Raw genomic sequence first — 55837 nt, 5'->3', positions numbered from 1 at the left:
TGTCAGCACCGACACCATCATCACCGAGGCGATGCGCCTGCAGGCGCAGGACGATGCCGGCCAGTTCTTCGTCAAGGACGGCGATCCCGTTGCAGCGCTATCGGGCGCGGCCAAGGTGCTGGAAGCGGAGTACACCACCAGCATCAACATCCATGCGCCGCTGGAGCCGATGAACGCGACCGCCGAGTTCAAGGGCGACATCCTGCACATCTACACCGGCAACCAGTTCGCGACCCGTTCCGGCGCGATCGCGGCGGGTGCTGCCGGGATCGACCCAAAATACGTCGTGATGCATCAGGCCTGGCTCGGCGGGGGCTTCGGCCGCAGGCTCGATGCCGACATGATGGTGCCGGCGGTGCAGGCGGCGAAGGCCGTCGGCAAGCCGGTCAAGGTGATCTACTCCCGCGAGAACGACATGACGATGGACTACTCGCGGCCGCTCACCTACCAGAAGGTCAAGGCCGGGCTCGACAGCAACGGCAAGCTGATCGCGCTCAGCCACGACGTCGTCTCGGCCTGGCCGACGGCGCGCTGGGGCATCCCGGACTTCCTGTCGCCCTCGGTCGACAAGAAGGGCCCGCTCGACTCGTTCACGGTCAACGGCGCCGACTTCTTCTACACCGTGCCCAACCACCATGTGCGCGCGATCAAGAACGAGCTCGCGCACAATGCGACGCCGTCCGGGCAGCTCCGCTCTGTGGCGCCGGGTTGGACGTTCTGGGCGGTCGAGAGCATGATCGACGAGATCGCGGTGGCCTCGGGGCAGGACCCGGCGCAGTTCCGCATCGCGCTGCTCGACGGCAAGGGCAAGAACGACGGCGGCGCACAGCGGCTGCGTAACACGCTGCTGGCGGCGATGGGCCTGTCCGGCTACGGCGCGAAGAGGCTGCCGAAGGGCGAGGGCATGGGCGTGTCCTGCGTGTCGTCGCAGGAGCGGGCGACCGCGAGCTGGACGGCGTGCGTCGCCCATGTCGCGGTGGCTGACGACGGCGCGGTCACGGTGAAGAAGCTCACCGTGGCGACCGACGTCGGCACCCAGGTGCATCCCGACAACATCCGCGCCCAGGTCGAGGGCGCGGCGCTGTGGGGGCTGTCGCTGGCGATGTACGAGAAGGCGACGTTGAAGGACGGCGGCATCGAGCAGACCAACTTCGACAGCTACACGCCGCTGCGCATGAGCCAGGTGCCGGAGGTTGCGATCGCCGTCATCGCCAATGGCGAGAAGGCAACCGGCGTCGGCGAGCCCGCGGTGACAGTGGTCGCGCCGGCGCTCGGCAACGCCATCTACAACGCCTGCGGCGCGCGGCTGCGCTCGCTGCCGATCACGTCGGCGGCGGTCAAGGCGGCGATGAAGGCCTAGCGTCGTCGCGCGGCCAGCGCCGTATCTGGGAACCGCCGGAGCCAGTCTCCGGCGGTTGCTTTTTGCGCTGCGGTCAGGTCTCCGCGCCGGACGATTTGACCAATTCCCTTAACCTCTCGCTCACCTGAAACGATACAGCTTGAATGATCGGCTTAAGCCGCGACGAACCCGTATCCCGGTAACTTGCATGAGCAGCAAACCGCAGGGGGCGAGCCCGTATGAGCGCGACAGCCAAGCAGACCGTGACCCAGACCGCGAACAGGCGCCATCTCCTGCTCGCGTCGGATCGCGGTGACCAGAGCAGCGAGCTGGCGCGCATCCTGCGCTCGGTCGGCGACGTCGACATGATGCCGACCACCGAAATCCCCGAGAACCCCGGCAACCGCTTCTCCGGCGTGATCGTCGACATCAACCTGCGCTCGCCGGAGAGCGTGCAGCGGGTGCGCAAGAAGCTGTCGTCGCGCGCCTATAGCGAGGTGCCCCGGCTGTTCGTGCTGGCCGAGGCGCTGCACCACGCCACCATGCAGGCGTGGGCGCTCGGCGCCACCGACACCATCGCGCGGCCGTTCAGCCCCGCCGATGTGCTGCAGCGCATCCGCTCGGCGCTCCCCGCCGACGACGGCTATGACGAGACCGATCGCGGCAAGCTGCTCAATCGCGGCGTCGAGGCCGCGCAGGCCATCATGGTCAAGATCTTCGAGAAGCTGCCCGCCGGCGCGCATCTGACGATGGAGGACATCGTCGCGGCCGAGAACAAGATCCTGAAGGCGATCAAGCACTCGTCCTTGCGCGAATGGATGACCGTGGTCGGCTGTCACCACAACGACACCTACCGGCATTGCCTGTTCGTGACCGGGCTTGCGGTCGGCTTCTCGATTCATCTGGGCATGCGCGACGACGATCAGCGCCGGCTGGTCCGCGCGGCGCTGCTGCACGACGTCGGCAAGGCGTTCATTCCGGTCGCGATCCTCGACAAGCAGGGCAAGCTGACGGCGGAGGAGATCGCGCTGCTGCGCCAGCATCCGCGCCGCGGCTACGAGGCGCTGTGGCGGCAGGGCGGCTTCCCGCCGGAGATGCTCGACGTCATCCTGCATCACCACGAGTTCCTCGACGGCTCCGGATACCCTGACGGGCTGCACAACGAGCAGATCAGCGACATCGTGCGCCTCACCACGATCGTCGACATCTACGCCGCGCTGATCGAGCACCGCGCCTATCGGCCGGCCTTCACCCATGCCCGTGCGTTCCAGATCATGGAGAACATGGGCCCGAAGCTCGACCAGCAACTGCTGCAGGCGTTTCGCCCGGTCGCGATGGGCGCGCATTGACGCGATCGCCTGAGAGCGCATCCATCGCCCGGCGGTAGCTGCTCGACGCAAGTGCATCTCTGCGGAGGCGCACTATCCTACCCGCCAATCGATGAAAGGCGGGAGGAGCAGCATGGGCGCAGCCGAACAGGCCGGCGAGGTCATTCCCGGGCCCATCGCCGCCGCGCTGGTCGATCCGGCCTGCTACGCCGACCACCGCATCCATGATGCCTATCGCTGGCTGCGCGCCAACAACCCGCTCGGGCGGGCCGAGCTCGATGCGTTCGATCCGTTCTGGGTGGTGACGCGGCACGCTGACATTCTCGCCATCAGCCGTCAGAACGATCTGTTCCACAATGCCGACCGTGCGACCACGCTGACCAACAAGGCGGTGCTGGAGCGCGTTCACAAGATTACCGGCCAGCCCAATCTCGTGCGTTCGCTGGTGCAGATGGATGCGCCGGACCATCCGAAATATCGCGCGCTGACGCAGGGCTGGTTCATGCCGGCCAACATCGCCAAATTCGAGCCGCGCATTCGCCAGATCGCGCGTGCGACCGTCGACCGCATGGCGGCGAAGGCCGCGGCCAATGGCGGCGTCTGCGATTTCGTCGCGGACGTCGCGCTCGGCTATCCGCTGCATGTGATCATGGAGATCCTCGGCGTGCCGGAAGAAGATGAGCCGCGCATGCTCAAGCTCACGCAGGAGCTGTTCGGCCCGCAGGATCCGGACACCGCGCGGGTGCGCGAGGCGCTGTCGGCGGAGGTGTTCGCGGCCATGCTGCAGGCCGTGGTCGCGGATTTCGCCGCCTACTTCCAGCGCATCACCGACGACCGCAGGGCCAATCCGCGCGACGATCTCGCCACCGTCATCGCCAATGCCAGGATCAATGGCGAGGACATGCCGCTGCATGACCGCACCAGCTACTACATGATCGTTGCGACCGCAGGCCACGACACGACGTCGTCGTCGACCGCCGGCGCGATCTGGGCGCTGGCGGAAGACCCCGAACAATTCGCGCGCGTCAAGGCCGATCCCGCGCTAATCCCCGGACTCGTCGACGAGGCGATCCGCTGGATGACGCCGGTCAAGCACTTCATGCGCAGCGCCACCGCCGACACCGAGCTCGGCGGCCGCCATATCGCGAAGGGCGACTGGCTCATGCTGTGCTACGCGTCGGGCAATCGCGACGAAGCCGTGTTCGACGAGCCCGACACCTTCCGCAGCGACCGCAGGCCGAACCGCCACGTCGCCTTCGGCTATGGCGCGCATCTCTGCCTCGGCCAGCATCTCGCGAAGCTCGAGATGCGCATCCTGTTCGAGGAGTTGCTGCCCCGCCTCGCGTCGCTGGCGCCGGCGGGGCCGGTGAAGATGACGCAGGCGACCTTCGTCAACGGGCCGAAGAAGCTGCCGATCCGCGTGGAGATGTCTTGAGGTCGGGCCGCTCGATCCTCCTCAATCCAGCAGCTTGCGCAGCTCCGCTTTTGCGACCTTCTCCAGGGTCGAGCGCGGCATCTCGTCGACCAGCCTGACCTCGCGCGGCACCTTGAAGTCGGCGAGCCCGGCGCGGCAGGCGGCCAGTACCTTCTCGGGAAGCTCGTCGTGTGCGATCCCGGGCTGCGGGATCACGAACGCGACCGGCACCTCGTCCAGCATCGGATGCTTCCTGGCGACGACGGCGGTCTCGCGCACGCCGGGCACGGTGATGATCACCTGCTCGATCTCCGACGCCGCGACGTTCTCGCCGCCGACCTTGAGCATGTCCTTGGTGCGATCGCCGAACTTGACGAAGCCGTCGGCCAGGCGCGTGACGCGGTCGCCGGTGAGGAAGAAGCCGTCGGCATCATAGCTCGTGCGGGTCGCTTCGGCGTTGTAGAGATATTCGGCGAACAGCGACAGGCCGGGCACGCCCTTGATGGCGAGGTTGCCGGTGGCGCCGACCTCGGTCGGCCGGCCGTCATCGTCGGTGATGCGGATGGTGTATTCCGGTGCGGCCCGGCCGATCGACATCGGCGCGTTGGGCTGGTCGATCTCGCCGACGATGCCGTGGGTGATGGTCTCGGTCATGCCCCACCAGCCGATGATCTTGATGCCGAACCTGGCAAACGCAGGCGGCTCGGATACCGCCGTGCCCCACAGCCGGAACTTGTGATGCTTCGGCACCTCCTGGTCGAGCAGCGCCTTCATGCAGAACGGGATGGTCGAGGTCCAGGTGCAGCCATGCTCGAGCGCGACGCTCCAGAAGCGGCTCGCGGAGAAGCGCGGCTGGATCACGCAGGTCGCGCCGACCCAGAGCGTGGCCAGCATCGAATAGGCCAGCGCGTTGGTGTGGAACAGCGGCAGATAGGTCTGGTGCACGTCGCCCTGATGCAGGTCCTCGTGCACGGCATTGACCTTGGCGCCCCATAGCGCGTTGGCATGCGTCCACAGCACCGCCTTCGGCCGCGACGTCGTGCCCGAGGTGTATTGCACGCTGCAAGGCGCCAGCGGGTCGGCCGGCCGCCGCGGCCGGTCGGCACTGTCGGCAAACAGCGCTTCGAAGCGCTCGCCGCGTCCCACGGCCGGCGCCTCCGCCTGACCGGGATCGTGCGAGATCACGGCCATCCACTTGAGACCGCGGCAATGCGCCGCGATCATCTCGGCATAGGCCGGCTGGGTGATCGCCGCCACCGCGCGACAGTGCTCGGCGAAGTAGCTCATTTCGGCGGCTGCCGAGCGCGTGTTGGTCGTGACAGCTAGTGCGCCGAGTTCGACACAGGCGAACCAGGCGAGCATCGCCTCGACGCAATTGTCGAGATGGATCAGCACGGCATCGCCAGGCCGGACGCCGCGCTTGACCAGCCCTGCGGCCAAGGCGCCGACACGGTCGTGAAAGGCGCCATAGGTCCAGCGGCGCGCCGGCGCATCGAACGGGGCGGAGATCAGGAACGGATGGTCGCGCCGGGTCTCGCTGCGCAGCTTCAACAGCCAGGGCACGTCCATGCCGTCGAACGGCGTCACCGTGCCCGCTGCCATCGTCGTTCCGTTCATCTTCGCTCCCGCCATTCTTGAGTACGGCCTGTCTCCGGCCGCTTCGTTCTTGTCGTCATCTTTTGCCACCTCGCGCCGCCGCGATCAAATCGGGATTGAACCCGTCTCCGTCTGCGGGCGACCAATGGCGCGGCAAGACACGCCCGGAGGTTTGCATGCAGGCCGAGCCACGACCACGGCGGCTGCCCGATGCGCGCTATTTCCAGATCGCGGCATTGGCGACGCTGCTGGCGATCAATTTCGCCGCGATCGATTTCGGCGCGCGTCCCGCAGCGAGCGTGATCGCGGTCACCATGGCGCTGCTCACGCAGGTGGCCTGCTGCCGCATCGCCGGCGTGCCGCTCGATCTCAAATCGCCGCTGATCACCGGCCTCTCGCTCAGCCTGCTGTTGCGCGCCGATGCGCTGTGGCTGCATGCGGCGGCGGCCATGATCGCGATCGGCTCCAAATTCGTGCTGCGCATCGACGGCAAGCACATGTTCAACCCGGCCGGGCTCGCGATCGTGGGGCTGCTGCTCGGCTCCAAGAGCGTGTGGATCTCGCCGGGCCAATGGGGTACGGAGATCTGGTTCGCGAGCCTCGCCGGCTTCTTCGCGATCCTCGTGCTCAGCGCGTCCCGCCGGGTGGATATCGCGCTGTATTTCTTCGCAAGTCACGCCGCGCTCCTGCTGCTGCGCGCCGCCTGGCTCGGCGATCCCCTGGCGATTCCGCTGCATCAGCTGCAGAGCGGCTCGCTGCTGATCTTCACCTTCTTCATGATCTCCGACCCGCGCACCTCGCCGGACTCGCGCGTCGGCCGGCTGCTGTTCGCGCTGAGCGTTGCGGTCGCGGCGCACTACCTCACCTTCGCCCTGCAGATGCGGCCGGCGCTCTATGTGGCGCTGATCGCGCTGTCGCCGCTCACGCTGCTGCTCGATCGGCTCGTCCCTGAGACCCGCTTTTCCTGGCGTTCATCCGTTCCCGAAGGAGTGTCGACATGACCCCGCGTGACAACAAGCTCTTCCGCACCGGCGTCGCGGCTACCGCGATCCTGGCCAACGCGGCGATGGCGCCGGCGAATGCCTTCTGCGGCTTCTATGTCGCCCAGGCGGATGCAAAACTGTTCAACCAGTCGTCGAAGGTCGTGCTGGCCCGCGACGGCGAGCAGACCGCGATCACGATGGCCAGCGACTTCGAGGGCGACGTGAAGGAGTTCGCGGTCGTCGTTCCCGTGCCGACCTTCATCGAGCGCAAGCAGATCGGCGTGGTCGAGCCGAAGACGATCGATCATCTCGACAAATACACCGCGCCGCGGCTGGTTGAATATCATGATGTCGACCCTTGCGCGCCGGTCGTCGTTGCGGCGCGGGTCATGTCCGCGGCGCCAATGATGGCAGGCGCCGTCTACGAGATGGCCCGGCGGAACTATGGCGTCACCGTCGAGGCCAGCTACGACGTCGCTGAATACGACGTGCTGATCCTGTCGGCGCAGGAGAGCGACGGCCTGACCCGCTGGCTGACCGACAACGACTATCGCATCCCGGCGGGCGCGGAGTCCGTGCTCGGCAGCTACATCAGGCAGGGCATGCGGTTCTTCGTCGCCAAGGTCAATGTCGAGCGGATGAAGGGACTGGGGAACGGCCAGCTCCGGCCCCTGCAGGTACGCTACCGGAGCGCCAAGTTCATGGTGCCGCTGCGGCTCGGCACGGTCAATGCCAGGGGACCGCAGGACCTCATCATCTATGCCCTGACGAGGAGCGGCCGCATCGAGGCGGCCAATTATCGCACGGTGAAGATCCCATCCGACATCGATGTCCCGCTCTATGTGAAGGACGAGTTCGGGCCGTTCTACAAGGCGCTGTTCGAGCGCGCCGTCGCGCGTGAGAACATGCAGGCGGTGTTCGTCGAATATGCCTGGGACATGGGATGGTGCGACCCCTGCGCCGCCGATCCGATGAGCAACAGGGAGCTGGTCGAGCTCGGCGCGCGCTGGATCGGCAGCGACGATGACGCCTCGTTCCGCACCACGCGCCGTGGCGGCTCCGATGCCTACGCGACCCGGCTGCACGTGCGCTACGATGCCAAGACGTTCCCCGAGGACATCGTGTTCATCGAGACCAAGGACCGCAGCAATTTTCAGGGCCGCTATGTCCAGCACCACCCCTGGCGGGGCGAGGCGTCCTGTCCAGCGGCGAAGACCTACCAGGACAATCTCGCCGCACGCTTCGCCAGGGAGGCGACGGATCTCGCGCAACTGACCGGATGGTCGCGCAGCGAGATCGCCGCCAAAATGGAGAAGAGCGGCGAGACCGCGAGGCAATGACCTCGGCGTGGCCCCGGCTCAATCCTGATACGACGAGATCTCGATCAGGCTGCCGTCGGGGTCGCGGCAATACACCGAGCGCAGGGTGCCGCGCGCGCCCTGCTTGGCGACCGGGCCTTCCTCGATGGCGACGCCGAGCGCCCTGAGATGCGCGACAACCTCGTCGGGGGTGCTGGTGGTGAGGAAGCAGAGGTCGTCGCTGCCGGCCACGACGTGGTCGGCCGTGAACCAGTCGACCTTGTCCGCGTCCTTCGGTCGCACGTTGATCTTCTGGTTCCCGAACAGCAGCGACGTGCGCCTCGCCTTGCCTTGTCCGGGATCGAACACCTGGACCGTCATGCCCAGCACTGCTTGATACCACGCCGTCGTGCGCTCGACGTCGGCGACATTGATGACCAGATGATCGAGCGCATCGACCTTGACCGGCATGGGCTCTTCCCTCCTGATGGGACATCGATCTCGCCGCCATCGCGGCACTCTGTTACAATCGATGTTACAATAGATCCTGGCGGCTCGTTGACCGCCGCCCAACGATAATGCCTGAGGAAACGCATGATTTCACGTCGTACCGCGCTTGGTCTGATCGCCTCCGCCGTCCCGTCCATCGCTGCTGTTCGCAACGCCTCCGCGGCCGACTATCCCACCCGTCCCGTCCGCTTCGTGGTGGGGTATCCTCCGGGCGGCGCGACCGACATCCTGGCGCGGCTGATCGGCCAGCGGCTGTCCGAGACGCTCGGTCAGCAGTTCATCGTCGAGAACAAGCCGGGAGCCGGCAACAATATCGGCACCGATGCCGTGGTGAACGCGGCGGCGGACGGCTACACCGTGTTGCTGGTCAATCCGGCCAACTACATCAATGCCAGCCTCTACACCAATCTCAAATTCAACTTCGTCCGCGATATCGCGCCGGTGGCCTCGTTCAACCGCGTCCCCAACGTGATGACCGTCAACAAGGACATCGAGGCCAAGACCGTCGCCGAGTTCATCGCCTATCTCAAGGCGAACCCCGGCAAGGTGAACATGGCCTCGTCCGGCAACGGCACCTCGGTGCATCTGTCGGGCGAGATGTTCATGGCGATGACCGGAACCAAGATGCAGCACGTGCCCTATCGCGGCGCGGCGCCGGCGATCACCGACATGCTCGGCGGCCAGGTGCAGGTCATCTTCGACAACATGCCCTCCATCATCCAGCACATCCGCTCCGGCTCGTTGCGGGCGCTCGGCGTCACCACCCAGCAGCGCTCACCGCAATTGCCGGACGTCCAGGCCGTCGCCGAGACCGTACCCGGCTACGAGGCGAGCGCGCTGTTCGGTATCGGCGCGCCGAAGAACACGCCGAAGGAGATCATCGAGAAGCTCAACAAGCAGGTCAACACCATCCTGGCCGAGCCCGAGATCAAGACCCGTCTCGTCGATCTCGGCGGCGAGCCGCTGATCCAGTCGCCGGAGCAGTTCGGCGCCCAGATCGTCGCCGAGACCGAGAAGTGGAAGAAGGTCGTCGAGTTCGCCGGCCTGAAGGTCGAATGAGACGAGTAGGCGACGCCGCGATCGCCGGGCCGCGCGCCGCGGCAGGTCTTCGATGAGGCGCCAGCCCGCCAGACGGGTGTCGAGGGCTGAAGGTGACGTGCCGCGCAGGCGACACGTCACTGCCTTGGTTGGTGATCCGTTTCGCCGATTTGTCGTTTTTTGACCATGCCGGTGTGGTGCAACCCTCCGGCCAGAAGAGGAACAGATCATGCGCAAGGTGATGATGATGGCAGCCGGCCTCGTCGGCGTTGCACTTGGTGGCGGTATCGCGCCGTCCTCCGCAGGCGGTTACGACTATCCCTGGTGTGTGCAGGGCCGAGGCGTCGGTTACCCCGGTGACTGCTCCTACCAGACCTTCGAGCAATGCCGGGCGAGTGCCTCCGGGCGCAATGCAGGCTGCGGCATCAATCCGCGCGTCGCGTTCGATCCTGCCCGCCGCCGCCCCTCGGTCTATGTCGACATGCCGCCGCCGCGCCGCGTGCACCGCTATCAGTATTACTGACACCCTTGACCGAGCGGGTCGGCGTGCGCGACCGATCGGCTGACGCAGGCGCGCTTCCGGGATCGCGCGGGCTTGCATCGACTTTGCGTTCGTATATACTTTGTACTGCAAAGTTAAACGAGCCGGTCACCGGCTTCAGGTGAGACATGCGCGATCTCGATAAGGCGCTGGCGGACATCATCGCGATCCGCAGCCAGCTTGCGGCGGGCACGGCATTTCGCGGCTACGGGCCGGCGACGATGGCCGCGACCTCGGCCGTCGCGCTGGTCACTGCGCTGCTTCAGCAGCTGTTTCTGCGCGACCCGACGGCCGACGCGTGGACGTTCCTGCTCGGATGGGCGGCGGCAGCCTGCGTGTCGCTGACCATGATCTGGTTCGAGATGCGGGCGCGATCGCGCCGGCATCATTCCGGCCTTGCAGATGCGATGATCCATCAGGCGGTCGAGCAGTTCCTGCCAGCGGGCATCGCCGGCGTGCTGCTCGCGGTGCTCTTGTGGAAGTTCGCGCCGGAGGCGCTGTGGATGCTGCCGGGCCTGTGGCAGATCCTGATGTCGCTCGGCGTGTTCGCGTCGGTGCGCTCGCTGCCGCGCACGGTAGCGCTTGCCGGGGCGTTCTATTTCATGGCCGGCTTCGCCGTGTTGCTGGTCGGCAGCGCCACGCATGCGCTGTCGCCGTGGACGATGGGGCTTCCGTTCGCGATCGGACAGGGGCTGATGGCGGGCATTCTGTATTTTGCGACCGGAGAGTCCGATGTCGAAGACTGATGGCAGCGCGCCGTTCTCCTATGACGGCCTCGATCGCGTCATCCACGAGAAGGCAAGGCTCGGCCTGCTCACCTCGCTGATGGCGCACCCGAAGGGTCTCGCCTTTGCCGACCTCAAGCAGCTCTGTGGGCTGACCGACGGCAATCTGTCGCGGCATCTGCAGGTGCTGCAGGAGGCCGGTCTCGTCGAGGTCACCAAGGGCTATGAGGGCAATCGCCCGCATACCACCTGCCGGCTGACGAAGGCGGGACGCCGCCGCTTCCTCGACTATCTCGCCGTGCTCGAGCGCCTCGTCCGCGACGCCGCGGCCGCTGCCGGCAAGGAGCACACGCCATCGTCGGCCGGCCTGATCCCGGGCCGCGTCTGACTCTCGCATCGCGTTTATTTTTGACCTGGAGCTTTGCAATGCAAAGTAGTCTGCAACCTCAATCGCCTGCTGTGGTGGATGGCCTGCATGTTGGCATCATCATGGATGGCAATGGCCGCTGGGCGACGCGCAAGGGCCTGTCGCGGCTGCGCGGGCACGAGGCGGGCGTCGAGGCGATTCGGCGCGTCGTCGAAGCCGCGCCCGACCAGGGCATCGGCACGCTGACGCTCTATGCGTTCTCCAGCGACAATTGGCGACGCCCGCGGGCCGAGGTCGCAGCCCTGATGGCGCTGCTGCGGATCTATCTCGCCAGCGAGGTGGAGGCGCTGGTGCGCAATGGCGTCCGCCTCACCGTGATTGGCCGCCGCGACCGGCTGCCCGGCGGCATCGCCGACGCGATCGGCCGGGCCGAAGCGGCGACCCGTGACGGCAATACCCTGCACCTGCGCATCGCCGTCGACTATTCGGCGCGCGACGCCATCCTCGCCGCGGCGGCGAAGGCCCGCGAACTCGATGGCCTGACGCGTGCGGCCTTCTCCGATCTCGTGACCGGCGAAACCAGCTTGCGCGACGTCGACCTGATCATCCGCACCTCCGGCGAGCAGCGCCTGTCGGACTTCCTGCTCTGGGAAGGTGCCTATGCCGAGCTGCACTTCACCCAGCGCATGTGGCCCGATTTCGATGCCGCCGATCTGGCCCAGGCGCTCGCCTCCTTCCGCGGCCGCGAGCGCCGCTTCGGCGGCCTCGAGGCGGCGCCGCTGGCACCGGCGCCGGTCGCCTGACGACGGCGCAATCTTTCCGCGCATCGGGGAATCATCTACCGCTTGCAGCACGAGCGCAGAGATCCCCTGATGAAGCACAAGCCGCGCCGGTCCGCCGGCAAGCCCCCGGCCAAATCCGGATCGATGGGCCACAGCGATACGCCTGATGCGCTGTGTGCCGCGGCCTTGCGGCTGCTGCGCGCCGGACAGTTCGCGCAGGCCGAGGATGCGTGCCGCCGCGCGCTGACGCTGGACGCAGCCTCGCTCGACGCGCTGCGTGCGATGGGACAGGTCTGCCTGGCGCTCAAGCGCGCCGATGATGCGATTGAGTGGTTCGCCCGCGCCGTTCGGCAGGACATGTCGGCCGCGGAGTCCTTCGTCGGCCTTGCGCAGGCGCTGCGGCTCGCCGGCCGCACCGATGAAGCGATCAAGGCTTACGATCGCGCGCTGCAGCTGCAGCCGGATGCGATCGAGAGCTGGGATGCGCTTGGCGAACTGCTGCAACTGAGGCAGCGGCACGCCGAGGCGGCGCTGGCCTGCGATCGGCTGCTGCAGCTCGCGCCCGATCGCGCCGCGACCTGGTTTCGTCTCGGCGAGCTGCTGGAAGCGCAGGGGCGGCGCGACGAGGCGACCCTGGCCTTCGATCAGGTGGCGCAGCTCAGGCCTGACCACCTCGAGGCGGCCAACAAGGCCGGCGCACTGCATTTCGATGCCGGCCATTACGAGCAGGCCATCACGCGCTTTGGGCAGTCGCTGGGGCTGATGCCCGATCAGGCGGGCGTGCTGTATCTGAAGGGAATCGCGCTGCGGCGGCTGCGCCGCTACCAGGAAGCCGAGACGTTCGGCCGCCGTGCGCAGGCGCTGGCGCCTGACGATCCCGACGTCGCCAATGGCTATGGCTGCATCCTGCAGAACCTCGGCCGTCACGATGACGCCGTCGCCATGTTCGACAAGGCGATCGCGCTCCGGCCGCAGACCGCGGATTTCCATAATCATCGCGGCACGTCGCTGGCCGAATTGCATCGTTTCGCCGAGGCGTTCGACAGCTTCGATCGCGCCGTCGCGCTGAAGCCGGACCTCGCCGATGCGCATTGGAACGCGGCGCTGTTCCGGCTGCTGACCGGCGACTTCGCCCGTGGCTGGGCGGCGCGCGAATGGGGACGCAAATGTCGCGCCGTCGGCTTCGTCGAGCGCAGCTTCGAGGCGCCGCTGTGGCTTGCCGATGCGCCGCTGGCCGGCAAAACGATCCTGCTGCACAGCGACGAGGGGCTCGGCGACACCATCCAGTTTTCGCGCTACGCCACCCTGGTGGCGGCGCAGGGCGCGCGCGTGGTGCTCGAGGTCGACGCGCCGCTGCAGCCGCTGTTGTCCGGCCTGGATGGCGTGGCGCAGTGCCTTGCCCGCGGCATCGATGCGCTGCCTTCCATCGACTATCACTGCCCGCTGTCGAGCCTGCCGCTCGCCTTCGCCACCCGGCTCGACACCATCCCTGCCGCGCCGTGCTATCTGCCGCGCCCTCCCGAGGCGCGCCGGGCGATCTGGGAGCAGCGATTAGGTCCGCATGACCGCTTGCGGGTCGGGCTCGTCTGGTCCGGCAACCCCGCGCATCTCAACGATCACAACCGTTCGATTCCGCTGCTGGCGCTCGCGCCGCTGCTCAAGATTGGGGCGCGGTTCGTCAGTCTGCAGAAGGAGCCTCGGCCGTCCGACAAGGCCGCGCTCGCCGCGCGCGACGAGATTCTCGATCTCACCGCCGACATCCGTGACTTCGTCGACACGGCTGCGCTGATCGACAGTCTCGACCTCGTCCTCACCGTCGATACCAGCGTGGCGCATCTGGCCGGCGCGCTGGGCAAGCCGACCTGGATCATGCTGCCCTTCACGCCGGACTATCGCTGGCTGCTCGGCCGTGACGACAGTCCCTGGTATCCGAGCGTGCGGCTGTTCCGCCAGGACGCGCGACGTGACTATGCCGACGTCGTCGTGCGCGTGCGCGATGCGCTGGCGCAGCAGGTCGCGGCGTTTTCCGCGACTTAAGGATCGGCATTCAGCAGACCGATCGATATCTCGTGGATGCGCCGCGTCAGCTCGGCGACGCTGCGCCATCCCGTCTTCTCCCGGGTGCGCTTGAGATGCGTGTAGACCGTCGTGACCTTGATGCCGCGATGCGCGGCATATTCGACCGCAGTCATGCCGGTACTCAGCGCACAGGCCAGTTGCGCCTCCGCCCTGGTCAGACCATGAAGGTCCTGAAGCAGATGCGCCGCCGGGCTGTCCCGCATCGGATCACGCACCAGCATCACCACCATCGCAGCGGGCCAATCCGAACGAGGGTGTCGTTTGTGCAGGGAGCGCAGCGATATCGTGCAAGGCGGCAAGCCGCCTGGACGCGGCGCCAGGAAATCGAGCGCGGCATCCGTGCCGATCAGGCCGTCGGTACGCGTCGCCGCGCTGAGCGCGCGCGCATAGCGATTGCGCAGATCGGCCGAGGCGAAGACGATGCCGCGCCTCTCGATCCGGAACATGGCGCCGTCTGCCGAGATGGCTTGCAGGCTCGGATTGAGGTAGACGATCTCGCCTCTCGGATCGAGCAGTGCGACGCCGTCCTTCAGCACATCGAGTGCGGTCGTGCCGATATCGTTGCCATAGGCTGTGACGAGGCTGTTTCGCATTCTAAGTGCGCGCTGCAGATGGGGCGTGAGGCGGTGCATCAGGGCGATGTCGGCCTTGCCGACATGGCCCTGCCGCGGCGTTCGCTGCAGGGTCAAGGCGACCATCCGCTGCGGCGACCGCTCCAGCACCGCTGAGAGGAAATAGCGAAGCCCGGCGCGCGGCAGGAACTCTGCATAGAACGGATCGCGGTTCATGGCGCTCTCGTCCATGACCTGATAGTCCCAGGCCAGTTCGCCGCGCTGTTGGTTCAGCGCCATGCGCAGGCGCGGATTGCGGGGCGCGAAGTAGGCGAGGTAGTCGTCGCCCTCGGCCGCAGCAACACCGCTGCTGTGAAAGGTCAGGGGCTGCCGGACGATCGGGTCGATGACCTCGAAGGTGGCACCCTCGGACCTCGTCAGTTCCCGGACGCAATCCAGTGCGTCCGTGATGCCATCCGGTTCCGCAAAGCCCTGATAGATGGCGTCCAACGCCCGCGAATAGAACTCGCTCTGCACGGTGACCTCGCTGCCATGACCGGGAAAGGGTGCGCCGGTCTGAATAATCAACCCGGGCGCGTGGACGATATTCCCCTTCATGGGTCGGCATGCGGCGCGTGAGGTTCATCGCGCAACGGTCGCGCGAAGCCGCGAGATTGGCAGGCCTGCCCAGGCCGTCGGCTGAGGAGTGGCGCACGATCGGAGCTTCACTTGGCCGGAGATGAGTGATGAGGATCCCTGTGCCGCGCGTGCGGCGTCAGTCGCACAGAATTCGACGTCGGATGCGCCGGATGGCGCGGGCCGTGCTCGCCGCGCTTCAGGAGTCGCGGTTGCGCACCGCGCGCCGATTGATCCACGATCATCGGCATCTGCTCGACTGATGAGATATGAGAAGGACGCCGGCCGAGCCCCGGAGCCTGTCATGCTCCGGGGCTCGGCATCGCCAGGCTACTCAGCGACGGCGTCGCCCGAGCCGCCGAACTCGCGCGGAAAGTCCTTCAGCTTCGGCAGGCCGTCGCGCATCGGCAGCACGGTCTCGGCATAGTTCACGTGCACGGCCGGCTTGAAATCGAGATCCGGAAGCGTTGCCGCGAACACGTCGACCAGCCCGAGCGGCGGATGAGTGGTCATCAAATGTCCACCGCATTTGGCGCAGTACTGCCGCTGGCTCAACGGCGTCTTCTGGAACATCGCCACGTGCTCGGTGCCGGCTGCGATCCTGACCGCGTCCGGCTTCCACAGGCTGAAGGCGTTGACAGGGCCGCCCGACCACGAGCGGCACGACCGGCAGTGACAATAGCCCATCGCCTCTGGCGCCCCGGACACCTCGACTTCGACCGCTCCGCAAAAACATCGTCCAGTGAGTGTCATCCTCGTCCTCGTTGGTTGTAAGGCCGCAGACGGCATCACTCCCGAAGCCCTGTGTCTTGGCGCGCGGCGACGATCGGCAGGGCTGGCACGACCGCGCGTGACCCAGTTCACATTCGGCCATCCTCCGACAGGCGACATCCTCTGATCGGAGGACGCCGCGTTTGCGGCGATGACGCTATCGATTCCGCCTTGGATGGAGCGCGCGGCTCCAGGTTTCAGTTTCGGATTGTCTCGGGTGATCGCATGTCAGGTTTCAATTCGCGCATCGTCGAATTCTCGACCGACAACATTCCGGAACCGGAGCGCGCGGCGTTCTGGCGCGAGCACTACGGCCAGGTCATGCTGCGTGTCGATTTCGAGCCCGCGCCGGATCTCGCGTTCAAGGCGCGCAATCGGGCCCTGACCCTGCCGGGGCTGCAACTGCTCGATGCCTGGGCCACGCCGGCGCGCATCTCGCGGTCCGGCCGCTATCTTGCCGACGGTGCGGACAATGTGATCCTCGCGATCAATCGCCAGGGAACCGCGTTCGTCGAGTCCGCCGGGCAGATCCGCGAGCTGCGCGAAGGCGAGGCGGCGATCCTCAGCGGCGCCGATGCGAGCGCGTTCCATCGCACCAGCGATGGTCGATCATTCACGCTGCTGATGCCGCGTGTGATGGTCGAAGCCGCGGATGTCAGCATCGCGGATGCCTTGATGCGGCCGATGCCGGTCGATCGCGGCGCATTGCAGCTGCTCGACCATTATGCGGGCTGGCTCATGGCCAGCAGCGGCGCGATCGATGCGCAACTGCTCAATCTGTCGGTACGCCACGTCCAGGACCTGCTCGCGCTGTCGATCGGGCCGGCCGCCGACCTCGCCGAGACGATGCGCGCGAGAGGATTGCGCGCGGCGCGGCTGAAGCTCGCAAAATCGTTCCTCATCGCCAACAGCCGACGGCGCGACATGTCGGTGGCGACGATCGCGGCGAAATTGAACGTCACGCCACGCTACGTGCAGCGCCTGTTCGAGATCGACGGCACCACCTTCTCCGCGTTCCTGTCCGGCGTGCGACTTGCGAACGCGCATCGCATGCTGTGCGACCCGGCTCACGGCCAGCTTGCGATTGCCAGCATCGCCTATGATGTCGGCTTCGGCGATCTCTCGCACTTCAATCGCTCGTTCCGACGCCAGTACGGGCTGACCCCGCGGGAGGTCCGGGGCGATTGCGGAGGCAGCCGCGGGCAGCCGACCGCGCGCGTGTCCTGAACGGGGAGCACGCCATGACGTCCAAGACGATCGTGTTGAGGATCCTCGATGGCATCTTCGTCGCGGCAACCGGCCTTCTCCTGCTCATGCTCGCCGGTCTGCCGATCGAGTGGATGCTCGTCCTGCTCGATATGTCGCCACGCGAATTCCAGGCGTTCGCCTTGTTCGTCATCTTCAGCAGTCTGCTGCTGATCCATGCCATCGCGACGTCGGATTCCGCGCCGTAACCCAAACGTGATCGCAGGCTTCGGGGGCATGCGCGGGGCTGGTTGAGCTGTGTCAACGGATTCTCCCGCGCCTATGGCAAACGAGCGCCATGCTTCAGCGGAGAAGGTTTTTCGGAATGGATCCACAGGACACGCAACTCGCCGGCGACGAACGGCCCGTTCAGCGCGTCCGTGCTGAAACCGCAGCCGTCGTTCCCACGCCGGCGATGCCGGTTCCTGTGTCCCATCAGCCGCGGCGCAGGTGGGCAGTGTGGCCGCTTCTCGTGCTCCTCCTTGCCGTCGGGGCGGCCGGTGGTGGCGGCTACGTCTGGTGGCAGCGGCTGCATCCGCCGCTGCCCCTCGGCATCAGCGTCAGCAATGGCCGCATCGAGGCTGACGAGATCGACATCGCGACCAAATATGCCGGCCGTGTCGCCGAGCTGCGCGCCGATATCGGCGATCGCGTCGAGGCCGGGCAGATCGTGGCGCGGATGGACACGAAGGAGCTGCAGCAGTCGCTGTCGAAGGCGCAGGCCCAGGCCGAGCAGGCGCAGCACGTGGTCGATCAGGCCCGTGCCAATCTCGCGCAACTGCAGGCGCAGAAGACGCTCGCCGAGCAGGAGATGGAGCGCACCCGCAGCCTGCTGCAGAGCGGCTGGACCACACGGGAGCTGGCCGATCAGCGCCAGCAGGCGCTCGACACTGCGACCGCCGGCCTTGCCGGCGCGCAGGCGCGGATTTTCGAAGCCGAACGCGGGCTCGAAGCGGTCCGTCACGACGTCGCGCTCTACACCGTTCAGATCGCCGACAACTCACTGATCGCGCCAAAGCCCGGCCGCATTCAATATCGTCTCGCCAATGTCGGCGAAGTCCTCGCCGCGGGCGGCAAGATCTTCACCATGCTCGACATCGGTTATGTCTACATGGACGTGTTCCTGCCGACCGAGGAGGTCGGCAAGGTCAAGATCGGCACCGACGCGCGGATCGTGCTCGATGCCTATCCGGATCGTCCGATCCCGGCGAAAGTGTCGTTCGTGGCGAGCCAGGCGCAGTTCACGCCGAAGACCGTCGAGACCCGCAGCGAGCGCGACAAGCTGATGTTTCGCATCCGTGTGCGCGTCGATCCGGACAGGCTGGCCGCACATGCCGATGCCGTGAGGAGCGGATTGCCCGGCGTGGCGTATGTCCGGTGGAATCCCGACGTCGCATGGCCGGCGCGCCTGCAAGCAGCGCCATGATGGCCGACATGATCGGCGACGCGTCTCCGGTCGCGATGGTCAGGGACGTCTCGCAGCGCTATCGCGACGTGATCGCGCTCGACAACGTCTCGATCGACATTCCCGCCGGCCGCGTGGTCGGCCTCATCGGCCCGGATGGCGTCGGCAAGTCGTCGCTGCTGTCGATCCTGGCCGGCGCGCGTGCGATCCAGGCCGGGCAGGCGCGCGTGCTTGGGGCCGACATGGCCGACCGGCGCGCCCGCACGCAGGTGTGTCCGCGGATCGCCTACATGCCGCAGGGCCTCGGCAAGAATCTCTACCCCGATCTCAGCGTGCGCGAGAATATCGCGTTCTTCGCCCGGCTGTTCGGCCAGTCGCGGTCCGAGCGCGACTGGCGCATCGCCGAACTGATGGAGGCGACGGCGCTGTCCGATTTCGCCGACCGGCCGGCGAAAAAGCTGTCCGGCGGCATGAAGCAGAAGCTCGGCCTTTGCTGCTCGCTGATCCATGATCCCGATCTTCTCATCCTGGACGAGCCGACCACCGGCGTCGATCCGCTGTCGCGCCGGCAGTTCTGGGACCTGATCGACCGCCTGCGCGCGCGCAGCGCGGCCGGCATGAGCGTGATCGTCGCCACCGCCTATATGGAGGAGGCCGAGCGTTTCGACTGGCTGATCGCGATGAACGACGGACGCATCCTCGCGACCGGTACGCCGGCCGAGCTCAAGGCGCAGACTCGTGCGGCCTCGATCGAGGATGCGTTCGTTGCGCTGCTGCCCGACGGCTCGGCGCGCGACCGCGCCGAGATGCCGGCCAAGACCGAGCTCGACGGCAGCCACGAGACCGTGATCGTCGCGCGCGACCTGACCTGCCGATTCGGCGATTTCACCGCGGTCGACGGCGTCAACTTCCAGATCCGCAAGGGCGAGATCTTCGGCTTCGTCGGCTCCAACGGCTGCGGCAAGACCACGACGATGAAGATGCTGACGGGGCTGCTGCCGCCGACCGAAGGCGAGGCACTGATCTTCGGCCGCTCCATGGAGGCCGGCAATCATGAATCACGCAGCCGGGTCGGCTACATGTCGCAGGCATTCTCGCTGTATGGCGAGCTCACGGTGCGGCAGAACCTGGTGCTGCACGCGCGGCTGTTCCATCTGCCGCTCGACGCCGCCGAGAAGCGGATTGCCGAACTGGTCGAGCGCTGCGACCTGACCGATCACATCGACGGCCTCGCGGCCAATCTTCCGCTCGGCATCCGCCAGCGCCTGTCGCTCGCGGTGGCGATCGTCCACAGGCCGGATCTGCTGATTCTCGACGAGCCGACGTCGGGCGTCGATCCGGTGGCGCGCAATCAGTTCTGGCGCCTGCTGATCGAGCTGTCCCGCCAGGACGAGATGACGATCTTCGTCTCGACGCATTTCATGAACGAGGCGGCACGCTGCGACCGGCTGTCGCTGATGCATGAGGGGCGGGTGCTGGCGACCGACACGCCGGACGGCCTGATCCGCGCCAAGGGCGCGCAGACGCTGGAGCAGGCCTTCATCGCCTTCCTCGAGCAGGACGCTGGTGTCGCCGATCCGCCGGTCACACTGACCCAGGCGAGGCCCGATCCAAAGCCCGCCGACCGGCCGCGCGAGGAGCAACGGCGGGGCGCCGTCAGCCTGCGGCGGCTGTTGGCCTATACGATCCGCGAAGGTCTCGAGCTGATCCGTGACCCGATCCGTCTGATGTTCGCGCTGTTCGGAACGGCGTTCCTGATGATCGTGATCGGCTTCGGCATCTCCACGGACGTCAACAACCTGACATTCGCCGCGCTCGACCGCGACCAGTCGCCCGAGAGCCGCGCCTATCTCGCGGAGCTCAGAGGTTCCCGCTACTTCGTCGAGCGGCCGCCGCTTGCAGATTATGCCGAGCTCGAGCGGCGGATGAAGAGCGGCGACATCAAGGCCTCGATCGAGATCCCGCCGAACTTCGGCGTCGACATCAAGCGCGGCCGGCCGGCGTTCGTGTCGGCCTGGATCGACGGCGCGATGCCGTTCCGCGCCGAGACCATCCGGGGCTATCTCGAAGGCACGCATCAGCTCTATCTCTCCGATCCCGCCGTCAAGACGACGCAGCCATTGCCGGCCTCGCCGGTCAATGTCGAGATCAGGTTCAAGTACAACCAGGCGTTCGACAGCATCTACGCCATGGCTCCGAGCACGATCGCGCTGCTGCTCGCGCTGTTTCCGGCCATCCTGATGGCGCTCGCGGTGGTCCGCGAGAAGGAGCTGGGGTCGATCACCAATCTCTATGTCACGCCGGTGACGCGGCTTGAATTCCTGCTCGGCAAGCAGCTGCCGTACATCGCCGTCGCGCTGGTGAACTTCGTGCTGATGTATGTGATGGCGATGGTCTTGTTCCGCGTCCCGCTCAAGGGCGCGTTTCTGCCGCTGATGGTCGGCACCTTGGTCTATGTCATCACCACGACCGGCTTCGGCATGCTGATCTCGACCTTTTGCCGGACCCAGATCGCGGCGCTGTTCGGCACCGCGATCCTCACCGTGCTGCCGGCGACGCAGTTCTCGGGCATGCTGGTCCCGGTGTCGTCGCTGTCCGGCGTGGCCAAGCTGATCGGCATGGTGTTCCCGATGACCTACTACCGCCCGATTGCGGTCGGCACCTTCACCAAGGGACTTGGCTTCGCCGATGTCGGCGCCGATATCTTGATCCTCTTGATCTTCATTCCCGTCCTGACAGGGTTCAGCCTGGCGATGCTGCCGAAGCAGGAGGCCTGAGCGATGATGCGCTCGCTCTCCAACGTGTTCTGGCTCGGAACCAAGGAGCTGCGCAGCCTGTTCGGCGACGCCGTGCTGATCGGGCTCGTGATCTATTCGTTTACGGTGGCGGTGATCAGCCAGGCGCAGAGCAGCTCGCAGGAGCTGCATCGCGCCTCGATCGCCGTCGTCGACGAGGACAGCTCCGAGCTGTCGCGTCGGATCGCCAGCGTATTCCAGCTGCCTTACTTCCAGCCGCCGGTCTACATCAGCCAGAGCGAGGTGGAGCGGCTGATGAACAACGGCCGCTTCACCTTCGTGCTCGACATCCCGCCGAATTTCCAGCGCGACGTCCTGGCGGGCCGCAAGCCCTCGGTGCAAGTGAACGTCGACGCAACCGCGATGATCCAGGCGGGGATCGGCTCCGGCTATGCGCTGCAGATCATCAACACCGAGGTTGCCTGGTTCGTGGCCCGCTCGGAGACGTCCTCGTCCTCGCCGGTCAACCTGGTGACGCGGATCGCGTTCAATCCCAACGTCACCACCGCCTGGTTCGAAGGCGTGATGGGCATCATCAACAGCGTCACCATGCTCGCGATCATCCTGGCCGGCGCGGCGCTGGTGCGCGAGCGCGAGCATGGCACCATGGACCATCTTCTGGTCATGCCGCTGTCGCCATTGGAGATCGCGATGTCGAAGATCTGGGCCAATGCGCTGGTGATCGCCGTCGCCGTCGCCATCGCGCTCTACGCCGTCGTGCGCTGGTATCTGCGCGTGCCGATCATGGGCTCGATCCCGCTGTTCATGGTGGGCACCGTGCTCTATCTGTTCTTCGCGACCGCCGTCGGATTGTTTCTCGGCACCATCGCGCGGTCGATGCCGCAGCTTGGCCTGCTCTATATCCTCGTCGCCGTGCCGATGAACCTGTTGTCGGGCGGGATGACGCCGGTGGAAAGCCAGCCGGTTTGGCTTGCCACCATCATGAAGGCGTCGCCGTCGACCCATTTTGTGTCGTTCGCCCAGTCGATCCTCTATCGCGGTGCCGGCCTCGATGTGGTGTGGCCGCAATTCGTCGCGGTGGCGGCCATCGGCGCGGTGGTCCTGGCGTTGACCTTGCGCCGCTTCCGGGCGGCGATCGCGGCGGCCTGAGCCCGCCCTCGACCCCAACAAAAAAGCCTCGGCACTGCGGCCGAGGCTTTCCCTTGAATGGCGTCGGTATGGATGACGGCGATCAGTAGCGCGCGGCCGCCGGGCCACCAAACTTGTAGTTCACGCCGACCCGGACCGTGTGGAATGAGAAGTCCTGCGACAGGCGCTCGACGTAGTTCGAGCCGGGCGGGGCGAATGTGCTGCCCGGGACGTAGGCCGAGGTGTAGTTGATGCTGCCGAGGTCGGTGTAGAGATATTCCGCCTTGACCGTCCAGTTCGGCGCGAACGCATGCTCGACGCCGGCGCCGACCGTCCAGCCGACCCGCGTCTCGTTGGCAGAGGCGGTCTTTGTGTAGCCATTCGCCGAGGTCAGATCCCAGCTGCCCTTGACATTGCCGACGGCGAGACCGCCAGTGACGTAGAACAGCGTCGTATCGACCGCGTAACCGGCGCGGCCGCGCAGGGTCATGAACCAGTCGTTCCGGATGCTCTCGTTGAAGGTGCGGGTCGTGGGCGGGTTGGCCGCCGTGTAGACCGTCCGCTTGTTGAGGTCAGATCCGTTGATGTCGGCCTCGATGCCGAAGACGCCGGCGCCGCTCTGCCAGTTGTAGCCGGCCTGCAGACCGCCGAGCACGCCAGCCGGATTGAGCCGGTTGTTGCTGATGTTGACGAACTGATTCTGGAAGGCGGCGCCCTCGACCGCCCAGCTGCTGGTCTGGTCCAGCGTCGTGTTCAAGTTCGACCGGCCCCAGCCATAGCCGACGCTGCCGCCGAAGTAGAAGCCGGTCCAATTGTAGATCACGGCCGGGGGAGGCGCCTTGGTGTAGCGGGCCGGCAGATCCGCGGCGAATGCGCCGAGCGAGCTGGCGAGGAGCAAAGAGACGGCGGAGGCAAGGGTTTTCATCGGTCACAATCCTCAATGAATATCAGCAACATTGAGACAAGGATTTCTCACAATTCGGCCTATTAGGCTGTAGTTCAACTACAACACTCGTGAGCGTAAGTATCTGTGACGACGTCACTTTATGCGAGTGCGTCCTTAACCTTAAGTCGTTGTAAATTCGAGCGTGCGGCGGGGAGGCGGTCGATCGATACCGTCGTCGATCGACGATCCGGACAATTCGACGCACCGCGTTAGTCAACGATTCGCCAACCATCCGCACGCTCCATCGCGCCCGCTAACGATTTCGCAAAGTGCATGCGTGCACCTTCGGCACGTCCTGGGGGACGGAGAGGGGAGAGCATCATGATGATGAATGGGGAAGCGGTTCTCGAGAACGTGCGGCGCTATCGTACCATCGCCTCCTTGTACCGCCAGACCGCGGCGTTCCGTCCGCATCAGCGCGACTCACTGCTGGCGCAGGCTGCCGAATGGGAAAGCCGCGCGGTCGCCGAACTCGAGGATTACTTCCTCGCCCGCCATGCACCGTCACAACCGCCGGCGAACTTGAACTTCAATGTCAGCCATCATGGGGCCTCCTACAGGTCGTCGCACCGGCAGATGGCTGCGGCGTAGCGCCAGATCACGGCACCGTTTTTTCGCTGCGCTCATCCGGATGGCGCCTTATGCTGCATCTCACTCCGGTGCCATGCGCGCTGCAGCGAGCAGGCCGATCAGGGCGGACAGCGCGCCCACGCTCATCGCGTTGATTGCGATCAGCGAGGCGTAGTTGAGATCCACGACGCTCATCACCGGCTCGCCGAGCCGGGAATCGATCAGCAGATAGCAAACGAACGGCAACGCGAGCAGCGGCAAGGACCGCAGGCGCTCCGTGGGTGCGAACAGCAGCGCGGCCAGCAACACGCAGGGAATGAGAAACAGCTCGACGCCGCTCTGGGCGCCGAACAGCTTGACGCAGAACACGGTGTTGGCAGTTCCGGCGAGCACCATCAGGGCGCGGCCGGTGAACGGCTGGCGCTTCGCGAGCACGGGCACGGCCGCGAACAACGGCGTCGTGAGCAGCGTCAGCCAGGCCGGCCAGGCTGCGCGGCCTGCGATGGCGTGGAGATACAGCGGGTAGAACGGCTGGTTGGAGACGATGACGAGCGCCACTTTGGCGGCAATGTCGGAGCGCGCATCATCGGCCGATGCATAGGCCTGCACGGCGGCCAGCCAGCGTCCGAACGTCTTGCCCATTCAAGTCCCTCAATTCCGCAGGCCGCCGCGCGCGCCTCGGCCTGGAAACGCGCTGGCGTTCAAGGCAGATCATTCGTCTCGGGAATGGGGGCCGATCACGCGTTCAACGCGGTGCGGATCATGCGGGCAAGGTCGGCGCTCTGATAGGGCTTGGTGAGCAGCAGCACGCCGGCATCGAGGCGGCCGTGATGGACGATGGCGTTCTCCGTATAGCCCGACGTGTAGAGCACCTTGAGGTTCGGGCGCCGCTTCAGCGCCTCGATCGCGAGCTGGCGACCATTCATGCCGCCGGGCATGATGATGTCGGTGAACAGCAGGTCGATGCGGGGGTGACGATCGATCAGCGCCAGCGCCTCGTCGGCCTTGCTGGCGGCGAGCGTCGTGTAGCCGAGCCGCTTGATCTGGGCGATGACATATTCGCGCACCAGCGAATCGTCTTCCACGATCAGGATCGTCTCGTCGCCGCGCTCCATGCCCTCGGCGCTGATGGTCGACAGTGCCGCGTCGGCGTCGGCATTGGCCTGCGGCAGGTACAGCTTGACCGAGGTGCCGTGCCCCGGCTCGCTGTAGATCTTGATGTGCCCGTTGGATTGCTTGACGAAGCCGTAGACCATGCTGAGGCCGAGGCCGACGCCCTTGCCGACGTCCTTGGTGGTGAAGAACGGCTCGAAAACCTTGTCGAGCAGATTGGCGGGAATGCCTTCGCCGGTGTCGCTGACCGCGATCATCACGTAGTTGCCGGGGATCACCTCAGGGTTCATGCGCGCATAGGCGGCGTCGAGCAGGACGTTCTTGGTTTCCAGGGTCAGCTTGCCGCCGTTCGGCATGGCATCGCGCGCGTTGAGCGCGAGGTTCAGGATCGCGGTCGACAGCTGGCTCGGGTCGATCATGGCCGGCGCCGAATCGTGCGCCAGCATGGATTCGATCTCGATCTGCTCGCCGAGCGTCCGGCGCAGCAGGCGCGCGGTGTCGACGACCATGCCGTTGATGTCGACGCTGCGCGGCTGCAGCGGCTGGCGGCGGGCGAAGGCCAGCAGGTGTTTGGTCAGGTCGGCACCGCGCGCTGCGGCCGAGTTGATCAGGCTGGTGATCTGCACCAGCTGCGGACTGTCCTTCACCGCCTCGGCCAGGATCTCGATGGTGCCCGTGATCACGGTGAGGATGTTGTTGAAGTCGTGCGCGACGCCACCGGTGAGCTGGCCGATCGCCTCCATCTTCTGCGCCTGCCGCACCTGCGCCTCGGTGGCCTCGATCTCCTGGAAGCGCTTGACCATGGCTTCCGCGGTGCGGCGCTGCCGCGTCTCCTCCTCGAGCTGTGCATAAGCGTTCCGGAGTTCGGCGCGGGACGGCATGGTCAGGACCCGCGGCAGCATCAACAGCAGCGCCGCGGCGATGCCGACCGACATGAAGGCCAGGAAGCCCTTGGTGGCGGCCTCCAGGCTGTAGGCTGGAACCCAGATCGTGAGCACCTCGATCAGCCGCGTCATCCCACAGAAGGACACCCACAACGCGAAGGCCCAGAAGATGTAGCTGAACTGAAAGTCGCGGCGGCGATAGACGATGAAGGCAAGCACGAACGCAATGGTGAAGAAGGCGAACGAGGTGAGGATGTCGGACACCGTATTCACCCATATCAGCTCAGGTGTCCACAGCAGGCACTCGCCATGCGGCGTGAGCATCGACATGTCCGATTTCCCCAAAACATGTAGCCGACGGACCGTGTCGCCCCCGCGGCTCGGCCGGTTCCCTTAGCAGATCATCGAATTTCCGTTGAGCACACAAGGGTTCTCACTGTCGCGACACACACATTCGGTAAACAGGCACCGCAAGCATGGTGGGCTCCGCGTCGATCCGATTGCTTACGGCTGAGCTTGTGCCGGGAGCTCTCTTTAACATGCGCGGCTTGACGGCTTGTACCGACCGGTACATAGTATTCCGAATGGTATACAAGGAGATGTCCCGTGAGCACTCTCGCCCCGCCGTTTACGCTGCAGACCGCCACCCAGAAGGTGCGCATGGCCGAGGATGGCTGGAACAGCCGCAACCCCGAGCGGGTGTCGCTGGTCTACACGCCCGACAGCCGGTGGCGGAATCGCGCAGAGTTCATCACCGGCCGCGCCGAGATCGTCGCGTTCCTCACCCGCAAATGGGCCAAGGAGCTCGACTACCGCCTGATCAAGGAGATCTGGGCCCACAGCGACGACCGGATCGCGGTGCGCTTCGCCTATGAGTGGCACGACGACAGCGGCAACTGGTTTCGCTCCTACGGCAACGAGAACTGGGAGTTCGACGCGCAGGGGCTGATGCAGCGTCGCTACGCCTGCATCAATGACCTGCCGATCAAGGCGGCCGATCGCAAATTCCACTGGCCTCTCGGGCGCCGGCCGGACGATCATCCCGGCCTGACCGAATTGGGACTTTGAAGCAGGGAGAGCCATGCGGACGCTCAACGAGCGCGCCGACGTCGTCCCGCTGATTGCCGAGGTGTTCCGCGAATTCGGCTTCGAGGGCACCTCGCTCAGCCGGATCACCGAGACGACGGGACTGGGCAAAGGCAGCCTCTATCACTTCTTTCCAGGCGGAAAGGACGAGATGGCGCGCGCGGTGCTGGCGCATGTCGACGCCTGGTTCGAGCGCGAGATCTATGCGCCGCTGCGCGATGATCCGCCGGAGCAGTCGATCGCGCGGATGTGGCGCGGCGTCGACGACTACTTCCGTTCCGGCCGCCGCGTCTGCCTGGTCGGGGCGTTCGCGCTCGACGAGACGCGGGATCGCTTCGCCGCCGCCATCGCCAGCTACTTCACGCGCTGGATCGAGGCCTTGCGCGATGCGCTGATGCGCGACGGCTGGCCGGCGGCACAGGCCGCCGACGGCGCCGAGGAGGTGGTGCTCGGCATCCAGGGTGCACTGGTGCTGGCGCGGGCAACCGGTGAGGCGGCCGTTTTCGGCCGCGCGCTGATGCGGTTCCAAGCGCGCCTGCAACGATCTTCCGTCGTCTGACTCTCGAAACGCCGGCGGCCGCTGCCTCAGCAAGCGGCAAATGGCGGGCTGAAATATCGGCGCGCGGCTCTCGTGAAATCGTGGTTGTCTTGGGCGACGTCTCGAGCAGCGGCGACACCAGGGAGGTCCGGCATGAACGGGTTAGGCGGTCTCAATAAATCCGACAACGGCGTGGTCATCGGCCTGGTGCAGCTGCAGCTTCCGGTCGTCGTGACCAAGGACGACCTTGCGCGGCAGACCGAGAAGATCGTCTGGATGGTCGGCAAGGCCCGGCGGAATCTCGGTACCATGGACCTCGTGGTGTTCCCGGAATATTCGCTGCACGGGCTGTCGATGGACACCAATCCCGAGATCATGTGCCGGCTCGACGGGCCGGAGGTCGCCGCGTTCAAGCAGGCCTGCATCGACAACAAGATCTGGGGCTGCTTCTCGATCATGGAACACAACCCCGACGGCAATCCCTACAATTCGGGTCTGATCATTGACGACCACGGCGACATCAAGCTGTATTACCGCAAGCTGCATCCATGGATTCCGGTCGAGCCGTGGGAGCCCGGCGATCTCGGCATCCCCGTGATCGAGGGACCGCGCGGCGCCAAGATCGCACTCATCATCTGCCATGACGGCATGTTCCCGGAGATGGCGCGGGAATGCGCCTACAAGGGCGCCGAGATCATGATCCGCACCGCCGGCTACACCGCGCCGATCCGCGACAGCTGGCGCTTCACCAACCAGGCCAACGCGTTCCAGAACCTGATGGTGACGGCCAATGTCTGCATGTGCGGCTCCGACGGTTCGTTCGATTCGATGGGCGAGGGCATGATCGTCAATTTCGACGGCAGCATCATCGCGCACGGCACGACGGGGCGCGCCGACGAGATCATCACCGCCGAGGTGCGCCCCGATCTCGTGCGCGAGGCGCGCATCAACTGGGGCGTCGAGAACAACATCTATCAGCTCTGGCACCGCGGCTATGTCGCGGTGAAGGGCGGCGCGATGGATTGTCCCTACACCTTCATGCACGACATGGTCGCCGGCACCTATCGCTTGCCCTGGGAGGATCAGGTCAAGATCACCGACGGCACCTCCTGCGGCTTCCCGGCGCCGACGCGCGCTTTCGGCAGGCTCGGCAAGGCGGCGGAGTGAGCGACTGCGGCGGCGCGTGCGGCCGCCGCAAGCTTGACAGATCGATCGTCCGCGAATTATTTTATATTTAAAATAATTGGCGGACAGGTCTTGTCATGAGTGCATCGGCGAAGGTGATCCCCCGCGACTGGCTCGACTGGCCGTTCTTCGAGCCGCGTCACCGCGCCCTGTGTGACCAGCTCGACCGCTTCGTCGGCTCGGGCGTTCTCGACGAGGTCGATCACGGCGACGTCGACACCGCCTGCCGCAAGATCGTGCGTGCGCTTGGTGCCGCAGGCTTGCTCGACAGCGCCGTCGTGGCGCCCGATGCGGATGCCGGCGCGATCGACTCGCGCGCGATCTGCCTGTCGCGCGAGACGCTCGCTTATGCCGACGGTCTGGCCGATTTCGCCTTCGCCATGCAGGGCCTCGGCTCCGGCGCCATCGCGCTCGGCGGCTCGCCGGAGCTGCGCGCCAGTGTCTTGCCGAAGGTGCGCGCCGGCGAATGGCTCGCCGCTTTCGCGTTGTCCGAGAAGGAGGCGGGCTCCGACGTCGCCGCGATGGCCTGCGCGGCGCGGCTGGACGGCGATACCTACGTGCTCGATGGCGAGAAGACCTGGATCTCCAACGGCGGCATCGCCGACGTCTACACGCTGTTCGCCCGCACCGGCGAGGCGCCCGGCGCGCGCGGCATCTCCGCCTTCGTCGTGTTTCCCGATGATCCCGGTTTCTCCGTTGCCGAGCGCATCGAGGTGATCGCACCGCACCCGCTGGCGACGCTCCGCCTGCAGAATTGCCGCATCCCGGCCAGCCGCCGGCTCGGCGCGCCTGGCGGCGGCTTCAAGCTGGCGATGCAGACGCTCGACATCTTCCGCTCATCGGTGGCGGCTGCCGCCCTCGGCTTCGGCCGCCGCGCGCTCGACGAGGCGCAGGCGCACGCCTCGAGCCGGCAGATGTTCGGCGGCGCGCTGGCCGACCTGCAGATGACGCAGGCCGCGTTCGGCGAGATGGCGACCGATACCGACGCCGCGGCGCTGCTGACCTATCGCGCGGCCTGGCGCCGCGACGTCCAGAAGCTGCCGACCACCCGCGAGGCCGCGATGGCCAAGCTCACCGCCACCGAGACCGCGCAACGCGTCATCGACCGCGCCCTGCAGATGTTCGGCGGCCGCGGCGTGCGCAAAGGCGAGATCGTGGAGAGCCTCTACCGCGAGATCCGCGCGCTGCGCATCTACGAAGGCGCGACCGAAGTGCAGAAGCTGATCGTCGCGCGCGAGTTTCTGAAGGCGCGGGCCGGCGTGGTGCGCGGCTGAGACCAGACGCGGGCGAGACCGGAATAGGGCTGGCGCACCCGACACGATTCGAACGTGTGACCTTTGCCTTCGGAGGGCAACGCTCTATCCAGCTGAGCTACGGGTGCGTACGGCAAATCGTTTAGCCGATTGCCTGAGCGACGGCAACGGCCTTGGATGCTCCCGGACCGGGCGGACGGCCGCACGCGCCGCGAGGCGGGCGGGCAGTTCGGCCGGGTTGCGCGGCCCGGCCGCTCCTGCCGCCCCGCATTACGCCGGCACGATGGTCTTGCCGATCGGCCACAATGCCAGCCCGGCGAGCTTCAGATGGGCCCAGGCGAAGGGCAGGCCGATGATGCTCACCGCGAGCACGATTGCGGTCAGGAGGTGGCCGAGCGCCAGCCACCAGCCGGCCAGCACGAACCAGATGATGTTGCCGAGCAGGCCGAGAACGCCGGTTCCGACGTCCTCCATGCCGGTGAGCTCGTCGCGGCGAACCGCACGCGAGCCGAACGGCAGCAGCGTATAGGCGGCGATGTTGAAGGCGGCGCGGGACCAGGGCAGGCCGACGATCGTGATCGCCATCACGACCGCGGCGACCAGCCAGCCGAACGCCATGTAGGCGCCGCCGCACAGGATCCAGAGGATGTTCAGAAGCATGGAAACCGGCTGCATGACGACCTGCCAACTCCGTTGTTGCCGCTCCCGGATATAGGAACGCGACGCCAAGGCCGGTAGCGGGCGGTCGTCGAAATCTGCGTGGCCTCCCGCCGCAGCCGCGGCCGGGGCGGCCAGGCGTTGAGGACGCCGGAAAGCCGGCTCAGCCGGCGGCCTGCAGGCTCCCTGCCGCCGTTTCCGGAGCGAACAGCTTGCGCAGCTCGGCGGCCGGCTTCGGCGCGCTGAACAGATAGCCCTGCATCTCGGTGCAGCCAAGCTGCCGCAGCGCCGTCTGCTGCGCGCCGGTCTCGACGCCTTCGGCCGTGGTCGTCATGTTGCTGGCGGCGGCGATGCTCACCACCGCCTGGACGATCGCCGACGAGCTGCCGGCGCCGATGTCGCTGACGAAGCAGCGGTCGATCTTGATCTTGTCGAACGGAAACCGCTTCAGGTAACTTAGCGACGAATAGCCGGTGCCGAAATCGTCGAGCGCGATGCGCACGCCCATGTCGTGCAGCTGGTGCAGGATGCCGAGCGCGACGTCGTCGTCGCTGATCAGCACCGCCTCGGTGATCTCGACCTCGAGCCGCTCGGGCGCAAGGCCGGCCGCCGACAGCGCGCCTGCGATCCGCAGCGCCAGGGTTGGCGATTTGAGCTGCACGGGCGAGACATTCACGGCGATGCGGATGCCGGCGGGCCAATGCGCGGCCTCGGCGCAGGCGGTGCGCAACACCCAGTCGCCGATCTCGTTGATGAGCCCTGTGTCCTCGGCGAGCGGAATGAAGTCGAGCGGTGGCACCATCCCTCGCTCCGGATGACGCCAGCGCAGCAGCGCCTCGCAGCCGGTCATGACGTTCTCGCTGAAGCCGAGCAGCGGCTGGTAGTGCAGCTCGAACTGGCCTTCCGTGATCGCCCGGCGCAGGTCCTGCTGCAACTGCAGCCGCGCGCGCGCGTTTTCGTCCATCGACGGCTCGAAGAACCGGAAAGTGCGGCGGCCGCCGGCCTTGGCGGCATACATGGCGAGATCGGCATTTTTGGTCAGCTGGTCGCGCTCGACGCCGTCCTGCGGCGCCAGCGCGATGCCGATGCTGGCATCGGTCGACAATTGGTGGCCCAGGCAGCGATAGGGCTTGCGGATGGCCTCGAGGATCTCCTTCACGGCCACGATGACCGCGTCCCGGTCCGCAACGGTGGTCAGCAGCACCGCGAATTCGTCGCCGCCGAGCCGGGCCACCATATCCTCCGGCGCGAGGCAGCCCTCGATGCGGCGCGCGATCGTCTTCAGCAGCTCGTCCCCGACATGATGGCCGAGCGAATCGTTGATGCCCTTGAATTCGTCGACATCGATGTAGAGCAGCGCGAAGAAGGTGCCGTGACGCGCGCGCTCCAGCTCTTCGTCGATGCGCTCCCGGAACAGCACGCGGTTCGGCAGCTCGGTCAATGCGTCGAAATGTGCGAGATGGGCGATCTTCTCGTCGGCCAGCCGCCGCTCCGTGGTGTCCTCGATCACGTTGATCAGATAGCGCGGCTCGCGCGCATCGTCGGCGACGGCGATGCGCCGCGACGTGATGTAACGCAATCCCAGCCCCGGACTCTGCCAGGGATGTTCGGCGAGAAACAGCCCGTCCGACTGCTCCAGAGCCCGGTCGTCGTCCGCGGTCACCTTTTCCGCGACCGATCGCGGCAGCAGGTCGAACGCCGTCTTGCCGACGATCTCCTCGCGCGGCACGCCGAAGCGTTGCTCGGTCGACTGGTTGACCAGGACATAGCGGCGGTCGCGGACGTCCTTGACCATGATGTGCGACGGGATGTGGTCGATGATCTCGCGCAGGAATGCGTAGTTGCGGTCGCGCTCCTGCTCGAGCCTGCGATGTTCACTGATGTCCTCGATCGTCGTGACCCATCCGCCCGAGGCCAGCGGCTTGTCGATGATGTTGAAGAAGCGGCCGGCTCCGCCCTCCGCGATCATCTGCGACGTGCCGCCTGCCGCGGCTCTGTCGATGATGTCGGCGCAGAGGTCGGTCACGTCGCCGTTGAAGGATCCGCGCGCCTTGCAGTGCGCGATGACTTCGCTGAGATGGGCGCCGGGCCTGATCACGTCCGTGGACAGGCCGAGCAGGTCGATGAAGCGCTGATTGAACATCACGACGCATGCATTCGCGTCGAATGAGATCAGCCCCTGCGTCATGTTGTCCAGCGCAGTCTCGACCCTTTCCTTCTCGGTCTCCAGCTGACGCGTTGCCGCACGCCCCTGCCGCACGATCTGTCGGATCATCAGGCTGAACGTCACGGCGATGACCGCGATCGCAAGCACCGCCGCACCCACGAGCAGCACCATCTGCGATCGCCAGTCCGCGAGCGCGGCGTCGACCGGCCTGTTGGCCGAGATGACGAGCGGGAAGCGCCCGATCCTGGAAGCCGACGCGATCGTCTCCAGGTTGTCGACGGAGCTCGTGAGCAGGGTCGTGCGCAGGCCACTCTCGGCGACGCCCTTCAGCAACTCGTCGTTCCCGATCCTGGCGCCCATCAGGGATTCGGCGTGCGGGTAGTGCGCCAGCACGGCGCCGTCGGAATGGACCAGCATGATCGACGAGCCCTTCCCGAGGGCCATCGATTCCAGGAACGTCTCGTAAGTGTGCGGATCCACCCGGCGGGTCAGCAAGCCGAGGAATTCCCCGTTCGCGCCGTTCAGGCGATGCGCGACGATGGTCGCCCAGCCGCCGGTGACGCGGCTCATGACCGGCAGGATCACGAAGCTGTCCGGCCGCGATGTCGATTGCAGGTCCTTGAAGTAGGAGCGGTCCGCGACGTTGATGGCCGGCAGCGGGTCGTTGGACGACCAGTTCACGAAATTGCCGTCGACGTCGACGATCGTGAGGTCTCCCATATAGGACAGGCCATTGACCTGAGAGCGCAGCATCTCGCTGATCTCGGGCTTTGCCATCTCGGCCCGGAATGCCTCCGGCGAAGCGATCGACGCGAGCTGCATGCGGCCGATCGCGTGCGATACCGCGGTCTCCGCATCTTCGAACTGCTGCGCGAAATGCCGGCTCAACAGCAGCACGGTGTTCTCGAGTTCGCGCTCGTTGTTGGCGATCGCACGCGCCCGAAAGCCGCTGGCCATGACGATCGTCCCGATGACGATGGCTGCGATGAGAAGCGCTCCGCACGCAATCAGCCATGGCACCGGACCGCGCCAGAGGGACGTGCCAATCCGTTCCGGCTCGCTACCGGTCCCTGACGTATCTGCTGCGCCTTGCATGCCTTGATCGACCCGGGAGGAAATGACTTGTTGCAAGCCAGCTTGATAACAAGGCACTGGTGCCGGACCGGTTAGGAAATGCGGTTAGCCGTCGCTTAAGGCGCGCGCCGAAACTTCGCGGCAAACGATAATTTCTGCATGCGAATACCGTGCGGCAGAGGCTGCGGCGGCGCCGTTGCGCAGAATTTTAAGGGTAATTGCAGCTCAGCGCGCCGCACCCGGCCTGTTGCGGAGGCGGCCGACGACGCCGGTCGGAAAGAAATAGACGCTGGCGATGAACAAGAGGCCGAGCCACAGCAGCCAGCGGTCGGGGTGCAGCAGGCCGGGCAGCAGCGGCAATCCGGCGTCAGCAGCCGCGGTCGAAGCGATCCCCATCAGAGCCTGCAGGTAATTCTGCGCCAGGATGAAGATCGCAGCTCCGATGATGGCGCCGTAGATGGTGCCCATGCCGCCGATCACGACCATCAGCAGGATGTCGAGCATGATCGAGAACGCCAGCGACGTGTCGGGCCCGGCATAGCGCAGCCACAGCGCGTTCAACATGCCGGCGCAGGCGGCGATCATCGCGGCGATGCAGTTGGCGTAGGTGAGATGGAAGACGGTGCGATAGCCGAGCGCCTCGGCGCGGAAACGGTTCTCGCGGATCGCCTGCAGCACGCGGCCGAATGGCGAGTTGACGACGCGCAGCAGCGCCAGGATCATCAGCGCGCAGGCCGACAGCACCAGGTAATAGGTCAGAATGCGGCCGTTGATCGGAAAGCCGAACCAGTCCTTGCCGATGAACACGGTGCTCGGGCGCAACAGCTCGGGTAGCTGGAAGCTGCGGCCGTCCTCTCCGCCCGTCAGCCACGACAATTGCGACGCCAGCACCAGGAACGCGGAAGCGATGGCGAGCGTGATCATCGCAAAGAAGATCGCCTCGACGCGCAGCGAGAACAGCCCGATCGCGAGCGCGAGCAGCAAAGCGAGCGGCAGCCCGGCGGCGACGGCGACCGCCACCGAGGTCCAGTTTGGGCCGAGGCCGTAGAGCGCGATGGCGATCGCGTAGGAGCCGATGCCGTAGAACATCGTATGCGCGAACGAGACCGAGCCTGTATAGCCGAGCAGGAGATCGTAGGACGCGACCAGCGCCGCGAAGATGCAGATCTTGGCGGCGACGTTGAGCGCCTTGGCGCCGGGGAAGATGAAGGGCGTCGCCAGGAGCGCCAGAATGATGACGACGAGCAAAATCGACAGCGCACGGCTGCGGGGCGGATCGCCGGACAGGATCATCATCGGCTGGTCACCGCATAGAGACCGCGCGGCCGCCACATCAGCACAGCGACCATCAGCAGGATGTTGGAGATGAGGGCGAGCTTGGGCACCAGGAAGCCGCCATAGTTGGCGACCATCGCAACCAGGATCGCGCCGATGAAGCAGCCGGTGATCGAGCCGAGCCCGCCGATGATCACGACGATGAACACCAGCACGGTGAGCTCGTCGCCGAGCGAGGCGTGCACCTGCTCGCGATACAGCCCCCACATCACGCCGCCGAGTCCGGCCAGCGCCGATCCCGTCATGAAGACGCCGAGGAACAGGCGACGGATGCGATAGCCGAGCGCCTCGACCATCTCGCGGTTCTCGACGCCGGCGCGGATCAGGAGACCGAGCTTGGTGCGGTTCAGCACCAGCTCGATGGCGACGAAGATCGCCAGGCCGACCAGCATGGCCAGCAGCCGGTATTTCGAGATCGCGACGTCGCCGATGATGAAGGAGCCACGGAATGCGTTGGGTAGCGGCAGCGGAATGATCTGCGGACCGAACAGCGCATACAGCGTCTGCTCGGCGACGATGAGCCCGCCGGTGGTCATCAGGATCTGCTTGAGGTGCTGGCCGTAGACCGGCAGCACCAGCACGCGCTCGACGACAAGGCCGAGCGCGCCGGTGACGCCCATCGACAGCAGCGCTGCGGGGACGAGGACGGCGAGGTTGGTCAGCAGTGAGTCGGACTGGGCCCAGCTCGCCAGCGGCAGCAGCACCAGCGTCGCGACATAGGCGCCGACGGCGATGAAGGCGCCATGGCCGAAATTGAGCACGTCCATCAGCCCGAAGACGAGCGTCAGGCCGGACGCCATGATGAAGATCATCATGCCCATCGCCAGGCTGGCGACCGTCAGGGTCACCCAGGAGCTCGTCGATCCCACCAGCGGGATCATCAGCAGCGCCAGCACCACCGGCAGCAGCAGGGGCGCAATGTCGCGCTTCGGTTTCGGCAGTGCCTCGGTCGCAGCGATCTCGCTCATTGATGCGCCTCCAGGCTGAGGCCGAGCAGGCGCTCCTGCAGCGGCACGTCGGCCGCGAGCGCGGCCATCTCGCCGCGATGGACGATGGTGCCGTTGTCCATCACCAGTACTTGGTCGCCGAGCTCGCGCGCGGCGTGGAAATTCTGCTCGACCAGCAGGATCGTGGCGCCACGGCGCTTGATCTCCTTGAGGCATTCGATCAGCGACACCACGATCGCCGGCGCCAGGCCCTTGGTCGGCTCGTCGATCAGCAGCAGCTTGCGCGGCTCGACGATCGCGCGCGCAATCGACAGCATTTGCTTCTGGCCGCCGGACAGGCTGCCTGCACGAGACAGCCAGAACTTCTTCAGGGCAGGGAAGAAGCCGAAGATCCAGGCGAGCTGGGCATCGTCGAGCGGGCCGTTGCGCGCCGCGAGCACCAGGTTCTCCTTGACGGTGAGGTCCGAGAACACCGCCATGCTCTCGGGTACGTAGCCCACGCCGCGCTGGGCGATGTCGGGCGTCGCCAGTTTTTCGATCGGTTCGCCGGCCAGCGCGATCGTTCCATTCCTGGCCTGCCACAGCCCCATGATGGTGCGTAGCGTCGTGGTCTTGCCCGCGCCATTGCGGCCGAGCAGCATCGTGGTCTGCCCCTCCGGCACTTCGAAATCCACGCCCTGCAGGATGTGATAACGCCCGATATAGGTCTCGACGGCAGACAGCGTCAGTAGCGCGCTCATGCCGCGCTCCGCGGGGCGACGCCCAGATAGGCTTCCTGCACGATCGGCGAGGCGATCACCTCCGCGGGCTTTCCGTCGGCCACCAGCTGGCCGTTATGCAGCACGATGATGCGGTCGGCGAGCGAGCGCACGACGTCCATCTTGTGCTCGACGAGCAGGATGATCTTGCTCTTGTCCTGCTTGAGCCTGCCGATCAGGCCGAGCACGACCGGCACCTCGTCGATGCTCATGCCCGCCGTCGGCTCGTCGAACATGAAAACCTTCGGCTCCAGCGCCATCATCAGCGCGACTTCGAGCTTGCGCTGGTCGCCATGCGACAGCGTCGTTGCGGTGACGCTGCGGCGGCCGCCGAGCGCGACCTGGTCGAGGATCGCGTCCGCTCGCGCAATCAGGTCGCGTCGCGCCATCCAGGGGCGGAGCAGGTCATAGTGCACACCGCTCTGTGCCTGCACAGCGAGCCGCACGTTCTCCTCGACGCTGAGATTGGGAAAGAGGTTGGTGAGCTGGAACGCGCGTCCCAAGCCGGCGCGGGTGCGCAGGGGTGCCGAGAGACTGGTGATGTCGCGGCCGTCGAACAGGATGGAGCCCGAGGAGGCCGTCAGCTGGCCGGAGATCAGGTTGAAATAGGTGGTCTTGCCGGCCCCGTTGGGGCCGACGATGGCGGTCAGCTCACCCGGCCTGAAGCTGCAGCTGACGCTGTTGACCGCGACATGACCGCCGAAACGGATGGTGAGGTCGCGGGTTTCGAGGGTAAGGGCCATGTCGCCAGCTTGTCAGTGCCAGTAAGAACGTGCCCGGCGCGAGGGCCGGGCACGCAATTCATCATCTCACCGCTTGTTGCGGATTGGCACCGCCATCTCGTCGATCTTGATCTCTCGCACCGGCTCGTTGACGGCCCAGGCGAGGTTCGGATCGACCTTGACGCGGAAGTGATACATGCTTTGCAGCGCCTGGTGATCTTCTTTCCGGAAGATCATCTTGCCCTTCGGCGTATCGAACTCCATGCCCTCCATCGCCGCGATCAGCTTCTCGGTGTCGGTCGACTTGGCCTTGGTGACGGCGGTGACGACGGCCATCGCGGCCGAGAAGCCGCCAGCGGTGAAGAAGTCCGGCGGCGCGCTGAAGCGCTTCTGGTGCTCGGCCACCAGCCAGTCGTTCACGGGGTTCTTGGGAATGTCATAATAGTAATAGGTGGCGCCTTCCATGCCCGGCAGCCGCTTGTAGGCGGCAAGCGCCGGCAGGATGTTGCCGCCGGTCGACAGCTCGATGCCGTAGCGCTTCGGATCCATGTCCTGCAGCTTTGTCAGTGGATCGCCCGCGCCGGCCCAGATCACCCAGATGATCTTCTTGCCGGGCTTGTCCTTCAGCGCATCGAACAGGCGCTGGCCGACGGCAGTGAAGTCGGTGGTGCTGGTCGGCACATATTCCTCGGCCCCCAGCGTCGCGCCGGTCTTGGCCAGCGCCTCCTTGAAGGCGGCGACGCCGTCGCGTCCGAAGGCATAGTCCTGCGCCAGCGTGGCGACCGTGACGCCCGGCTTGCCGATCGCGACCGCGTTGGAGATCGCATCCTGCGACGAGTTGCGGCCGGTGCGGAAGATGTAGCGGTTCCACTTCTCGCCCGTGATCTGGTCGGCGACCGCCGGCTCGACGATCAGGATCTTCTTGTTCTCCTCGGCGACCGGCAAGTCCGCGAGCGCCGCGGCGGAGGAGGTCGTGCCGATCGCGATGTCGGCGCCGTCATCCTGATAGGCTTCGGACAGTGCGGCCTTCGACAAATCGGGCTTGCCCTGGTCGTCCTTGGTGATGATGACGATCTTGCGACCGTCGATCATGTTGGTGCCCTTGGTGGCATATTCGAAGCCGAGGCGGAGACCCGCTTCGGTCTGCTTGGCGTAGGCCTCGAGCGGGCCGGTCTTGCCGTAGATGAGAGCGATTTTCAGATCGTCGGCCTGGGCGGCGGTGGCCAGCAGGGCGGCAGTCAATGATGAAACAATACCTTTGAGAATATGTGACGTCTTCACGAGCCTTCCTCCCAGCTACCGGCGGCTGTTGCCTGCAACTGATAGTGTGCAGGCTCAGCCTGGGTCAAGGCGCTTTCAGCGGCAGCCGGTGACGCTCATATTTTGTGCTGAAGGGCTCCGTCCTCCGAGAGGTCAACGCCGATAGCGGCTGCTGCGCGCATAGGCCTGGCGATTTTCCTGCACAGGGCGACTGGCGAGACTGATGCGCGCTTCGCTTGCAAGCGGGGCCGCCGGCTTCAGCTCTTCCAGGAAGATCGGACGCGAGAAGTAGTAGCCCTGCGCATAGCGGATCTTGGTCGCGGCCTGCAGATAGGCGAGCTCCTCGAACGACTCGATGCCTTCCGCGATCACCGTCATGCCCAGCGCCTCGCTCAGGGATTCGATCGCGCGCAGGATGCCCTGGCTGCGCGGCCGCTTATGAATGTCGGTGATGAAGGAGCGGTCGATCTTGATCTCGTCCGCCGTGATGTCGGCGAGCGCCGATAGCGACGAATAGCCGATGCCGAAATCGTCGATCGAGATGCCGACGCCGATCCCGCGCAGCAGCGGCACGATCTCATCCTGGAAATGGCTGCGGGTCACGAACGCGTCCTCGGTGACCTCGATCATGAACCGCTTGGGAAAGCCGGTCGCCGCGATCGCCAGCGCGAAGGGCTGCATGAACTCCGGATTCGACGCCTGTTTCGCCGCGACGTTGATGCTGATCGTCGCGTCCGGTCCAAACGCGTCGTTGATCAGATCGATCGATTTGACGATCTCGTCCAGCACGAGATGGGCGAGCTCGTCGATCAGGCCGAGCTCGACAGCGAGATTGATGAAAGAGCCTGGCGCCTGGATCACGCCTTCATTGTCGCGCAGCCGTACCAGCGCCTCGATGCCCTTGATCTCCTCGGTGCGGATGTCGACCTTGGCCTGGAACGCGCAGCAGAAGCGCTTTTCCAGGATCGCGAGCCGCAGCGACTGCTCGACCTTCATGCGCGCCAGCGCCTCGTGCTCCATCGCGCTGGAGAAGAAGGCAAGCGTGCCCTTGCCGCTGTTCTTGACGCGGTACATCGCCAGATCCGCGTTCTGGCGCAGCACGTCGTAGCTTGCGCCATGCTCGGGAAACAGGCTGACTCCGACGGACGCGGAGGCGAACACCTCCGCGCCGTCGATGAAGAAGGGCGCGTTCAGGCGGTCCAGCATGTCGTGCAGGAATTCGGCGACCTCCTCGGCACGCTCGATCGGATGCAGCAGCAGCAGGAACTCGTCGCCGCTGATGCGCGACAGCAGGTCCGACTCGCGCAGGTCGCGGCTGATGCGCTTGGCGAGCTCGACCAGCAGCGCATCGCCGGTGGCGTGACCGTAATAGTCGTTGATGTACTTGAAATTATCGAGGTCGAGAAAGGCGAGCGCGAAGCGTCCGTCGACGCGGCCGCGCCGGACCAGGAGGTCGGCGCGATGCTCGACCACGCGGCGCATCGGCAGGCCGGTCAACTCGTCATAATAGGCGGCGCGAAACAGCTGGTCCTCGAACTCCTTCTGCTCGCTGATGTCGGCCGAGCTGGAGATGAGGACGCTCTGGTCGCCGATGCGAACCGGCCGATGCGCTGTCAGCAGGGTCTGCCCGCCGCGCTCGCCTGCCACCTTTTCCTCGCCGATCACCGTTCGTCCCCGGCCAAGGATCTCGCGGCAGGCCGTGCGCCTGTTGTGGAGATGCGGCGCCGAGAGGCCGTCGATGCTGTTGGCGGCGGCGCCGAGCTGGACGGCGGCCGTATCGTTGACCAGCAGAAAGCGACCGTGCTCGTCCTGGACCGTGACGCCCGAGGGAAGCTGGCTGAGGACGGTGCGCAGGAAGCGCAACTCGGCCTCGGTCGAGCCCAGCCCCTCGTTCGGTCCGGGAGAAAAGTTGAATCGGTCGCTGCTGTACATGCGCCGATTGTGCAAAGTTCCCGCTTCATTTTAGTTAAGCGCTACGTAGAAACCCGGAACGTGCGCGCCAAGTCTTGGAAAGAACGGAGCTTTGTGCCGCGGCGTCATTAACCGTTCCTGAATCGGACGAACGACGCGACCGGACCCATGCGGCGAAAGTCGCAGGCAGGAATGGCCGCCCGGCGGCCAATTCAGTTCGGTGGCACGCGACACTGCAAGGTGCAGTGAAGGCCGGATTCGAGAAAGCTGGTCTCGGTCCTGCCGTCGAACGACGACAACGCGGCCTTGAGCAATTTGCTCCCGAAACCGGGCATGCCGACCGGACCGATCGGCGGACCCGCGGCCTCGTCCCAGGTCAGATGGAGCCGGTCCTCCTGCATCGTCCATGACACCTGAAGGAAGCCGCGCGGCGAGGCGAAGGCGCCGTATTTGCCGGCATTGGTCGCCAGCTCGTGGAAGATCAAAGCGAGGCTGACGGCCAGCTTGGCGGGCAGGAACAGCGGCGGGCCGTGGAGCTCGAAGCGGACCTGGCCATAAGGCCCGAGCTCCGACACCAGCAGGTCCTTGAGGTCGCAGCCCTGTCCTTCGGCGCGCGCGACCAAATCGTCGGCGGTCGCGAGCGCGCGGATGCGCTGGTCGATGCGGCTCCACACCTCCGGCTGGTCGTACAGCACCTGATGCAGCACGGCGTGAATGGTCGAGGTCTTGTTCTTGAGGCGGTGATGCAGCTCGTCGACCAGGAGCTTGCGATACTGCTCCTCCTCGGTGAGCCGCCGGGCGATCTCGCGCTGCTTGCCGGCCAGCCGCCGGTAGTGATCGACGCCCCAGATCACCAGCAGCGCCACGACCATATACATCGCCATCAGCGCGAGCCGGGCGCCATCCGCCGGACCGCCGCCAAAATCGAGCGTCAGGCCGAGCGCTGCGCCTGCGATCGCCGTCGCCAGGCCGACGCCCGATCCGCCCATCGCGGTGGCGAAGAAGACGGCCGGCATGTAGGGCGTGAAGAACACGTCGGGCCGCAGATGCGCCATGCCGTAGCGGATCGCCGTGGCTGCGAGCAGGCACATCGCGGCAAACATGCAGCTCCATGTCAGGGAAGGCTGCTGCTCGCCGCGCCAGATCCGCTTGATGTCGTCGATGAGTCGCGTCATGGACATCCATGAGCCTCAACTGCGCAACCAAATTAAGGCCGACGTGGCGGTAATTTGTCCGGTTGATGGAAGCCGTCTTGCGTGTGTTGCCGTTTGGCGCGCACGATGACGGTTCCGCGGCGGAACTCGGGCGCTTATTATTCCGCCGCCAAGAACGAGCACGTAGCAGCAACGCAAGGAGTAGGGAATGGGACGGTTGGAGGGCAAGGTCGCCGTGATCACGGGCGCGACCAGCGGCATCGGCCTGCGCACGGCGGAAATCTTCGTGGCCGAGGGTGCGAAGGTCGTCGTCGCTGGCCGGCGCAGCGCGGAGGGCGAGGCGCTGGCGAGCCGGCTCGGAGCGAGCTGTGTGTTCCGGCAGACCGACGTCACGGTCGACGCGCAGATGCGGGCATTGATCGATGGCGCGGTCGAGCGCTTCGGCCGGCTCGATTGCGTGTTCAACAATGCCGGCGGTCCGGCGCAGACCGGCGGCATCGAAGGCCTCGACGCCGATCGCTTCGACCAAGCCATGGCGGTACTGGTGCGCAGCGTCATGCTGGGCATGAAATACGCCGCGCCCCACATGAAGCGGCAGGGTGCCGGCAGCATCATCAACAACGGCTCGATCGCCGGCCGGCTCGCCGGCTTCTCCACCTCGGTGGTCTACAGCACGGCGAAGGCGGCGGTGATCCATCTGACGAAATGCGTGGCGATGGAGCTTGGCGAATCCGGCGTGCGCGTCAACTCGATCTCGCCCGGACTGATCGCGACCGGCATCTTCGGCAAGGCGCTCGGACTGTCGACCGAGGCGGCCGAGAAGACGCCGGAGACGATCCGCAACGCCTATGCCACGGCGCAGCCGATCCCGCGCGCTGGCCTGCCCGACGACATCGCGCATGCCGCGGTGTTCCTCGCCAGCGACGAATCCAGCTTCATCAACGGCCATGATCTCGTCATCGACGGCGCCATCACCGGCGGCCGCAACTGGAGCCAGCAGCAGCAAGGCTATCAGGCGATGCGCAAGCTGCTCGGGGACGCAGTGGAGTAGGGGATGGTGAAGTATACACTTCGTCATGCCCGGGCCTGGCCCGCCTGCGCGGCCGAAGCCGCTTCGGCGCGGCGAAGGCCCGGGCATCCACGTCTCTCCGTCCGCGGATTGCAGGATGGATGGCCGGGACAAGCCCGGCCATGACGAGGAGGAACGAGTCCGCGACAAACCGAGATCCTTGGCGCGTTTGCTGCATCTATGCGGACCGATCACACCGCCTTCAACATCACCTTCAGACCGTCGCGCGGTTTCGGGATCGGCCAGACCTGCCAGTTCGGCTGATAGCCGGGGGCGAACGAGACCTCGAGGTTGGCGAGGAAGTGCCGCGCGAAGCACTTCACCTGCATGTAGGCGAAGTGCAGGCCGAGGCACATGTGCGCGCCGCCGCCGAACGGCACCCAGGCGAAGCGGTGGCGGCCGCGCTGGGCCTCGTCGGTGAAGCGCATCGGGTCGAACCGCTCCGGCTCCGGCCAGATCTCCGGCATGTGATGGGTGTACATCGGGTTGATGCCGACGCCGGTGCCGGCGGGAATCGCGTAGCCCTTGAAGGTAAAATCCCGGATCGGCCGGCGCGGCAGCGACGGCACCGGCGGCATCAGCCGCAGGGTCTCCTGGAACGCCATCTCGGTCAGCTTCATCTTCTCCAGATGCTCCGAGGTCATCGGTTCGTCCTTGGCGAGGCCGAGGCTGGCGACCTCCTCGCGCAGCCTCTGCTGCCACTGCGGATGCGCGGCGAGCTGGGCGATGAAGGAGGTCAGCGACGAGGTCAGCGTGTCGTGCGCCGCCATCATCAGGAAGCTCATGTGGTCGACGATGTCCTGTGTCGACAGCAGGGCGCCGTGGTCGTCGGTGGCGCGGCACAGATGCGAGAACAGGTCGTCGCCATCGCCTTTCGCGCGGCGCAGCGGGATCTGCTCGGAGAAATAGGCGACGATGCGCTGGCGACCCTTGACGCCGCGCGCCATCTGCGTGCCCGGCAGCGGCCGCCGGATCGGCGCCACCGAGGCTGCGACCATGTCGACGAAGGCGCGGTTGATGGCGTCGACCTCCGGTCCGATCTCGGTGCCGAGGAAGGACGTCGCGGCGAGGTCGAGCGTGAGCTGCTTGATCGCCGGATAGAACAGCATCTCGCCCGGATTTGCCTTCCACTGCGCGATGCGCGCGGCGATGCCGCGGTCGAGGCCGGCGAGATAGGACTTCATCGGCCCGGCCTTGAAGGCGACCGACAGCGCCTTGCGGTGCATGCGGTGCTCGTCGAAATCGAGCAGCATCAGGCCGCGCGGAAACAGCAAATTGAGGATGTGGCCCCAGCCATGCGCCGAGGAGAACAGCTTGGCCTGGTCGAACAGCACCAGCTCGTTGGCTTCGGGGCCGAGCAGCACGACGTTGACGTCGCCGAACATGTGGGTGCGGTAGACGGGGCCATACTTCCTGGCGTTACGCTCGACGTGACCCTTGGGGTCGGCGAGGGTCGCGAACGTCTTGCCGATGATCGGCCAGCCTTCGTCGCCCGGAATATGGGTCAGCGAGTTGCGCCGCGGCGAGGTCAGGCGGAACGATGGCGTGGCCACACTTTGCATCGACATCAAGGAGGCTCCGTTTTCGGGGCGGCGGGGCGCGGCGACGCGCCGGCGCTTCATTGAAGGGCGGATGCAGCCATCATGCAATACGCTGCGTTATTTCGTCTCGGTGTAGTTGTGTTGCATCGCACGCGTTCGCGATCTCGCGACGCGCTTCATGCGTCCGAGTCCTGCTGGACTTGCTGCCCTCCTTGGGAAGAGGGCACGGGGAATGCCGGGCGCTGGCCGCACCCATGGCCCGCCTGCAGAAAAAAATGCAGGCGGCAGGTACCACAGGTTCAGCCGAGGCATCCCGGCATTCCCCGCGCGATGGTTTTGACGGCTGCTTCGCGATCTCCCCGGTGCGCCGGGCTTGTTGGCCACCGTGCGCGCAACGCGCTTGCGCGCGTTACGCGGGACACCAGCATCGGGGTGCCAGGACCACGCGACTTGACCGTGCGCATCTCTGCTGTTCGTCGGCGCGGGATCGCCCCACGCTGCAACATCGACGCGCCCACCGCATCCCGCCTCAACGTTCGTGACGACCGCGAAGCGCCCCTCTGATCGAGACGGGACGACGTGACGATATGCGAGATTCGGAAAAACGAAAGCAGAATATTTTTGCGCGCGGGACTGGACAGGGGTGATGTGATTGAGCTGGTTCGTGAAATGAGTTTTTCGGCGCGCATCGCCTTATGGTGATGAGCCTGCGACCGGCAGGCCGTCGCGGTGCGGCTTCGCGTTCTCAAAGGCGCTTTGCTGGAAGCGATTTGCCCGTCGGCCCGGACGGGCGCCATTATTTCCTGCTGTCGCTCGCGAGTGATGCCGCGATATCGGCGGTCTATCGACGCAGGATCAGCGGATCATCTTTCGAGGCGAGCAAGCAGAAGCCGCCACGCGTTCCGATCTGGACGTCGAGACCGTCAGCCGCCCGATTTGGCGATCTTCTTCACCTTGGCGTCGGTGGCCTCGATCGAGGCCGCCAGCTCCAGGATCGCCTTTGCCAGGAGATCGGCGGCCTCCTTGGGATCCTGCGACCGTTCGGCGCGCAGCGCGTAGTTCCTGGCTGACGAGAGTGACATTGGCGACCTTTCCCACGGAAAAGCCCGCCGGGTCGAGACGGCGGGCAGTGAGGTGTCCTACTCGCGAGAGGTAGCAGGTCCGGGTTAAGAAAATTTTCGTGACGCTCGCTGCGCCGGTGTCCGCCATGCGGTCGCTGGCGCCCCATCTCCGGGAGATCAGACTGTGGGACCAAGAGCCGGCAAGTCATAGGTTGATATCGCCGCCGATGACGCCGCCCTGGGGGCAAAGGCGATCCGTCGATCGCTCCACGGGCCCGCTTGCAGTGGCGCCGTGCCCACCATCTTGCTGAGGAGCTCTTAGATCAATAGTCGGCACGCAGCCGCCTGCGGCGGCAGCTTTGCCCACCCTGCATTCCTCACCCCCGACCGCGCCTCAGAACTTGTAGGCGAGTCCCACTGTCGCGGTGTGAGTGCGCGTCGTAACGTGCGCGGTGAAGCGGTCGTCGAAGCCGACCCCGACGCCGCCCGCGACGAAGAAGGGCTGAGTCCAGGTGCCGAAATCGGCGTAGCGGTAGTCAGCGCGCACGATCCAGTGGCCGCCGATCATGTGCTCGACGCCGCCGCCGACGGTCCAGCCGACCCGGGTCGATGCCTGGGTTTCGTTGTGCGGATTGCCGAAGCAAAAGGCGTTGCCCGGAACGACGGTGCAGTTGGCGTTCAGCTCGAGGTGCTGCCACGCCACGCCGCCGCTGCCATAGACGAGCGTGTCCGGTGCAACCAGATAGCCGAGCCGGGCGCGCACGCTGCCGTCCCAGGTCTCCTTCACGGAGCCTGCGGGAAGGCCGACCAGCGGAGCGCCGAAGAACAGCCCGGTGGTTCCCGGCAAGGGATTTGCCGTCGTCTTGTTGTCGGCCCATCCCGAGTCGGCTTCGAGTCCTGCGACCCATGACGGCGCGAACTGCCAGTTGACGCCGAGATAGCCCCCGATCCTGCCCGCCACGCTGTCCATGGCCCCGCCGGTGCCGGCCGTCGGCACGAACACGCCGGCCCCGAAGTTCGGCGAGATGTCGCTGGTCCGCCAATCATTGTCGGCCCAGCGGGCGCCGACCGACACGCCGGCATAGACGCCGGTCCACGACGGCGCGGTGACAACCGGCGGTGCCTTCATCGGCAGGTCGGCCGCCAGCGTTGATCCCGCGAGGACGATGCTCGCCAACGCGGCCGCAATCCCGGCCACTCCAGATTTCGTCATGCTTTGCCCCAGCGCGCGACGTCGATTCGACATGGTTGCGGCACCATCGCCGGTTGCATCGAACGCGGCAATTGCATCGCGATTGGCTGGATCAAAAAGTTCATGGTGTTGCTGGCGGGATACGTCGCCTGGTTGAGGCGGCGCTCGACGAGATGGCGCCGAGTCGGCATCCATGACCATACGATCGCTGCGAGCCTGCTCCGGCTGGCCCGCACGTCATCAGGTCCGCCTCGCCCCAGGCGGCCCCCGCGTCCCCTTCACCCGTAAATCCACGGAGCCGAATGTTTACCACCCGGCCATCGGCCTGATCTAGCAACGGCTCGACCTGACGTCGGGTCAACGTGCGACGAGGGCAAGGGCATGAGCAATCAGTTGCTGGTGATCGAGGATGCCGAGGTGCATCTCTCGATTCTGCGCAAGATCGCCGCGCAGTGCGGCTACGAGGCGACCTGCGTGACGTCGGTCCAGGCGGCGGCCGAGGTGCTGCGCCAGCGGACCTTCGACTGCATCACGCTGGATCTGTCGCTCGGCGATCGCTGCGGCGCCGACATCCTGCTGCTGCTCAACGAGCTGAAATCGCGCACGCCGGTGATCTTCATCAGCGGCGCCGAAGACGCCACGCGCGACGAGCACGTCCGCCTTGGGACCGTGCTCGGGCTCGTCGTCTATCCGCAATTCCAGAAGCCCGTCGACCTGCCGGCGCTGCGCGAGACGCTGAAGCAGATCGCGACGCTCGCTGAGTGCGAGAGGCTGGTCGCGGCGGTGAGGTAGCCGTGCGTAGGGCGGATTAGTACTACTGAGTCAAAAATCGACGATATACCCGGCTAAGAATCAAGTATTTGTAGAGATTCAGACTTTCACGCGCGGGAGGGTCGAATGGATCTCAAGCCTGAGGAAGCCAGTGCGCGTCGATTTTCAGCCTATATCGAAGGTCTCGCGAGCGAGATCGGGCACGCGGACAGAGTAAACCCGCTTCACGATTATTGTACAGGCCTGATGCTGCCCGGGGAGCGCAAGAGCGTAGAACCGATGGCGGCCAGGACGGCGTCGGCGCGGACGGCGGCCCAGCATCAGTCGCTGCTGCACTTCGTCAATGCCTCACCCTGGTCGGACGAGAAGGTACTGGCCAAGGTGTGCGAGATGGTGCTGCCGGCGATGGAGAAAGCCGGGCCGATCGAGGCCTGGATTCTCGACGACACGTCGTTTGCCAAGAAGGGAAAGCATTCGGTCGGCGTGCACCACCAATATTGTGGCGAGCTCGGCAAGCAGGCCAATTGCCAGGTGGCGGTGACGCTGTCGATTGCCAACCACGCCGCCAGCCTGCCGGTGGCCTATCGGCTGTATCTGCCGGACGTCTGGACCAAGGACCGCACGCGGCGAAAGAAGGCAGGCGTGCCCAAAGACATCAAGTTCAAGACCAAGTCGAGGATCGCGCTCGATCAGATCCGCTCTGTATGTGAAGCCGGTCTGCCGCGTGGGGTGGTCTTGATGGACTCCGGCTACGGGCGTGACTCGCAACTGCGCACGGAGATCACGGCGCTCGGATTGACCTATGTCGCGGGCATTCTGCCCAACACCTTGATGTGGCCGCCCGGGAGCGGTCCGCGGCGGAAAGGAAAGCCGCTGAACAACACGGGTCGTCGTGACGAGCCTGACCTGGTCTCGGCCAAGAAGGTTGCGTGTGGCCTGCCAAAGGAGGCTTGGCACACGATCCGGTGGCGCCAGGGTTCGGCCGAATGGCTGTCATCGCGCTTCGCCCGGGTGCGCGTTCGTGTCGGGCACAACAAGCTGATCCCGGAGCAACTGAAATCGGAGTGGCTGCTGATAGAATGGCCCAAAGAGGAAAAGGAGCCGACCAGATATTGGCTCTCGACATTGCCTGCGACAACCACCTTCCGGAAGCTTATCGACTTCACGAAGCTGCGCTGGAGGGTCGAGCGCGATTATGAAGAGCTGAAGCAGGAGATCGGGCTCGGCCACTACGAGGGACGGGGCTGGCGCGGCTTCCATCACCACGCCACGCTGTGCATCGCGGCTTACGGCTTCCTCATCGCCGAGCAGGCGACGATTCCTCCCTCAGGACCACGTTCCACCTGGGCAATCCAGGCGCCTGCCTTACCCGACGATTATCGACCCAGAGGCGCCGCCCGCGCGGCCTGAGCGCCACATCCCGAACTCGATTGCAACCATGCGCATACGGCTGACGCGCATGCTCGCCAGAACCTTACCTCGATGCCCATGCTGCGGCCTTGTCTCAAAGCCCAAAAGAAGAAATTTGTGACGCAGTAGTATTAATCCGCCCTACACTCTCATCCCCTCCGCTTCGCCGCTTCCTGCAGATCCGGCGCATTCACCGCGGGAATCGCGATGCGGCCGGGTCCGGTCTGCGACAGCGCCGCGGCGGCCTTGTCGTTGTCCATGATCTTGGCCATCACGGCCTGTCCCGCGCGCTCGAAGATGTCGCGGTTCTCGATGACAAATTTCTGCGAGCGGCGCAGGCCGTCGATGTAGCCGTTGATCTCCGGCACGACATAGCGCGCGACCATGTCCCAGCTGCGGCGCGTGTTCTCCGGATTGGCCCAGTCGTGCACGAAGCCGATGATGTGGCCGACACCGCCCGACACCTGCATCAGGTTCTTGATCGTCTTGACGAGATCGTCGGGCGTGCCGATCGTCGACGCCGCGCCCTCGACGAAGGCGGTCTTGTCGACAGCCTCGTCCGGCGAGGCGAATGGTTTCAAACCCGGCCGCATCAGGGTGCCGACCGTATATTCGTTGTGCCAGCGCATCAGCCCGGGGCCGGCCTCGCGGCGCGCCTGCTCGCGCGTCTCGGCGATGTGCCACGACAGCAGCACGCGCCAATTGGCGCGGCTCACGGTGGTGCCGTGCTTCTTCGCCGCGTCCTCGGCGAACTCCCATTGCTGCGGCAGCGCCATCAGGCCCTGGGTCGACATCGAGCCGAGCGAGATGATGCCGATGCCGTATTTGCCTGCGAGCGTCATGCCGGACGGCGAGATCTGCGACGCCACGACGAACGGCATTTCCTCCTGCAAGGGCAGGATCTGCAAGGCCGCGTCGTTCATCGTGAACCAGTCGCTCTTGGCGGTGACGCGCTCGCCGTTGAACAGGCGGCGGATGACCGCGATCGCCTCGTCCTGACGGTCACGCTGCGTCATCGGATCGATGCCGAGCGTGTGGGCATCGGAGGCGAGCGCGCCCGGCCCCGAGCCGAAGATGGCGCGGCCGCCGGTCATGTGATCGAGCTGCACCATGCGCTGCGCGACGTTGTAGGGATGATGGTAGGGGAGCGAGATGACGCCGGTGCCGAGCCTGATGCGCTTGGTGCGCTCGCCGGCAGCAGCGAGAAACATCTCGGGCGAGGCGATCGTCTCCCATCCGCTGGAATGATGCTCGCCGCACCAGAACTCGTCATAGCCGAGCTCGTCGAGCTGCGAGACCAGATCGAGGTCGCGGCGGAATTGCAGCATCGGATGCTCGCCGATCGGATGATGCGGAGCGAGGAACGCGCCGAATTTGAGCCGCGCCATGTGTTTTCTCCCAAGCGGAATTCGTTGTTGCTTGCCGATCAGGCTAATTGGCGCCTCGGTGCGAGGCAATCATCTTGCCGCGCGGGACGACCGGTGCATGGCTGCCATTTGTTTGTTTACTGATCACCGATCGGTGCTCACACTCGGCGCGGGGTTGTCGATTCGTTGACCTGTGGCTGCAATGGCGACCTGCCGAACGCGGTCACTGCCTTTCCGGGTTGCGTCGCGTGTCGCTTTCACGCTCGCGGCGATCGAACGCCTCGTCGGTTCGCTTTTCGGTGATTGCTGCGTGAAGAGCCGCGGCGGCGTGGCATTTAGATCGCAGCAAGAGCGAAATTCGCAATCAAATTGCCGAGCTCCGCAATCTCGCGGGCTTTTTCTTTTGCGCTGCAGCAACCATCTGGGTGATGGTGGGTTTGATCCGTGACTGCCAAGGAGCTGCCGTTGTCCCTCGCTGAAAATGTTGAGTATTTGCGACGGCTGCGCGAGTTGAATGGCATCACCGGATTCGCAGATTTCCACCGCCAGTCCCGTCCCGCTCCCGAATGTCCGCTGGTCGAGGTCGAAAGCTTCGGCAGCAATCCCGGCCGTCTGAAGATGTTCGCCCATGTGCCGGCGCAGCGCCAGCCGCTGCTGCCGCTCGTCGTCGTGCTGCATGGCTGCGGGCAGGGCGCGGCCGACTACGATCTTGGCGCCGGCTGGTCGACGCTCGCAAAGCATTTTGGCTTCGCGCTGCTGATGCCGGAGCAGCAGCGCATCAACAATCCGCAGCGCTGCTTCAACTGGTTTCAGTCCGAGGACATCACGCGCGGCCAGGGCGAGGTCGCCTCGATCCGCGAGATGATCGCCCGCATGGTGGCCGACTACGCCATCGATGCGAACCGCATCTTCGTCACCGGCCTGTCGGCGGGCGGCGCCATGACCATGGCGATGCTGGCGGCGCATCCGGAGGTGTTCGCGGCCGGCGCCGTGATCGCCGGGTTGCCGTTCGGCACCGCGCGCAACATGCGCGACGCCATCCTGCAGATGCGGATGCCGCCGGCGCGGCCGGCCGGCGAGCTCGGCGATCTCGTGCGCCGCGCCTCCAGCCATCGCGGCAAATGGCCGAAGCTGTCGGTGTGGCACGGCACCGCCGACTACACGGTGCATCCGGACAATGCCGGCGAGATCGTCAAGCAATGGCTCGACCTGCATCATCTGCCGCTGGCGCCGATGGCCGCAGGCGAGGTCAACGGCTATCCGCACGAGCAGTGGTGGAACGCCGATGGCGAGACCATGGTCGAATCCTTCACCATCTCCAACATGGCGCATGGCACGCCGATCGGCGTCGCCGCCAACGACAAGCGCTATGGCAAGGCCGGGCCGTTCCTGCTCGAAGCCGGCATCTCCTCGTCCTATCTGATCGCGAAGTTCTTCGGCGTGACCGACTGGATCCGTCAGCCGAAGCCGGCCGCGACCTCGCCGAGCACGAAGCTCATTCCCGAGGTGTCGCCGATCTCGGCGCTGCCGGCCCTGACGAAAATGCTGCGGCGGCCGGATGCGCCGGCCGCGGTCGAGCCGACCGAGGCCAAGCCCGTGCCGGAGACACCGGTCAAGGCGGCGCCGGTCAAGCCGACACCGGCGCGTCCGCCGGCGCGGGCGAAGGGGACGCGGTCTGCTTCCGGCAAGGCCGCGAAGCCGAAAACCGAGTTGCCGGGATCCAGGCCATCGGCGCCGGTGGTCGCGCAAGCGGTGGCCGCGAAGCCGGCCGTTACGCCGGTCGAAATCAAGCCTTCAGCTCCAAGGCCGTCAGGCGCGAAGGCGGTCGACATGACGCCGGCCGACGCGCCGCCGGTTCTCAAGCCCGCGACCGCCGTCCCGACGCAGGCGCCGCCGCAGAAGCGGCGCCGTGTGATCGACGTGGCCGCGGTGATCGAGCGCGCGCTGCAGGCGGCCGGCCTGAAGTAGTTCGTCTCAGGCCATCCCCGTCAGGAACGGGTTCGTCATCCGCTCCTGGCCGAAGCTCGAGCCGGCGCCGTGGCCGCAGATGAAGCCGACGTCGTCGCCGAGCGGCAGCAGCTTGTCCTTGATCGAGCGGATCAGCGTGTCGTGGCTGCCGCCGGGCAGGTCGGTGCGGCCGACCGAGCCGTTGAACAGGACGTCGCCGACATGGGCGAAGCGCATGTCCTTGTTGAAGAACACGATGCTGCCCGGCGAATGGCCGGGGCAGTGCAGGATGTCGAAGACGAGCTCGCCGATCTCGACCGTATCGCCTTCCTCGAGCCAGCGGTCGGGCGTCACGTCGCGCACGCCTGTGATGCCGAAGCGCGCACCGCTGGCGACGACGTTGTCGAGCAGGAATTTGTCGGCGACATGCGGTCCCTCGATCGGCACCTTCAGCTGGTCGCGCAGATCGGCCGCGCCGCCGACGTGATCGATATGGCCATGCGTCAGCCAGATCTTCTCGACGGTGACTTTGGCCTGCGCGATCGCCGCCTGGATGTTCGGCACGTCGCCGCCGGGATCGATCACGATCGCCTTCTTCGTCGCCTCGCACCACAGGATGGTGCAGTTCTGCTCGAATGGCGTCACGGGCACGATCATCGCGCCGGCCTTCGCCCTGGTCTGGTTCTGCTCGCTCATGCCGCCAGCATGCCGATTTTTCGCAGTGCGCCAAGTGAAAAGGCGGCTGTCGGGTGCAGAGCTCCGCCGCGGCTCCGCGCTGCAGCGGCCCGCATCGGGGCGTCACCGGGCTTGGGAGACGCCTGGAATCGGCTATGCTACTGTCATGGAATCGTCAGCCGCCAGGATCAGCCTCGTCCCCGTCGACCGCCGCCAGTCGGAGACGGCGCTGGCGATCGCACGCGGCACCTCGCGCCTGCTGCGCTCGCTCGGCTTTGCCACCATCAGCGAGCTGCCGCTGCCGTCGGGCCGCCGCGCCGACCTGGTGGCGCTGAACGAGCGCGGCGAGATCTGGATCGTCGAGATCAAGTCGTCGCTGGAGGATCTGCGCGCCGATCACAAATGGGAGGACTATCGGCTGCATTGCGACCGGCTGTTCTTCGCCTTCACGCAGGATCTGCCGTGCGAGATCTTTCCGCAGGACACCGGCCTGATCGTGGCCGATGCCTATGGCGCCCACCTGCATTGCGAGGCGCCTGAGCACAGATTGCCGGCGCCGACGCGCAAGCTGATGACGGTGCGCTTCGGGCTCGCGGCGGCGCAGCGGATCAACCGGCTGATCGACCCGCAGGGCCATGCGGACCTCTAGAGAATCCTTAAGTGCGCTCCACTGGACGGGGTTCCCTGCCTAGGTAGGTGACGCAGGCTCCGTCAGGTCACGACTCTCGAGATGAGAGACATCGCATCGCTGAGAGCCGATCCGCAGGCAGCGCCGTCAAAAATTTGCAGCGACGAGATCGTAGGATCCCCGGCTTCCTCGGACATAGACCTTGGCGGCGGCGGCGCAGATGCGCTCACGGTTGGAATCGAACGCAGTCAGAAAGCCCGACTCGTCCGGACAGGTGTCGGGTTGAAGGCGTCTCAACGCGCCCTCGTCGACGAAGAACGACGCTTCGATCGCGCTGTCGTAGCCCCAGAACCGTACGGCACGTCGCGTGCGATCATAGGAGCGGCTGTGATTTGGAAACTCAATCATGTGTGTGTCCGATCAGGTTCGGAGGGCGCCGCAGATGGGCGGACATCATCCAAGGGGGCGCTCGGCGGTGGTTGCCGGCGGCAAAGCGGGTGCGCATCTCAATCGAAAGCCGACGGCAACTCGCCGTGGCGGAAGAAAACCGTCGGCTCATCGTCATAGTCGCCCATGTCGGGATCGCCCGATGACGAGAAGGCGACGACGCCTGCCTTGCTCGACACCAGTCGTTCCGCAGTTCGGAGCGCGCTCGATTCCGTCTTGCAGGCGATCGGCGTCTCGGCTTTCGGGCGTCCGCCCCGGCCGGTGCTGAACGCCTGGACGAAATAGATCGTTTCGCGCGCCATGCTCTGTCCTTTGCGCTGCCAGTACGGTCAGCCGCATCGTCACCGCATTGCGCGCGGCCTTGCGTGCGGGAGAACCATCCAGACTGATGAGACCGGAAAGCCCCTAGCGCTTCTTCTTGTCGCTGGACAAATCCGGCTGCCATGCTCCGGCCTTCTGGCTCGGCGCTGCGGCAATGCTCTTGGGCTTCTCCCTCTTGGGCTTCTTGGCTTCCCGATTGCTTTTTTGCTGACCTTTGGCCATGTCGGTCTCCTCGACTCGGGTTGGAGCTGGTTCAGCGCATCGAACGAAGGCGCTGTCTCGATCCTGCGTGCGCGGCGCCACTGCCTTGTCGGCGGGTGGCCATCGTCCACCGACGCCGACGGGGCGCACGGCGGTGTGATCTACGAATGCAGCGCGGCAGTTGCGAGCGCGAGAAGGATCAGCAGCAGCGGCACGATGATGGGTGGAACGATCCACTCGCTCAGACGAAACTGCGGCATTGGCTATCCCTCGCGTGGTTTGCGGCGGGAGCGCTCGTGACCCTCAGTCACCGGTGAATGCCGTCGGAATGGCGGCGATCACTATTGATACACCCTGGCTCCTGCAATAGCGAGCACCAAAGCGCAGCGATACGGTGCGATGACGGCCCAGCCGCTCATCCGTCGTGCTGACGAGAAAGCGGTGGCTATTGCCGGCTGCAAGGCGCATGCTTCGCAATAGCCTTGAGGTTGCGACAGCGACAGCGGGCCTGTTGCGAAAGGTAGGCGCAGATGAGCATTCGCTCGCGGCGCGAATTCGTCACCTTCAGACATCCGTTCCGGATCAGAAGCATCGAGCGTCTCCTGCCGGAAGGCACCTATGAGGTGGTCACGGACGAAGAGATGATCGAGGGGCTGTCCTTTGCTGCCTACCGCCGGGTCGCGACGATGATGATGCTGCCCGCCGACCGTCCGCACTCTGGTGCCGTCGAGATGGTATCCATCAGTTCGGCCGATCTTGCAGACGCGCAGCGTATCGACGCGAGTGCATCGGATGACTGACGAACCGCTCGATCTCGACAGCCACCGCGGGATGAGCGCGCAGAAGGCCGTGGACCTGCGTCGCGCGTTGGCGGAGGCCGAAACTCACGCACGGGACCTGCGCGAGCGCCAGGCGGTTCTCGAGCAGCACCTGCTCGCCCACGCGGCTGCGTCGTGGCCGGAAGCTGCCGCGAAGGCGCGCTATCTGCTGAACCTCTATGCCGCGAGTCTTGCGGAACAGGATACCAGGCACCGAGAGCTGATCGCCGCCGTGCTGGCCGATTTCTCCCGGCTGGCCGGGGAGAGCTGACGCGAGCCGGCGAATCGTGGCGCCTATCAGCCTATCATGCACCGCGCCCGCTTCAGGACTGTTGCC

The 55837-nt window shown here is 65.8% G+C and carries 52 protein-coding genes and 1 tRNA gene (1 of these 53 running past the window's edge); 28 read left to right on the top strand and 25 right to left on the bottom strand.

From position 1 onward, the window contains the following. The 3 genes from ACQR1X_RS12280 to ACQR1X_RS12270 all read left to right on the top strand — a co-directional run. Positions 1–1360: the 3' portion of a molybdopterin cofactor-binding domain-containing protein gene (locus ACQR1X_RS12280; RefSeq protein WP_434898928.1), read on the top strand. It extends 923 nt beyond the left edge of the window; only the last 1360 of its 2283 coding nucleotides appear in the window; its start codon lies beyond the left edge, outside the window; its stop codon occupies positions 1358–1360. A gap of 218 nt (positions 1361–1578) precedes the next feature. Further along, positions 1579–2688 carry an HD-GYP domain-containing protein gene (locus ACQR1X_RS12275; RefSeq protein ID WP_434898927.1) on the top strand — a complete coding sequence of 370 codons (1110 nt, stop codon included), beginning with the start codon at positions 1579–1581 and terminating at the stop codon, positions 2686–2688. 112 nt (positions 2689–2800) lie between these two features. Beyond that, positions 2801–4102: a cytochrome P450 gene (locus tag ACQR1X_RS12270; protein ID WP_434898926.1), complete on the top strand. Its 1302-nt coding sequence runs from the start codon at positions 2801–2803 to the stop codon at positions 4100–4102. Positions 4103–4123: 21 nt separating this feature from the next. Here the strand turns inward: ACQR1X_RS12270 and ACQR1X_RS12265 are convergent, their stop codons facing one another. Beyond that, positions 4124–5698, bottom strand: a complete 1575-nt coding sequence (locus ACQR1X_RS12265; protein WP_434898925.1) for an AMP-binding protein — start codon at positions 5696–5698, stop codon at positions 4124–4126. Between the two features lie 155 nt (positions 5699–5853). Here ACQR1X_RS12265 and ACQR1X_RS12260 point away from each other — a divergent pair, with 155 nt between their 5' ends. Beyond that, entirely contained in the window at positions 5854–6678 is an 825-nt protein-coding gene (locus tag ACQR1X_RS12260; RefSeq protein WP_434898924.1) for an RnfABCDGE type electron transport complex subunit D, read from the top strand. Then, positions 6675–8000, top strand: coding sequence for a DUF2330 domain-containing protein (locus ACQR1X_RS12255; protein WP_434898923.1), 1326 nt, complete (start codon positions 6675–6677; stop codon positions 7998–8000). Before ACQR1X_RS12260 ends, ACQR1X_RS12255 begins: the two co-directional genes overlap by 4 nt. 18 nt (positions 8001–8018) lie before the next feature. Here ACQR1X_RS12255 and ACQR1X_RS12250 read toward each other — a convergent pair whose 3' ends face one another. After that, positions 8019–8429 (bottom strand): VOC family protein, encoded by a 411-nt coding sequence (locus ACQR1X_RS12250; RefSeq protein ID WP_315803876.1) that lies wholly within the window; start codon positions 8427–8429, stop codon positions 8019–8021. A gap of 123 nt (positions 8430–8552) precedes the next feature. Between ACQR1X_RS12250 and ACQR1X_RS12245 the strand changes: the two genes are divergently transcribed. From ACQR1X_RS12245 to ACQR1X_RS12220, 6 genes are all read left to right on the top strand, one after another. Further along, positions 8553–9527, top strand: coding sequence for a Bug family tripartite tricarboxylate transporter substrate binding protein (locus ACQR1X_RS12245; RefSeq protein ID WP_434874633.1), 975 nt, complete (start codon positions 8553–8555; stop codon positions 9525–9527). 208 nt (positions 9528–9735) lie between these two features. Next, positions 9736–10029: a DUF3551 domain-containing protein gene (locus ACQR1X_RS12240; RefSeq protein WP_434898922.1), complete on the top strand. Its 294-nt coding sequence runs from the start codon at positions 9736–9738 to the stop codon at positions 10027–10029. Positions 10030–10175: 146 nt separating this feature from the next. Further along, complete coding sequence (locus ACQR1X_RS12235) at positions 10176–10793, top strand: hypothetical protein (protein WP_315715042.1); 618 nt, start codon at positions 10176–10178, stop codon at positions 10791–10793. Next, on the top strand, positions 10780–11160 hold the full coding sequence (locus ACQR1X_RS12230; RefSeq protein ID WP_315803873.1) for a winged helix-turn-helix domain-containing protein: 381 nt from the start codon (positions 10780–10782) through the stop codon (positions 11158–11160). Before ACQR1X_RS12235 ends, ACQR1X_RS12230 begins: the two co-directional genes overlap by 14 nt. Positions 11161–11198: 38 nt before the next feature. Then, positions 11199–11942, top strand: coding sequence for a di-trans,poly-cis-decaprenylcistransferase (locus ACQR1X_RS12225; protein WP_434898921.1), 744 nt, complete (start codon positions 11199–11201; stop codon positions 11940–11942). Between the two features lie 69 nt (positions 11943–12011). Beyond that, a complete protein-coding gene (locus tag ACQR1X_RS12220) occupies positions 12012–13958 on the top strand; it encodes a tetratricopeptide repeat protein (protein WP_434898920.1) in 1947 nt (648 codons plus the stop codon). Here the strand turns inward: ACQR1X_RS12220 and ACQR1X_RS12215 are convergent. Together ACQR1X_RS12215 and ACQR1X_RS12210 are read right to left on the bottom strand one after the other, a co-directional pair. Next, the gene (locus tag ACQR1X_RS12215) at positions 13955–15169 is read right to left on the bottom strand and encodes a helix-turn-helix transcriptional regulator (RefSeq protein ID WP_316237989.1); all 1215 of its coding nucleotides are present in this window, start codon (positions 15167–15169) and stop codon (positions 13955–13957) included. The two genes, ACQR1X_RS12220 and ACQR1X_RS12215, sit on opposite strands and share 4 nt — an antisense overlap. 348 nt (positions 15170–15517) lie before the next feature. Continuing rightward, a complete protein-coding gene (locus ACQR1X_RS12210; protein ID WP_315803869.1) occupies positions 15518–15940 on the bottom strand; it encodes a GFA family protein in 423 nt (140 codons plus the stop codon). Positions 15941–16183: 243 nt separating this feature from the next. Here ACQR1X_RS12210 and ACQR1X_RS12205 point away from each other — a divergent pair, with 243 nt between their 5' ends. From ACQR1X_RS12205 to ACQR1X_RS12185, 5 genes are all read left to right on the top strand, one after another. Beyond that, entirely contained in the window at positions 16184–17185 is a 1002-nt protein-coding gene (locus ACQR1X_RS12205) for a helix-turn-helix domain-containing protein (protein WP_434898919.1), read from the top strand. Between the two features lie 14 nt (positions 17186–17199). Next, positions 17200–17412, top strand: a complete 213-nt coding sequence (locus tag ACQR1X_RS12200) for a hypothetical protein (RefSeq protein WP_316179121.1) — start codon at positions 17200–17202, stop codon at positions 17410–17412. Between the two features lie 116 nt (positions 17413–17528). Beyond that, the gene (locus ACQR1X_RS12195; RefSeq protein ID WP_409997955.1) at positions 17529–18629 is read left to right on the top strand and encodes an HlyD family secretion protein; all 1101 of its coding nucleotides are present in this window, start codon (positions 17529–17531) and stop codon (positions 18627–18629) included. Between the two features lie 8 nt (positions 18630–18637). Continuing rightward, complete coding sequence (gene rbbA / locus ACQR1X_RS12190) at positions 18638–21385, top strand: ribosome-associated ATPase/putative transporter RbbA (protein ID WP_434899030.1); 2748 nt, start codon at positions 18638–18640, stop codon at positions 21383–21385. Positions 21386–21388: 3 nt separating this feature from the next. Then, entirely contained in the window at positions 21389–22513 is a 1125-nt protein-coding gene (locus ACQR1X_RS12185) for an ABC transporter permease (protein ID WP_434839951.1), read from the top strand. Positions 22514–22595: 82 nt separating this feature from the next. Here ACQR1X_RS12185 and ACQR1X_RS12180 read toward each other — a convergent pair whose 3' ends face one another. Continuing rightward, the gene (locus ACQR1X_RS12180; RefSeq protein WP_315803865.1) at positions 22596–23417 is read right to left on the bottom strand and encodes an outer membrane protein; all 822 of its coding nucleotides are present in this window, start codon (positions 23415–23417) and stop codon (positions 22596–22598) included. Positions 23418–23759: 342 nt separating this feature from the next. Between ACQR1X_RS12180 and ACQR1X_RS12175 the strand changes: the two genes are divergently transcribed. Then, positions 23760–24029: a hypothetical protein gene (locus ACQR1X_RS12175; protein WP_434898918.1), complete on the top strand. Its 270-nt coding sequence runs from the start codon at positions 23760–23762 to the stop codon at positions 24027–24029. 60 nt (positions 24030–24089) lie between these two features. On the opposite strand, the gene ACQR1X_RS12170 is transcribed toward ACQR1X_RS12175, so the two are convergent. After that, positions 24090–24650, bottom strand: coding sequence for a hypothetical protein (locus ACQR1X_RS12170; RefSeq protein ID WP_434898917.1), 561 nt, complete (start codon positions 24648–24650; stop codon positions 24090–24092). A 95-nt stretch (positions 24651–24745) separates the two neighbouring features. Continuing rightward, the gene (locus ACQR1X_RS12165) at positions 24746–26335 is read right to left on the bottom strand and encodes an ATP-binding protein (protein ID WP_315803862.1); all 1590 of its coding nucleotides are present in this window, start codon (positions 26333–26335) and stop codon (positions 24746–24748) included. A gap of 276 nt (positions 26336–26611) precedes the next feature. Here ACQR1X_RS12165 and ACQR1X_RS12160 point away from each other — a divergent pair, with 276 nt between their 5' ends. The 4 genes from ACQR1X_RS12160 (at position 26612) to ACQR1X_RS12145 (ending at position 30088) form a co-directional block, all read left to right on the top strand. Beyond that, on the top strand, positions 26612–27073 hold the full coding sequence (locus ACQR1X_RS12160; protein ID WP_434898916.1) for a DUF1348 family protein: 462 nt from the start codon (positions 26612–26614) through the stop codon (positions 27071–27073). Positions 27074–27086: 13 nt separating this feature from the next. Further along, the gene (locus ACQR1X_RS12155) at positions 27087–27650 is read left to right on the top strand and encodes a TetR/AcrR family transcriptional regulator (protein ID WP_434898915.1); all 564 of its coding nucleotides are present in this window, start codon (positions 27087–27089) and stop codon (positions 27648–27650) included. A 132-nt stretch (positions 27651–27782) separates the two neighbouring features. Further along, positions 27783–28796 carry a formamidase gene (locus tag ACQR1X_RS12150; protein ID WP_315803859.1) on the top strand — a complete coding sequence of 338 codons (1014 nt, stop codon included), beginning with the start codon at positions 27783–27785 and terminating at the stop codon, positions 28794–28796. Positions 28797–28891: 95 nt separating this feature from the next. After that, positions 28892–30088 (top strand): acyl-CoA dehydrogenase family protein, encoded by a 1197-nt coding sequence (locus ACQR1X_RS12145; protein WP_316179133.1) that lies wholly within the window; start codon positions 28892–28894, stop codon positions 30086–30088. A gap of 30 nt (positions 30089–30118) precedes the next feature. Here the strand turns inward: ACQR1X_RS12145 and ACQR1X_RS12140 are convergent. The 10 genes from ACQR1X_RS12140 to ACQR1X_RS12095 all read right to left on the bottom strand — a co-directional run bounded on the left by ACQR1X_RS12140 (position 30119) and on the right by ACQR1X_RS12095 (position 42079). Then, a tRNA-Arg gene (locus ACQR1X_RS12140) sits at positions 30119–30195 on the bottom strand. 142 nt (positions 30196–30337) lie between these two features. Next, positions 30338–30742 carry a YccF domain-containing protein gene (locus ACQR1X_RS12135; protein ID WP_315756821.1) on the bottom strand — a complete coding sequence of 135 codons (405 nt, stop codon included), beginning with the start codon at positions 30740–30742 and terminating at the stop codon, positions 30338–30340. 145 nt (positions 30743–30887) lie between these two features. Further along, positions 30888–33986, bottom strand: coding sequence for a bifunctional diguanylate cyclase/phosphodiesterase (locus ACQR1X_RS12130; protein ID WP_434898914.1), 3099 nt, complete (start codon positions 33984–33986; stop codon positions 30888–30890). A gap of 204 nt (positions 33987–34190) precedes the next feature. Next, complete coding sequence (locus ACQR1X_RS12125; RefSeq protein ID WP_434874618.1) at positions 34191–35261, bottom strand: branched-chain amino acid ABC transporter permease; 1071 nt, start codon at positions 35259–35261, stop codon at positions 34191–34193. After that, positions 35258–36268, bottom strand: a complete 1011-nt coding sequence (locus tag ACQR1X_RS12120; RefSeq protein ID WP_434898913.1) for a branched-chain amino acid ABC transporter permease — start codon at positions 36266–36268, stop codon at positions 35258–35260. The genes ACQR1X_RS12125 and ACQR1X_RS12120 overlap by 4 nt, the downstream gene beginning before the upstream one ends. After that, positions 36265–36987, bottom strand: a complete 723-nt coding sequence (locus ACQR1X_RS12115) for an ABC transporter ATP-binding protein (protein WP_315803852.1) — start codon at positions 36985–36987, stop codon at positions 36265–36267. Before ACQR1X_RS12115 ends, ACQR1X_RS12120 begins: the two co-directional genes overlap by 4 nt. Continuing rightward, positions 36984–37748: an ABC transporter ATP-binding protein gene (locus tag ACQR1X_RS12110; protein ID WP_315803851.1), complete on the bottom strand. Its 765-nt coding sequence runs from the start codon at positions 37746–37748 to the stop codon at positions 36984–36986. Before ACQR1X_RS12110 ends, ACQR1X_RS12115 begins: the two co-directional genes overlap by 4 nt. A 66-nt stretch (positions 37749–37814) precedes the next feature. Next, a complete protein-coding gene (locus ACQR1X_RS12105) occupies positions 37815–39008 on the bottom strand; it encodes a substrate-binding domain-containing protein (RefSeq protein WP_434898912.1) in 1194 nt (397 codons plus the stop codon). A 132-nt stretch (positions 39009–39140) separates the two neighbouring features. Then, positions 39141–40919, bottom strand: coding sequence for a putative bifunctional diguanylate cyclase/phosphodiesterase (locus ACQR1X_RS12100; RefSeq protein WP_315803850.1), 1779 nt, complete (start codon positions 40917–40919; stop codon positions 39141–39143). Between the two features lie 191 nt (positions 40920–41110). Next, a complete protein-coding gene (locus ACQR1X_RS12095) occupies positions 41111–42079 on the bottom strand; it encodes a sensor histidine kinase (RefSeq protein ID WP_316179143.1) in 969 nt (322 codons plus the stop codon). Positions 42080–42260: 181 nt separating this feature from the next. Here ACQR1X_RS12095 and ACQR1X_RS12090 point away from each other — a divergent pair, with 181 nt between their 5' ends. After that, positions 42261–43103, top strand: a complete 843-nt coding sequence (locus ACQR1X_RS12090) for an SDR family NAD(P)-dependent oxidoreductase (RefSeq protein WP_316179145.1) — start codon at positions 42261–42263, stop codon at positions 43101–43103. Between the two features lie 209 nt (positions 43104–43312). On the opposite strand, the gene ACQR1X_RS12085 is transcribed toward ACQR1X_RS12090, so the two are convergent. The 3 genes from ACQR1X_RS12085 to ACQR1X_RS12075 all read right to left on the bottom strand — a co-directional run bounded on the left by ACQR1X_RS12085 (position 43313) and on the right by ACQR1X_RS12075 (position 46936). After that, on the bottom strand, positions 43313–44689 hold the full coding sequence (locus ACQR1X_RS12085) for a cytochrome P450 (protein WP_434898911.1): 1377 nt from the start codon (positions 44687–44689) through the stop codon (positions 43313–43315). A gap of 896 nt (positions 44690–45585) precedes the next feature. After that, entirely contained in the window at positions 45586–45744 is a 159-nt protein-coding gene (locus tag ACQR1X_RS12080) for a hypothetical protein (protein ID WP_434898910.1), read from the bottom strand. 373 nt (positions 45745–46117) lie between these two features. After that, positions 46118–46936, bottom strand: coding sequence for an outer membrane protein (locus tag ACQR1X_RS12075; RefSeq protein ID WP_434898909.1), 819 nt, complete (start codon positions 46934–46936; stop codon positions 46118–46120). 360 nt (positions 46937–47296) lie between these two features. Here ACQR1X_RS12075 and ACQR1X_RS12070 point away from each other — a divergent pair, with 360 nt between their 5' ends. Then, the gene (locus ACQR1X_RS12070; RefSeq protein ID WP_434888052.1) at positions 47297–47707 is read left to right on the top strand and encodes a response regulator; all 411 of its coding nucleotides are present in this window, start codon (positions 47297–47299) and stop codon (positions 47705–47707) included. 105 nt (positions 47708–47812) lie between these two features. Further along, positions 47813–49096, top strand: a complete 1284-nt coding sequence (locus ACQR1X_RS12065) for an IS701 family transposase (RefSeq protein ID WP_434898908.1) — start codon at positions 47813–47815, stop codon at positions 49094–49096. A gap of 149 nt (positions 49097–49245) precedes the next feature. On the opposite strand, the gene ACQR1X_RS12060 is transcribed toward ACQR1X_RS12065, so the two are convergent. Further along, positions 49246–50484, bottom strand: a complete 1239-nt coding sequence (locus ACQR1X_RS12060; protein WP_315803843.1) for an LLM class flavin-dependent oxidoreductase — start codon at positions 50482–50484, stop codon at positions 49246–49248. A 444-nt stretch (positions 50485–50928) separates the two neighbouring features. On the opposite strand from ACQR1X_RS12060, the gene ACQR1X_RS12055 reads away from it, so the two are divergent. Then, complete coding sequence (locus tag ACQR1X_RS12055) at positions 50929–52431, top strand: extracellular catalytic domain type 1 short-chain-length polyhydroxyalkanoate depolymerase (RefSeq protein ID WP_434898907.1); 1503 nt, start codon at positions 50929–50931, stop codon at positions 52429–52431. Between the two features lie 6 nt (positions 52432–52437). Here the strand turns inward: ACQR1X_RS12055 and ACQR1X_RS12050 are convergent, their stop codons facing one another. Continuing rightward, the gene (locus ACQR1X_RS12050; protein ID WP_434848385.1) at positions 52438–53106 is read right to left on the bottom strand and encodes an MBL fold metallo-hydrolase; all 669 of its coding nucleotides are present in this window, start codon (positions 53104–53106) and stop codon (positions 52438–52440) included. Between the two features lie 145 nt (positions 53107–53251). Here ACQR1X_RS12050 and ACQR1X_RS12045 point away from each other — a divergent pair, with 145 nt between their 5' ends. After that, entirely contained in the window at positions 53252–53734 is a 483-nt protein-coding gene (locus ACQR1X_RS12045; protein WP_434898906.1) for an MmcB family DNA repair protein, read from the top strand. A gap of 126 nt (positions 53735–53860) precedes the next feature. Here ACQR1X_RS12045 and ACQR1X_RS12040 read toward each other — a convergent pair whose 3' ends face one another. The 3 genes from ACQR1X_RS12040 to ACQR1X_RS12030 all read right to left on the bottom strand — a co-directional run bounded on the left by ACQR1X_RS12040 (position 53861) and on the right by ACQR1X_RS12030 (position 54703). Then, positions 53861–54121 carry a DUF1488 domain-containing protein gene (locus ACQR1X_RS12040; protein WP_315803840.1) on the bottom strand — a complete coding sequence of 87 codons (261 nt, stop codon included), beginning with the start codon at positions 54119–54121 and terminating at the stop codon, positions 53861–53863. A 98-nt stretch (positions 54122–54219) separates the two neighbouring features. Beyond that, complete coding sequence (locus ACQR1X_RS12035; protein WP_315803839.1) at positions 54220–54462, bottom strand: hypothetical protein; 243 nt, start codon at positions 54460–54462, stop codon at positions 54220–54222. A gap of 103 nt (positions 54463–54565) precedes the next feature. Further along, positions 54566–54703: a hypothetical protein gene (locus ACQR1X_RS12030; RefSeq protein WP_434898905.1), complete on the bottom strand. Its 138-nt coding sequence runs from the start codon at positions 54701–54703 to the stop codon at positions 54566–54568. Between the two features lie 509 nt (positions 54704–55212). Here ACQR1X_RS12030 and ACQR1X_RS12025 point away from each other — a divergent pair. Together ACQR1X_RS12025 and ACQR1X_RS12020 are read left to right on the top strand one after the other, a co-directional pair. Beyond that, positions 55213–55482: a hypothetical protein gene (locus ACQR1X_RS12025; protein WP_316179156.1), complete on the top strand. Its 270-nt coding sequence runs from the start codon at positions 55213–55215 to the stop codon at positions 55480–55482. After that, the gene (locus tag ACQR1X_RS12020; RefSeq protein ID WP_315803835.1) at positions 55475–55771 is read left to right on the top strand and encodes a hypothetical protein; all 297 of its coding nucleotides are present in this window, start codon (positions 55475–55477) and stop codon (positions 55769–55771) included. Before ACQR1X_RS12025 ends, ACQR1X_RS12020 begins: the two co-directional genes overlap by 8 nt. Positions 55772–55837: the final 66 nt, after the last annotated feature.

The sequence above is a fragment of the Bradyrhizobium sp. HKCCYLRH3073 genome (assembly GCF_051167995.1).
In the GTDB taxonomy this organism is placed as follows: Bacteria; Pseudomonadota; Alphaproteobacteria; order Rhizobiales; family Xanthobacteraceae; genus Bradyrhizobium.
The sequence above is the reverse complement of the archived record's forward strand: the minus strand, read 5'-3'. Positions and strand labels throughout refer to the sequence as shown.

Excerpts from the sequence above, each read along its gene's own strand:
- ACQR1X_RS12275 (WP_434898927.1), top strand. The coding sequence starts at position 1,579 with ATGAGCGCGACAGCCAAGCAGACCGTGACCCAGACCGCGAACAGGCGC.
- ACQR1X_RS12270 (WP_434898926.1), top strand. The coding sequence starts at position 2,801 with ATGGGCGCAGCCGAACAGGCCGGCGAGGTCATTCCCGGGCCCATCGCC.
- ACQR1X_RS12265 (WP_434898925.1), bottom strand. The coding sequence starts at position 5,698 with ATGAACGGAACGACGATGGCAGCGGGCACGGTGACGCCGTTCGACGGC.
- ACQR1X_RS12260 (WP_434898924.1), top strand. The coding sequence starts at position 5,854 with ATGCAGGCCGAGCCACGACCACGGCGGCTGCCCGATGCGCGCTATTTC.
- ACQR1X_RS12255 (WP_434898923.1), top strand. The coding sequence starts at position 6,675 with ATGACCCCGCGTGACAACAAGCTCTTCCGCACCGGCGTCGCGGCTACC.
- ACQR1X_RS12250 (WP_315803876.1), bottom strand. The coding sequence starts at position 8,429 with ATGCCGGTCAAGGTCGATGCGCTCGATCATCTGGTCATCAATGTCGCC.
- ACQR1X_RS12245 (WP_434874633.1), top strand. The coding sequence starts at position 8,553 with ATGATTTCACGTCGTACCGCGCTTGGTCTGATCGCCTCCGCCGTCCCG.
- ACQR1X_RS12240 (WP_434898922.1), top strand. The coding sequence starts at position 9,736 with ATGCGCAAGGTGATGATGATGGCAGCCGGCCTCGTCGGCGTTGCACTT.
- ACQR1X_RS12235 (WP_315715042.1), top strand. The coding sequence starts at position 10,176 with ATGCGCGATCTCGATAAGGCGCTGGCGGACATCATCGCGATCCGCAGC.
- ACQR1X_RS12230 (WP_315803873.1), top strand. The coding sequence starts at position 10,780 with ATGTCGAAGACTGATGGCAGCGCGCCGTTCTCCTATGACGGCCTCGAT.
- ACQR1X_RS12225 (WP_434898921.1), top strand. The coding sequence starts at position 11,199 with ATGCAAAGTAGTCTGCAACCTCAATCGCCTGCTGTGGTGGATGGCCTG.
- ACQR1X_RS12220 (WP_434898920.1), top strand. The coding sequence starts at position 12,012 with ATGAAGCACAAGCCGCGCCGGTCCGCCGGCAAGCCCCCGGCCAAATCC.
- ACQR1X_RS12215 (WP_316237989.1), bottom strand. The coding sequence starts at position 15,169 with ATGAAGGGGAATATCGTCCACGCGCCCGGGTTGATTATTCAGACCGGC.
- ACQR1X_RS12210 (WP_315803869.1), bottom strand. The coding sequence starts at position 15,940 with ATGACACTCACTGGACGATGTTTTTGCGGAGCGGTCGAAGTCGAGGTG.
- ACQR1X_RS12205 (WP_434898919.1), top strand. The coding sequence starts at position 16,184 with ATGTCAGGTTTCAATTCGCGCATCGTCGAATTCTCGACCGACAACATT.
- ACQR1X_RS12200 (WP_316179121.1), top strand. The coding sequence starts at position 17,200 with ATGACGTCCAAGACGATCGTGTTGAGGATCCTCGATGGCATCTTCGTC.
- ACQR1X_RS12195 (WP_409997955.1), top strand. The coding sequence starts at position 17,529 with ATGGATCCACAGGACACGCAACTCGCCGGCGACGAACGGCCCGTTCAG.
- rbbA (WP_434899030.1), top strand. The coding sequence starts at position 18,638 with ATGATCGGCGACGCGTCTCCGGTCGCGATGGTCAGGGACGTCTCGCAG.
- ACQR1X_RS12185 (WP_434839951.1), top strand. The coding sequence starts at position 21,389 with ATGATGCGCTCGCTCTCCAACGTGTTCTGGCTCGGAACCAAGGAGCTG.
- ACQR1X_RS12180 (WP_315803865.1), bottom strand. The coding sequence starts at position 23,417 with ATGAAAACCCTTGCCTCCGCCGTCTCTTTGCTCCTCGCCAGCTCGCTC.
- ACQR1X_RS12175 (WP_434898918.1), top strand. The coding sequence starts at position 23,760 with ATGATGATGAATGGGGAAGCGGTTCTCGAGAACGTGCGGCGCTATCGT.
- ACQR1X_RS12170 (WP_434898917.1), bottom strand. The coding sequence starts at position 24,650 with ATGGGCAAGACGTTCGGACGCTGGCTGGCCGCCGTGCAGGCCTATGCA.
- ACQR1X_RS12165 (WP_315803862.1), bottom strand. The coding sequence starts at position 26,335 with ATGTCGATGCTCACGCCGCATGGCGAGTGCCTGCTGTGGACACCTGAG.
- ACQR1X_RS12155 (WP_434898915.1), top strand. The coding sequence starts at position 27,087 with ATGCGGACGCTCAACGAGCGCGCCGACGTCGTCCCGCTGATTGCCGAG.
- ACQR1X_RS12150 (WP_315803859.1), top strand. The coding sequence starts at position 27,783 with ATGAACGGGTTAGGCGGTCTCAATAAATCCGACAACGGCGTGGTCATC.
- ACQR1X_RS12145 (WP_316179133.1), top strand. The coding sequence starts at position 28,892 with ATGAGTGCATCGGCGAAGGTGATCCCCCGCGACTGGCTCGACTGGCCG.
- ACQR1X_RS12135 (WP_315756821.1), bottom strand. The coding sequence starts at position 30,742 with ATGCAGCCGGTTTCCATGCTTCTGAACATCCTCTGGATCCTGTGCGGC.
- ACQR1X_RS12130 (WP_434898914.1), bottom strand. The coding sequence starts at position 33,986 with ATGCAAGGCGCAGCAGATACGTCAGGGACCGGTAGCGAGCCGGAACGG.
- ACQR1X_RS12125 (WP_434874618.1), bottom strand. The coding sequence starts at position 35,261 with ATGATGATCCTGTCCGGCGATCCGCCCCGCAGCCGTGCGCTGTCGATT.
- ACQR1X_RS12120 (WP_434898913.1), bottom strand. The coding sequence starts at position 36,268 with ATGAGCGAGATCGCTGCGACCGAGGCACTGCCGAAACCGAAGCGCGAC.
- ACQR1X_RS12115 (WP_315803852.1), bottom strand. The coding sequence starts at position 36,987 with ATGAGCGCGCTACTGACGCTGTCTGCCGTCGAGACCTATATCGGGCGT.
- ACQR1X_RS12110 (WP_315803851.1), bottom strand. The coding sequence starts at position 37,748 with ATGGCCCTTACCCTCGAAACCCGCGACCTCACCATCCGTTTCGGCGGT.
- ACQR1X_RS12100 (WP_315803850.1), bottom strand. The coding sequence starts at position 40,919 with ATGTACAGCAGCGACCGATTCAACTTTTCTCCCGGACCGAACGAGGGG.
- ACQR1X_RS12095 (WP_316179143.1), bottom strand. The coding sequence starts at position 42,079 with ATGTCCATGACGCGACTCATCGACGACATCAAGCGGATCTGGCGCGGC.
- ACQR1X_RS12090 (WP_316179145.1), top strand. The coding sequence starts at position 42,261 with ATGGGACGGTTGGAGGGCAAGGTCGCCGTGATCACGGGCGCGACCAGC.
- ACQR1X_RS12085 (WP_434898911.1), bottom strand. The coding sequence starts at position 44,689 with ATGTCGATGCAAAGTGTGGCCACGCCATCGTTCCGCCTGACCTCGCCG.
- ACQR1X_RS12080 (WP_434898910.1), bottom strand. The coding sequence starts at position 45,744 with ATGTCACTCTCGTCAGCCAGGAACTACGCGCTGCGCGCCGAACGGTCG.
- ACQR1X_RS12075 (WP_434898909.1), bottom strand. The coding sequence starts at position 46,936 with ATGACGAAATCTGGAGTGGCCGGGATTGCGGCCGCGTTGGCGAGCATC.
- ACQR1X_RS12070 (WP_434888052.1), top strand. The coding sequence starts at position 47,297 with ATGAGCAATCAGTTGCTGGTGATCGAGGATGCCGAGGTGCATCTCTCG.
- ACQR1X_RS12065 (WP_434898908.1), top strand. The coding sequence starts at position 47,813 with ATGGATCTCAAGCCTGAGGAAGCCAGTGCGCGTCGATTTTCAGCCTAT.
- ACQR1X_RS12060 (WP_315803843.1), bottom strand. The coding sequence starts at position 50,484 with ATGGCGCGGCTCAAATTCGGCGCGTTCCTCGCTCCGCATCATCCGATC.
- ACQR1X_RS12050 (WP_434848385.1), bottom strand. The coding sequence starts at position 53,106 with ATGAGCGAGCAGAACCAGACCAGGGCGAAGGCCGGCGCGATGATCGTG.
- ACQR1X_RS12045 (WP_434898906.1), top strand. The coding sequence starts at position 53,252 with ATGGAATCGTCAGCCGCCAGGATCAGCCTCGTCCCCGTCGACCGCCGC.
- ACQR1X_RS12040 (WP_315803840.1), bottom strand. The coding sequence starts at position 54,121 with ATGATTGAGTTTCCAAATCACAGCCGCTCCTATGATCGCACGCGACGT.
- ACQR1X_RS12035 (WP_315803839.1), bottom strand. The coding sequence starts at position 54,462 with ATGGCGCGCGAAACGATCTATTTCGTCCAGGCGTTCAGCACCGGCCGG.
- ACQR1X_RS12030 (WP_434898905.1), bottom strand. The coding sequence starts at position 54,703 with ATGGCCAAAGGTCAGCAAAAAAGCAATCGGGAAGCCAAGAAGCCCAAG.
- ACQR1X_RS12025 (WP_316179156.1), top strand. The coding sequence starts at position 55,213 with ATGAGCATTCGCTCGCGGCGCGAATTCGTCACCTTCAGACATCCGTTC.
- ACQR1X_RS12020 (WP_315803835.1), top strand. The coding sequence starts at position 55,475 with ATGACTGACGAACCGCTCGATCTCGACAGCCACCGCGGGATGAGCGCG.